General features: G+C 73.2%; 41 protein-coding genes and 1 pseudogene (1 of these 42 cut by a window edge). 28 read left to right on the forward strand and 14 right to left on the reverse strand.

The window, feature by feature from the left end:
- A protein-coding gene (gene ctaC, locus ACZ58X_RS21920; RefSeq protein ID WP_380405952.1) for an aa3-type cytochrome oxidase subunit II crosses the window boundary here: on the reverse strand, window positions 1-469 show its 5' portion. It extends 386 nt beyond the left edge of the window; 469 of the gene's 855 nt are visible here — the first part of the coding sequence; it begins with the start codon at window positions 467-469; its stop codon lies off the left edge, out of view.
- Window positions 470-838: 369 nt separating this feature from the next.
- On the opposite strand from ctaC, the gene ACZ58X_RS21925 reads away from it, so the two are divergent.
- Window positions 839-2,230 (forward strand): aminotransferase class V-fold PLP-dependent enzyme, encoded by a 1,392-nt coding sequence (locus ACZ58X_RS21925; RefSeq protein WP_470335276.1) that lies wholly within the window; start codon window positions 839-841, stop codon window positions 2,228-2,230.
- Window positions 2,231-2,405: 175 nt separating this feature from the next.
- Here the strand turns inward: ACZ58X_RS21925 and ACZ58X_RS21930 are convergent, their stop codons facing one another.
- Complete coding sequence (locus ACZ58X_RS21930) at window positions 2,406-3,380, reverse strand: carbohydrate kinase family protein (RefSeq protein ID WP_375897352.1); 975 nt, start codon at window positions 3,378-3,380, stop codon at window positions 2,406-2,408.
- 278 nt (window positions 3,381-3,658) lie between these two features.
- Here ACZ58X_RS21930 and ACZ58X_RS21935 point away from each other — a divergent pair, with 278 nt between their 5' ends.
- Window positions 3,659-3,868, forward strand: a complete 210-nt coding sequence (locus ACZ58X_RS21935; protein ID WP_470335277.1) for a hypothetical protein — start codon at window positions 3,659-3,661, stop codon at window positions 3,866-3,868.
- A 91-nt stretch (window positions 3,869-3,959) separates the two neighbouring features.
- Window positions 3,960-4,643, forward strand: a complete 684-nt coding sequence (locus ACZ58X_RS21940; protein WP_470335278.1) for a hypothetical protein — start codon at window positions 3,960-3,962, stop codon at window positions 4,641-4,643.
- A gap of 92 nt (window positions 4,644-4,735) precedes the next feature.
- Here ACZ58X_RS21940 and ACZ58X_RS21945 read toward each other — a convergent pair whose 3' ends face one another.
- The gene (locus ACZ58X_RS21945; RefSeq protein ID WP_375892557.1) at window positions 4,736-5,089 is read right to left on the reverse strand and encodes an iron-sulfur cluster assembly accessory protein; all 354 of its coding nucleotides are present in this window, start codon (window positions 5,087-5,089) and stop codon (window positions 4,736-4,738) included.
- Window positions 5,090-5,333: 244 nt separating this feature from the next.
- On the opposite strand from ACZ58X_RS21945, the gene ACZ58X_RS21950 reads away from it, so the two are divergent.
- Complete coding sequence (locus tag ACZ58X_RS21950; RefSeq protein WP_470335279.1) at window positions 5,334-6,197, forward strand: GNAT family N-acetyltransferase; 864 nt, start codon at window positions 5,334-5,336, stop codon at window positions 6,195-6,197.
- A gap of 77 nt (window positions 6,198-6,274) precedes the next feature.
- Here the strand turns inward: ACZ58X_RS21950 and ACZ58X_RS21955 are convergent, their stop codons facing one another.
- Complete coding sequence (locus ACZ58X_RS21955; protein ID WP_470335280.1) at window positions 6,275-7,642, reverse strand: pyridoxal phosphate-dependent decarboxylase family protein; 1,368 nt, start codon at window positions 7,640-7,642, stop codon at window positions 6,275-6,277.
- 195 nt (window positions 7,643-7,837) lie between these two features.
- Window positions 7,838-8,302 (reverse strand): Lrp/AsnC family transcriptional regulator, encoded by a 465-nt coding sequence (locus ACZ58X_RS21960; RefSeq protein WP_470335281.1) that lies wholly within the window; start codon window positions 8,300-8,302, stop codon window positions 7,838-7,840.
- A 441-nt stretch (window positions 8,303-8,743) separates the two neighbouring features.
- On the opposite strand from ACZ58X_RS21960, the gene nadA reads away from it, so the two are divergent.
- Window positions 8,744-9,928 (forward strand): quinolinate synthase NadA, encoded by a 1,185-nt coding sequence (gene nadA / locus ACZ58X_RS21965; protein WP_470335282.1) that lies wholly within the window; start codon window positions 8,744-8,746, stop codon window positions 9,926-9,928.
- Window positions 9,929-10,148: 220 nt separating this feature from the next.
- On the opposite strand, the gene pspAA is transcribed toward nadA, so the two are convergent.
- A complete protein-coding gene (gene pspAA, locus ACZ58X_RS21970; RefSeq protein WP_470335283.1) occupies window positions 10,149-10,448 on the reverse strand; it encodes a PspA-associated protein PspAA in 300 nt (99 codons plus the stop codon).
- 34 nt (window positions 10,449-10,482) lie between these two features.
- Window positions 10,483-11,298 carry a PspA/IM30 family protein gene (locus tag ACZ58X_RS21975; RefSeq protein ID WP_375892566.1) on the reverse strand — a complete coding sequence of 272 codons (816 nt, stop codon included), beginning with the start codon at window positions 11,296-11,298 and terminating at the stop codon, window positions 10,483-10,485.
- A 301-nt stretch (window positions 11,299-11,599) separates the two neighbouring features.
- Between ACZ58X_RS21975 and ACZ58X_RS21980 the strand changes: the two genes are divergently transcribed.
- Together ACZ58X_RS21980 and ACZ58X_RS21985 are read left to right on the forward strand one after the other, a co-directional pair.
- Window positions 11,600-12,193, forward strand: coding sequence for a DUF3043 domain-containing protein (locus ACZ58X_RS21980; RefSeq protein ID WP_470335284.1), 594 nt, complete (start codon window positions 11,600-11,602; stop codon window positions 12,191-12,193).
- A gap of 158 nt (window positions 12,194-12,351) precedes the next feature.
- Window positions 12,352-13,092, forward strand: coding sequence for a class I SAM-dependent methyltransferase (locus ACZ58X_RS21985; RefSeq protein ID WP_375892686.1), 741 nt, complete (start codon window positions 12,352-12,354; stop codon window positions 13,090-13,092).
- Between the two features lie 26 nt (window positions 13,093-13,118).
- Here the strand turns inward: ACZ58X_RS21985 and ACZ58X_RS21990 are convergent, their stop codons facing one another.
- Window positions 13,119-13,319 (reverse strand): hypothetical protein, encoded by a 201-nt coding sequence (locus ACZ58X_RS21990; RefSeq protein WP_470335285.1) that lies wholly within the window; start codon window positions 13,317-13,319, stop codon window positions 13,119-13,121.
- A 105-nt stretch (window positions 13,320-13,424) separates the two neighbouring features.
- Between ACZ58X_RS21990 and cobU the strand changes: the two are divergent.
- The 7 genes and pseudogenes from cobU to ACZ58X_RS22025 all read left to right on the forward strand — a co-directional run.
- Window positions 13,425-13,997, forward strand: a pseudogene (cobU, locus tag ACZ58X_RS21995) (bifunctional adenosylcobinamide kinase/adenosylcobinamide-phosphate guanylyltransferase); the annotation flags it as partial.
- 11 nt (window positions 13,998-14,008) lie between these two features.
- The gene (locus ACZ58X_RS22000) at window positions 14,009-15,124 is read left to right on the forward strand and encodes a nicotinate-nucleotide--dimethylbenzimidazole phosphoribosyltransferase (RefSeq protein ID WP_470335286.1); all 1,116 of its coding nucleotides are present in this window, start codon (window positions 14,009-14,011) and stop codon (window positions 15,122-15,124) included.
- Window positions 15,125-15,355: 231 nt separating this feature from the next.
- Entirely contained in the window at window positions 15,356-16,147 is a 792-nt protein-coding gene (locus tag ACZ58X_RS22005) for an adenosylcobinamide-GDP ribazoletransferase (RefSeq protein WP_470335314.1), read from the forward strand.
- A 257-nt stretch (window positions 16,148-16,404) separates the two neighbouring features.
- Entirely contained in the window at window positions 16,405-17,910 is a 1,506-nt protein-coding gene (locus ACZ58X_RS22010; RefSeq protein ID WP_470335287.1) for a leucyl aminopeptidase, read from the forward strand.
- Window positions 17,911-18,316: 406 nt separating this feature from the next.
- Entirely contained in the window at window positions 18,317-19,705 is a 1,389-nt protein-coding gene (gene lpdA / locus ACZ58X_RS22015; protein ID WP_363436169.1) for a dihydrolipoyl dehydrogenase, read from the forward strand.
- 75 nt (window positions 19,706-19,780) lie between these two features.
- Window positions 19,781-21,556, forward strand: coding sequence for a 2-oxoglutarate dehydrogenase, E2 component, dihydrolipoamide succinyltransferase (gene sucB, locus ACZ58X_RS22020; RefSeq protein WP_470335288.1), 1,776 nt, complete (start codon window positions 19,781-19,783; stop codon window positions 21,554-21,556).
- Between the two features lie 137 nt (window positions 21,557-21,693).
- Window positions 21,694-22,209 carry a DUF4240 domain-containing protein gene (locus ACZ58X_RS22025; protein WP_470335289.1) on the forward strand — a complete coding sequence of 172 codons (516 nt, stop codon included), beginning with the start codon at window positions 21,694-21,696 and terminating at the stop codon, window positions 22,207-22,209.
- A 10-nt stretch (window positions 22,210-22,219) separates the two neighbouring features.
- Here ACZ58X_RS22025 and ACZ58X_RS22030 read toward each other — a convergent pair whose 3' ends face one another.
- Window positions 22,220-23,308 carry a DUF2510 domain-containing protein gene (locus ACZ58X_RS22030; protein WP_470335290.1) on the reverse strand — a complete coding sequence of 363 codons (1,089 nt, stop codon included), beginning with the start codon at window positions 23,306-23,308 and terminating at the stop codon, window positions 22,220-22,222.
- A 109-nt stretch (window positions 23,309-23,417) separates the two neighbouring features.
- Complete coding sequence (locus ACZ58X_RS22035) at window positions 23,418-23,918, reverse strand: GNAT family N-acetyltransferase (RefSeq protein WP_470335291.1); 501 nt, start codon at window positions 23,916-23,918, stop codon at window positions 23,418-23,420.
- Window positions 23,919-23,983: 65 nt separating this feature from the next.
- On the opposite strand from ACZ58X_RS22035, the gene ACZ58X_RS22040 reads away from it, so the two are divergent.
- The 3 genes from ACZ58X_RS22040 (at window position 23,984) to ACZ58X_RS22050 (ending at window position 28,039) form a co-directional block, all read left to right on the forward strand.
- Entirely contained in the window at window positions 23,984-24,889 is a 906-nt protein-coding gene (locus ACZ58X_RS22040; RefSeq protein WP_470335292.1) for a TIGR01777 family oxidoreductase, read from the forward strand.
- Between the two features lie 345 nt (window positions 24,890-25,234).
- Complete coding sequence (locus tag ACZ58X_RS22045; protein WP_470335293.1) at window positions 25,235-26,566, forward strand: NAD(P)/FAD-dependent oxidoreductase; 1,332 nt, start codon at window positions 25,235-25,237, stop codon at window positions 26,564-26,566.
- 246 nt (window positions 26,567-26,812) lie between these two features.
- Window positions 26,813-28,039, forward strand: coding sequence for a cation:proton antiporter (locus ACZ58X_RS22050; RefSeq protein WP_470335294.1), 1,227 nt, complete (start codon window positions 26,813-26,815; stop codon window positions 28,037-28,039).
- 28 nt (window positions 28,040-28,067) lie between these two features.
- Here the strand turns inward: ACZ58X_RS22050 and ACZ58X_RS22055 are convergent, their stop codons facing one another.
- Window positions 28,068-29,951 carry a regulator gene (locus ACZ58X_RS22055; RefSeq protein WP_470335295.1) on the reverse strand — a complete coding sequence of 628 codons (1,884 nt, stop codon included), beginning with the start codon at window positions 29,949-29,951 and terminating at the stop codon, window positions 28,068-28,070.
- Window positions 29,952-30,261: 310 nt separating this feature from the next.
- On the opposite strand from ACZ58X_RS22055, the gene ACZ58X_RS22060 reads away from it, so the two are divergent.
- The 7 genes from ACZ58X_RS22060 (at window position 30,262) to ACZ58X_RS22090 (ending at window position 37,756) form a co-directional block, all read left to right on the forward strand.
- Entirely contained in the window at window positions 30,262-31,023 is a 762-nt protein-coding gene (locus ACZ58X_RS22060; protein WP_470335296.1) for a 3-hydroxybutyrate dehydrogenase, read from the forward strand.
- Between the two features lie 142 nt (window positions 31,024-31,165).
- On the forward strand, window positions 31,166-32,521 hold the full coding sequence (locus tag ACZ58X_RS22065) for an MFS transporter (protein ID WP_470335297.1): 1,356 nt from the start codon (window positions 31,166-31,168) through the stop codon (window positions 32,519-32,521).
- An 80-nt stretch (window positions 32,522-32,601) separates the two neighbouring features.
- Window positions 32,602-34,548, forward strand: coding sequence for a helix-turn-helix domain-containing protein (locus ACZ58X_RS22070; protein ID WP_470335298.1), 1,947 nt, complete (start codon window positions 32,602-32,604; stop codon window positions 34,546-34,548).
- A gap of 87 nt (window positions 34,549-34,635) precedes the next feature.
- A complete protein-coding gene (lipB, locus tag ACZ58X_RS22075) occupies window positions 34,636-35,418 on the forward strand; it encodes a lipoyl(octanoyl) transferase LipB (RefSeq protein WP_470335315.1) in 783 nt (260 codons plus the stop codon).
- Between the two features lie 154 nt (window positions 35,419-35,572).
- Complete coding sequence (gene lipA / locus ACZ58X_RS22080; RefSeq protein WP_470335299.1) at window positions 35,573-36,526, forward strand: lipoyl synthase; 954 nt, start codon at window positions 35,573-35,575, stop codon at window positions 36,524-36,526.
- 182 nt (window positions 36,527-36,708) lie between these two features.
- On the forward strand, window positions 36,709-36,906 hold the full coding sequence (locus ACZ58X_RS22085) for an SCO2195 family GlnR-regulated protein (RefSeq protein ID WP_470335300.1): 198 nt from the start codon (window positions 36,709-36,711) through the stop codon (window positions 36,904-36,906).
- 160 nt (window positions 36,907-37,066) lie between these two features.
- Entirely contained in the window at window positions 37,067-37,756 is a 690-nt protein-coding gene (locus ACZ58X_RS22090) for a DUF4191 domain-containing protein (protein WP_470335301.1), read from the forward strand.
- 192 nt (window positions 37,757-37,948) lie between these two features.
- Here the strand turns inward: ACZ58X_RS22090 and ACZ58X_RS22095 are convergent, their stop codons facing one another.
- On the reverse strand, window positions 37,949-38,416 hold the full coding sequence (locus ACZ58X_RS22095) for an RDD family protein (RefSeq protein ID WP_470335302.1): 468 nt from the start codon (window positions 38,414-38,416) through the stop codon (window positions 37,949-37,951).
- 331 nt (window positions 38,417-38,747) lie between these two features.
- Here ACZ58X_RS22095 and glnA point away from each other — a divergent pair, with 331 nt between their 5' ends.
- Window positions 38,748-40,160: a type I glutamate--ammonia ligase gene (gene glnA / locus ACZ58X_RS22100; protein ID WP_470335303.1), complete on the forward strand. Its 1,413-nt coding sequence runs from the start codon at window positions 38,748-38,750 to the stop codon at window positions 40,158-40,160.
- A gap of 370 nt (window positions 40,161-40,530) precedes the next feature.
- Entirely contained in the window at window positions 40,531-42,174 is a 1,644-nt protein-coding gene (locus tag ACZ58X_RS22105; protein ID WP_470335304.1) for a translation initiation factor 2, read from the forward strand.
- A gap of 28 nt (window positions 42,175-42,202) precedes the next feature.
- Here the strand turns inward: ACZ58X_RS22105 and ACZ58X_RS22110 are convergent, their stop codons facing one another.
- Both ACZ58X_RS22110 and ACZ58X_RS22115 read right to left on the reverse strand, forming a co-directional pair.
- Window positions 42,203-44,275 (reverse strand): hypothetical protein, encoded by a 2,073-nt coding sequence (locus ACZ58X_RS22110; protein ID WP_470335305.1) that lies wholly within the window; start codon window positions 44,273-44,275, stop codon window positions 42,203-42,205.
- Between the two features lie 300 nt (window positions 44,276-44,575).
- Window positions 44,576-44,803, reverse strand: a complete 228-nt coding sequence (locus ACZ58X_RS22115) for a hypothetical protein (protein WP_470335306.1) — start codon at window positions 44,801-44,803, stop codon at window positions 44,576-44,578.
- Window positions 44,804-45,320: 517 nt separating this feature from the next.
- Here ACZ58X_RS22115 and ACZ58X_RS22120 point away from each other — a divergent pair.
- Window positions 45,321-45,524 (forward strand): cold-shock protein, encoded by a 204-nt coding sequence (locus ACZ58X_RS22120; protein WP_099897249.1) that lies wholly within the window; start codon window positions 45,321-45,323, stop codon window positions 45,522-45,524.
- Window positions 45,525-45,894: 370 nt separating this feature from the next.
- Window positions 45,895-47,418 (forward strand): DEAD/DEAH box helicase, encoded by a 1,524-nt coding sequence (locus ACZ58X_RS22125; protein WP_470335307.1) that lies wholly within the window; start codon window positions 45,895-45,897, stop codon window positions 47,416-47,418.
- The last annotated feature ends 114 nt before the right edge of the window (window positions 47,419-47,532 follow it).

Here is a 47,532-nt window from a genome sequence, read left to right on the forward strand (position 1 = left end):
CGGTGTTCTCGTAGTTGAACGCCCAGCTCCACTGGAAACCGACCACGTTGACGTAGTGCTGCGGCTTCGCGGAGACATGCGTCAGCTTCGACTCGTCGCGGGCGACGAAGTAGAAGAGGACCGAGACGATGATGATGGGGACCGCGGTGTAGAGCGCCTCGATGGGCACGTTGTACCGGGTCTGCGGGGGGATCTCCACGCCGGTGCGCTTGCGCCGGTGGAAGATCACGCTCCAGATGATCAGACCCCACATCAGTACGCCGACCACCAGCGCCGCGATCCAGGAGCCCTGCCACATCTGGAGGACCATGGGTCCTTCCTTCGTGACCGGACTCGGGAGGCCAAGCCTGGGGAGGTCGTTGGCCGAGCAGCCGGTGGCGGTCGCGATGACGAGGCCCAGTGCCAGCGCCTGAGGCAGCTTCCGCCGCATCGTGCGCCGCGGCGAGCGGTCGGAGCCGTTGGGACTCACGTAGCGCCTTCCCGAAGTCTCGCCCGCCTTCGCGTCGCACCGGGAGGGGAGTGTGAGCCCCTCCGGCGACCCGTCCACGGGCACGGTTTGAATGCTTATGCGGGCCAAACCCTACTCCAGCCTTATGCGCTCCTGACGGGCAGCCCCCGGTAACGCGCCGCCCGGTCGCCCGATCAGGCCCGGCAGGCGCTGCGCCGCAGGTCATCCTAGGCATTCGAGGTCCTTACGCCCGATCGGGGGATGACCTCGAACAACGCGGGTGACGGCCCGTCGGCACCGGACGAAGCGGACATTCGGGGTGATCGACTGACGGCGGGTGAGCAATGCGGACCGAGCCGCGGGGCTCCGGGTGTGTCGTTAAATGTGACCGTGTACTTCGACGTGGCCTCGACGGCCCCTCTGCACCCCGTCGCGCGGCAGGCCCTGACCGCCGCCCTGGACGAGGGCTGGGCCGATCCGGCCCGGCTGTACCGCTCCGGCCGACAGGCCCGGATGCTGCTGGACGCCGCCCGCGAGACGGTCGCCACCGTCCTGGGCGCGCGGCCCGACGAGATCTCCTTCACCGCGAGCGGGACGCAGGCCGTCCAACTCGGGCTGCTGGGCGCCCTGGCCGGGAACCGGCGGCGCGGTGGGCACCTGGTGCACTCCGCGGTGGAGCACTCCAGCGTGCTGCACGTCGCCGACCGCCACGAGGCCGGCGGCGGCGAGGTCTCGGTGGCCCCGGTGGACCGCACCGGGCGGGTGGACCCGCGGGCCTTCGGCGCCCTGCTGCGGACCGACACCGCGCTGGCCGCCCTGCAGAGCGCCAACCACGAGGTGGGCACCGTCCAGCCGGTCGGCGAGGTCGCCGACCTGTGCGCCGCGGCCGGGGTACCACTGCTGGTCGACGCCGCGCAGAGCGCCGGACGGATGGACGTCCCGGCGGGCTGGTCACTGCTGACCGCGAGCGCCCACAAGTGGGGCGGACCGCCCGGAGTCGGGATCCTCGCCGTGCGCAAGGGCGTCCGCTACGCCTCCCCGCTACCGGCCGACGAGCGCGAGGGCGGGCGGGTGCCCGGCTACGTCAACGTCCCGGCGATCGTGGCCGCGGCCGCCTCGCTGCGCGCCGTCCGGGCCGAGGCCGAGCGGGAGAACGCCCGGCTGCACGCCCTGGTGGAACGGATCCGCAGCCGGGTGCCGCAGCTGGTGCCCGAGGTCGAGGTGGTCGGCGACCCGGTGCGGCGACTGCCGCACCTCGCCACCTTCTCCTGCCTGTACGTGGACGGCGAGGTGCTGCTGACCGAGCTGGACCGGGCGGGCTTCGCGGTCTCCTCCGGTTCCTCCTGCACCTCCTCCACCCTGACGCCGAGCCACGTACTGGCCGCCATGGGAGTGCTCACCGAGGGCAACGTCCGGGTCTCACTGCCGTACGGGACGGCCGAGGCCGACGTGGAGCGCTTCCTCGCCGTGCTGCCGGAGGTGGTGGCCGGGGTCCGCGCCCCGCTCGGGCTGGACCTGCCGGCGCCGGCGGGCGATGCCGGACCGCTGCTCGTCATCGACGCGCTCGGCAAGCGGTGCCCGCTGCCGGTGATCGAGCTGGCGAAGCGGATCGGCGAGGTGCCGGTGGGCGGCACCGTCGCCGTGCTGGCGGACGACGAGGCGGCCCGGCTGGACGTCCCGGCCTGGTGCGGGATGCGCGGTCAGGAGTACGCCGGGGAGGCCCCGGCCGCCGACTACGGCGGCGACCGGGGCTCGGCCTACCTGGTGGTGCGCCGCTCCTGACCGGGACGGACCACTAGGGCGTGTCTGACAATTCGCGTCGGATCAGCGTGCGACGTTGGGGTGCGTGCATCGCAAGGCGGAGGAGGGAGTCCATGCGGAGCATCGGCGACCGACGACAACGCGGCGAGGTGCGTGCCCCGGCGTCGCACGCCCGGCGGGAATTGTCAGACACGCCCTAGACCAGGTGGGTGCGGATCTCCGCGGCGGCCTCGGCCCCGTAGGCGTCCTCGATCCGCTTGAGGAAGGCGGCCGGGCGCAGGTCGTACTCCTGGGTGCCGACGGTCTCGATCACCAGGGTGGCGAGCATGCAGCCGAGCTGGGCGGCGCGCTCCAGGTCGAGGCCCCAGGACAGGCCGGAGAGGAAGCCGGCCCGGAAGGCGTCGCCGACGCCGGTCGGGTCGACCTTGGCCTCCTCGGCCGGGCAGCCGACCACGATCGGGGCCTCGCCCTTGCGCTCGATCCGGACGCCCTTGCTGCCCAGGGTGGTGACCCGGGTGCCGACGCGGGTGAGCAGCTCCTCGGCGTCCCAGCCGGTCTTGGTCTCGATCAGCGCGGCCTCGTACTCGTTGGTGAAGAGGTACGAGGCGCCGTCCACCAGCTCGCGGATGTCCTCGCCGTCCAGGCGGGCCAGCTGCTGGGAGGGGTCGGCGGCGAAGGCGTAACCGCGGGTGCGGCACTCCTGGGTGTGGCGGACCATGCCCTGGGGGTCGTCGGCGCCGACCAGGACGAGGTCGAGGCCGCCGACGCGGTCCGCGATCGGCTTGAGCTCGATGTTGCGGGCCTCGGCCATGGCACCGGTGTAGAACGAGGCGATCTGGTTGTGGTCCTCGTCCGTGGTGCACATGAAGCGGGCGGTGTGCCGGGTCTCGGAGATGTGGACGGAGTTGCAGTCCACGTTGTTGCGCTCCAGCCAGCTGCGGTACTCGGCGAAGTCCGCGCCGGCGGCACCGACCAGGATCGGCCGGAGCCCGAGCACGCCCATGCCGAACGCGATGTTCGGCGCGACGCCACCGCGGCGGATGTCCAGGGCGTCGACCAGGAAGGACAGCGACACGGTGTGCAGCTGCTCGGCGACGAGCTGGTCGGCGAACCGACCGGGGAACGTCATCAGGTGGTCGGTGGCGATCGAGCCGGCGACGGCGATACGCACGGGGGTCTCCTCAGGATGGCAACAGGGCCAGCGGGGGCGAATGAACCCACTCACGGTACCCGTCCGGCACGGCACGCCAGCAAGAGTCCCGCAAGCTGCCGGTCGCCTTCCCTGCCATGGTGGCACCCTGAACCCTCGACCGTGTACTACCTCCGGGTAGCACTGGTGGGCCCACCGGGCCGGGCCTAGGGTCGGCGGCATGGAGCCCTGCCGCGATCGGGCGGGGCCCGTCCCGACCGTGGCGATGCGGCCACGGCCCTCGATCGGAGCGATGCCCGATGATGTCCGACCAATTCCCGCCGAGCGCCCGCCGGGCCGACGCGGACGCCGAGACCCTCGACGCGCTGGTCCGCTCCTCCCGGCGGCTGCGCCGGTTCTGGCCACTGGTGACGGCCGGGCCGGAGCCCGCCGCCCCCGCGTCCGTCGGCGTGCGGGTGCCGTCCGGGGCGCAGCGACTGGTCGCCGGGATGGCCGAGTACGGCATGTGAGGACCGGGGAACCGGATCCGACCGGGGCACGTCACATCCGCGCGGTGCGGCCGAGGAGGCGGTGCCGCTGAGCCCTCGGGAGGATGTGCAGATGGATCTGGAGACGATGCCCCGCCGCGGTCGGCGGGCGGTGGCCCTGGCGGTGGCCGCGCTGGCGGCGGTGGTGACCCTGGCCGGCTGCAACGGCGACGGCAAGGGCTCCGGGGACTCGGCGGCGCGCAGCGCCACGGCCTCCGCGAGCAGCTCGGCCTCGCCGAGCGGTTCCCCGACGGCCCCGGCGGACTCCGGCTCGCCGTCCGCGCCGGCGCCCGCGGGGGCCCCGTCGGGCGAGGCCACGCCGACCCCGGCCGAGCCCGCACCCGGGCGGCCCACCACGCCGGCCACTCCCCCGGCCAACGGGATCGCCCCCGGCGAGCCCAACCCGGCCGGTGGCGGCCCGGCCAACTCCAACGTCCGGCCGCCGACCGGCTACCGGCTGGACGGCAGCAACAAGCTGACCGTCTACTTCTTCGGCGGGGTCTGCACCACGTACGCGGTGAAGGCCGACGAGTCGCAGCCGAACCAGGTGGGCGTGGTGATCGTGCCGGGCCCGCCGACCGTCCAGCCCGGGCACGTCTGCACCGCGATGGCCAAGCGGCAGGCCGTCTCCGTCGACCTGCGCTCGCCGCTGGCCGGGCGGACGGTGGTGGACCGGACGAGCGGCCAGGAGGTGCCGCTGGAGGGCGACGCCCACGCGGGCCCGGACCCGGTCACCCCGGACGGCGCCGCGCGCTAGCGGCAAGCGGCAAGCGGCCACGACGGAACGCGGAAGGCGGCCCCGGGGAAATCCCCGGGGCCGCCTTCCGTGTTCGAGACCCGCCGTCAGGCTTAGCTGAACGAGTCGCCGCAGGCGCAGGAGCCGGTGGCGTTCGGGTTGTCGATCGTGAAGCCCTGCTTCTCGATGGTGTCGACGAAGTCGACGGTGGCGCCACCCAGGTACGGGGCGCTCATGCGGTCGGTGACGACCTTGACGCCACCGAAGTCCTTGAGCACGTCGCCGTCGAGCGAGCGCTCGTCGAAGAACAGCTGGTAACGCAGGCCGGAGCAGCCACCGGGCTGGACGGCGACGCGCAGCGCGAGGTCCTCGCGGCCTTCCTGCTCCAGCAGGGCCTTGACCTTGGCCGCGGCGGCATCGGTGAGGAGGATGCCACTCTCGACGGTGGTCTCGTCCTGGACGGTCATCTGCTTTCTCCCGGTCTTGACGACGGTCTGCCGCCAGTGCCAACCACCGACCGCCCGGATTCATTTCCCGGACGGAGGGGGATTTCTGCGGCCTGTTCGACGGCTGGTTCTCCGTGGGCCGGGCGCGTCACCCGGGCCTCTACGCTCCCCATGCTCGCACAACCGGGGCGGACCGGGCACCGCCCGCGTCACGGATCCGGGCGAACCGGCCCCACGGCCGCCCGCCGGACGCCAGGATGGCGGCATGATCCTTCGCCAGGTCAGGGACACCGCAGCGGACGCGGAGGTCGTCCAGGAACTGTCCCTCGCCGCGTTCGCCGGACCGTCCGACGACCCCGCGCGGCCACCGGGACCGACGCCGCTGCAGCTGGCCCGGACCAGGCACCTGGCGCGCACCGACCCCGGCGGCTGCTGGCTGGCGGAGAGCGGCGGGCAGGCGGTCGGAGTGGTGCTGTCGATGCGCCGCGAGGGCCTGTGGATGCCCTCGCTGTTCGCCGTCCGGCCGTCCGCCCGGGACCAGGGGATCGGGCGGCTGCTGTTCGAACGGGCCCTGGCGCACGCCCGGGGCTGTCTGCGCGGGATGGTCTGCGCCTCCGACTCCCCCGCGGCGGCCCGCCGCTACCGGCTGGCCGGCTTCACCCTGCACCCGGCGATGCGGCTGACCGGGCGGGTGGACCGGGACGGGCTGATCGACCCCGGCGACATCCCGGTGCACCGCGGCAACACCACCCACCTGCACCTGCTGGACTCGGTGGACCGGCGGCTGCGCGGGTCCGCGCACGGCCCGGACCACGAGCTGATGCTCGGCCACTTCGAGGAGCTGCTGGTCGCCGACGCGCTGGCCGGCAGCGGCTACTGCTACCGGGACGGCGGCACGGTGCGGCTGCTGGCGGCCACCAGCAAGCGGATCGCGGCCCGGCTGCTGCGCGAGGCGCTGGCCCGGGTGCCGGACGGGACCGAGGCCCGGGTGGAGTACCTGACCGCCGAGCAGGAGTGGGCACTGGACGTCGGGCTGGAGGTCGGGCTGACACCGGAGACCGGCGGCTTCGTCGGGGTGCGCGGGATGCGGCCGCCGACGCCGTACCTGCCCAGCGGGGCCTTCCTGTAGCCCGGCGGGTACGCGGACGGCCCCACCGGGGGCGGGCCGGTGGGGCCGTACGGAGGAACGGAGGACGGGGGCCTGGATCAGGCCATGGTGTCCAGGATCTCCCGGACCATCTCCATGGTGGTGCCCGGGTGCAGGAAGGCGAAGCGGGCGACCGTCTCGCCGTCCCAGCCGGTCGGGGTGACGAAGCCGATCTGGTCCGCGAGCAGCTGCTGCGACCAGCGGTAGTAGTCGTCGTTGGTCCAGCCCTTGCGCTTGAAGCAGACCGCGGAGAGCTGCGGGTCGAACAGCAGCTCCAGGTGCTCGGTGTCGCGGATCAGCTGGGCGGTGTCCCGCGCCAGCCGGAGGCCGGTCTCGATGGCGTCGGTGTACGCCTGCACGCCGTGGACGGCGAGCGAGAACCAGAGCGGCAGGCCGCGGGCGCGCCGGGTCAGGTGGTAGGCGTAGTCGGTGGGGTTCCACTCGTCGCCGTCGGTGTGCAGGACGTCCAGGTAGGAGGCGTCCTGGGTGTGCACGGCGCGGGCGAGCTGCGGGTTGCGGTAGATCAGCGCGGCGCAGTCGAAGGGGGCGAACAGCCACTTGTGCGGGTCGACCACGAAGGAGTCGGCGTGCTCGATGCCGTTGTAGCGCTCGCGCACCGACGGGGCGAACAGGCCGGCGCCGCCGTAGGCGCCGTCCACGTGGAACCACAGGTCGCGCTCGCGGGCGACCTCGGCCAGGCCGGCCAGGTCGTCGACGATGCCCTCGTTGGTGGTGCCGGCGGTGCCGACGACGGCGATCACCGTCTCCGGGTTCGGGTCGGCGGCCAGGGCGGCGCGCAGCGCCTCGCCGGTGAAGCGCCGGTTCACGGTCGGGACCTTGAAGGCCTCGACGCCGATGATGTTGAAGGTGTTCTTGACCGAGGAGTGCACCTGGTCGGCGACGGCTATCCGCAGCCGGGCCTCCGGCCCGACGCCGAGCTTGCGGCGGGCGGTGTCGCGGGCGACCACCAGGGCGGACAGGTTGCCCGCGGAGCCGCCGGAGACGAAGCAGCCGCCGGCCGAGGCGGGCATCCCGGCCCGGTCGGCGATCAGGCGCAGCACCTGGTTCTCGGCGGCGATGGCGCCGGCCGCCTCCAGCCAGGAGATGCCCTGCAGCGAGGCGCAGGAGACGACCATGTCGAAGAGCAGCGCGGCCTTGGTCGGGGCGCACGGGATGAAGGACAGGTAGCGGGGGCTGTCGGCGGAGATGACCGCGCGGGACAGCTCGTGGTCGTACAGCTTGAGCACGTCGGCCGGGTTGTTGCCGTCCTGGTTGAGCAGGCCGGCCAGCTGGGTGCGCAGGTGCTCGCCGTCACCGGGGTGGTCGAGCGGGACGGGGTCGTACTGCAGCCGCTCCCGCATGTAGTCGAAAACCAGGTCGACCAGTTCGTTGTCGGGCCGGTGCATGCGGTCGGGTGCTGCGGACACGGCTGTCCCTCTCGGCTGTGGGTGTCGGGGGGATCCGGGCGGCGGGACGCCTCACCGCGCTGACCGGACGTGATCAGCGTAGGCAGCGGGGGCGCTTCCCCGCGCGTCGGAACGCGGCTGGTCAGGCAGCTTTCGAGCGTCTTCGGGCGGCCCCGCGCAGGTTTCCTGCGTGCCCCTGGTGGCCGGGGCCGGCGATCAGCCGATCAGCTGGGAGAGGACCACCGAGGAGCGGCTGCGCTGCACGCCGGGCTCGCGCCGGATGCGCTCGATGACGGCCTCCAGGTGTCGCATGTCGGCGGCCCGCAGGTGCACCAGGGCGTCCGGGTCGCCGGTGACCGTCCAGGCGGCGACCACCTCGGGGAACTGGCGCAGGCTGGCGAGGATCTCCTCGGGGGCGGTCCGCTCGCGGCAGTAGACCTCGACGAAGGCCTCGGTCTGCCAGCCGAGCACGGCCGGGTCGAGCACCACGGTGAAGCCCCGCACCACGCCGCGCGCCCGGAGCCGGTCGATCCGGCGGCGCACGGCGGTGGCGGAGAGGTTCACCTGGAGACCGATCTCGGCGTAGGAGGCGCGGCCGTCGCTGCCGAGGCGGACGAGGAGCTGCCGGTCGGTCTCGTCGAGGTCCGCCCCGATCACCTCGTGCGCTCGGCTGCTGGTCATCGGTGCGGGGCTCCACGGGTCGTGCGGTGGGGGTGGGGGGAGCGTCCCGGGCGGCGGGCGGTGCTGTCGCACCCGCCGACGCCACTGCCGAAACGGTTCGCCACCCATTCTGGCGGATGACCTGAACGAGTTCATCGCGCGCGGATGACCGGGAGAAGGCCGTCGGTCCACCTGACGGGCGTCGATCGTCACGCCCGCCGTCGACCGGAGGGCCTCGCAGGCGTACCGGCCCCGGGACGTCTTCATGTTCATGGCCCAGCCGGGCCCGGGGCTTCGAAATATCGATTCGGCTACGGCAGGAAGCATCCGATCCGGCGAGCGGTTCTCGTCACATCGACAGGATGGCCATCGTCACTCTGACGCTAACCGGTTAGAATAGATAGTGTCAGATAGACGAAAAGGCCCCACCGCTCGTTCGGCCGCACAGAAGGGCACCCGCCCGTGACCACCACCATCACCGAGACCCACGGCGTCGACCCCACTCCGACGCCGCTCGCTCTGCTGCTGCTCGGCCGAGAGGCCGACCCGAACAGCGAGCGCGGCGTCGAGTGCCCCGGCGACCTCCCACCGGCCTCGGACCCGAACCTCGTCGAGCGCGCCCGGGCGGCCAAGGCCGCGCTGGGCGACCGCGTCTTCATCCTCGGCCACCACTACCAGCGCGACGAGGTGATCGAGTTCGCCGACGTCACCGGCGACTCCTTCAAGCTCGCCCGCGACGCCGCGGCCCGCCCGGAGGCCGAGTACATCGTCTTCTGCGGCGTGCACTTCATGGCCGAGTCCGCCGACATCCTCACCGGCGACCGCCAGCAGGTCGTACTGCCGGACCTCGCGGCCGGCTGCTCGATGGCGGACATGGCCACCGCCGAGCAGGTCGCCGAGTGCTGGGACGTGCTGACCGACGCCGGCATAGCCGACGTGACCGTCCCGGTCTCGTACATGAACTCCTCCGCCGACATCAAGGCCTTCACCGGCAAGCACGGCGGCACCATCTGCACCTCCTCCAACGCCCAGCGGGCCCTGGAGTGGGCCTTCGAACAGGGCCAGAAGGTGCTCTTCCTGCCCGACCAGCACCTCGGCCGCAACACCGCGGTGCGGGACATGGGCATGTCGCTGGACGACTGCGTCCTGTACAACCCGCACAAGCCCAACGGCGGCCTGACCGTCGAGCAGCTGCGGAACGCCAAGATGATCCTCTGGCGCGGCCACTGCTCGGTGCACGGCCGGTTCAGCGTGGACTCGGTGAACGACGTCCGCGCGCGGATCCCCGGCGTGACCGTCCTGGTGCACCCCGAGTGCAAGCACGAGGTCGTCGACGCCGCCGACATGGTGGGTTCGACCGAGTACATCATCAAGGCCCTGGACGCGGCCGAGCCCGGCTCCAAGTGGGCCATCGGCACCGAGCTGAACCTGGTCCGCCGCCTGGCCAAGGCGCACCCGGACAAGGAGGTCGTCTTCCTCGACCGCACGGTCTGCTTCTGCTCGACCATGAACCGGATCGACCTGCCGCACCTGGTCTGGGCGCTGGAGTCGCTGGTCGAGGGCCGGGTGCCGAACGTGATCACGGTGGACCCGGAGACCGAGAAGTACGCCAAGGCCGCGCTGGACCGGATGCTGGCCCTCCCGTAGCCGAAGGCGGCCCCCACCCGCTCGGGCGGATCCCCGCCCCGAGCCGAAGGGGCGCGCCGGTGCCGAAAGCAAGGAGCGACAAGCGAGGCACGAGCGCCGGAGCGACGACCGTCGGCACCGGATCCGAGCGCCCCGGAGGCGAGCGGGCGAGTCACGGCGAAGGGCGGGTCCCCTCCGGTTCGGAGGGGACCCGCCCTTTCGTCTGGCAGCGGCCGCGCGGCTACTCGTACTCGGGGAAGCCCGGGATGACGCCCTCGCCCTCGGAGAGCAGGAGGGACCGGACCTCGTCGAGGGTCGCCTCGGCGCTCGGCAGGATCAGCTCGGACGGCTCCAGCGAGTCGTCCGGCAGTCGGGTGCCGTACTGCTTCACGGCACCCAGCAGCTTGCCGTAGGCCTGGCGGAAGGTGTCCTCGTCGCCCGACTCCACCGCGGTGAGCAGCTCGTCGTCGAGCTGGTTGAGCAGGTTCAGGTGGTCCTCGCCCACCTCGAACTGCCCCTCACCCATGACCCTCATGATCATGCTGCGCTTCTCCTGGTTCGTGGGTGGTTCCAGCTCACTTGTTGTAGTTGATCCGCGGGGTGTCCTGCGGGTGCGCGTCCTGCGGCTGCGGCTGCTGGGCCGGCTTGCCCTGCTCGATCGCGGCCGGACCGGCGGCGGGGCCGCCGGACAGCTCGGCCTTCATCCGGGCCAGCTCCAGCTCGACGTCGGAACCGCCGGCCACCCGCTCCAGCTCGGCCTCGATGTCGTCCTTGCGGCCGAGACCGCTGGCGTCGTCGAGCGCGCCGGAGGCCAGCAGCTCGTCGATCGCACCGGCCCGGGCCTGCATCTGCGCCGTCTTGTCCTCGGCGCGCTGGATAGCCAGGCCGACGTCGCCCATCTCCTCCGAGATGCCGGAGAAGGACTCGGCGATGCGGGTCTGCGCCTGCGCCGCGGTGTAGGTGGCCTTGATGGTCTCCTTCTTGGTGCGGAAGGCGTCCACCTTGGCCTGGAGCCGCTGGGAGGCGAGCGTGAGCTTCTCCTCCTCGGCCTGCAGGGCCTGGTACTGCGTCTCCAGATCGGTGATCTGGGACTGCATGTTGGCCTTGCGGGTCAGCGCCTCGCGGGCGAGGTCCTCGCGGCCGAGGGAGAGCGCCTTGCGGCCCTGGTCCTCGTACTTCGCCGACTGCTGCTGGAGCTGGGTCAGCTGGAGTTCCAGGCGCTTGCGCGAGGTCGCGACGTCCGCGACGCCACGCCGTACCTTCTGCAGCAGTTCGAGCTGCTTCTGGTAGGAGTAGTCGAGCGTCTCACGGGGATCCTCCGCCCGGTCCAAGGCCTTGTTCGCCTTGGAGCGGAAGATCAGCCCCATACGCTTCATGATTCCGTCGCTCATGGGCCTCGGGTGCCCCCTTCTCCGGCCTGCGGTTTTAAATCTCGTTACCAGACACGACGAGTGTATGTGCAGCGAGCCCTTCGCCGCAGTGCACCTGCCTGCAACAAGACTGCTACAGCGACCAGGGGCAGAACCTCATCCCCCGGGTGGATCCGCCTCTCATCCTCCCCATCCTCCATCCGATTGATCCCCTACGGGAAGAGCACGGGAAACCCCGGTCGGAGCGCGGCCGGACGGATCGATACGCGTTTGGGTCCGAGGGGACCCGTGGTCGCCGCGCCGCACCCCGTACGCTGGGGGTGTGTTCCGACGCCGTTCAGATGATGCCGCCGCCTCCGCCACCGTGCTGGAGGACGAGACGCCCCAGGCCCGCCACCCGCAGGCCAAGAAGGGCCGCCCCACCCCGAAGCGCAACGAGGCCGAGGCCAACCGGCGCACCCGGGTCGTGGTGCCCAAGGACCGCAAGGAGGCCTCCCGCCAGGCGCGCGAGCGGATGCGCGTCGAGCGCGAGAAGCAGCGCCAGGCGCTGATCGACGGCGACGAGCGCCACCTGCCGGCCCGCGACAAGGGGCCGGTGCGCAAGTTCGCCCGCGACTACGTGGACTCCCGCTGGTCGCTCGCCGAGTTCTTCCTGCCGGCCGCCGTGGTCATCCTGGTGCTGAGCATCGTCAAGGTGCCGACCCTGCAGCTGCTGTCCACGCTGCTGTTCCTGCTGTTCTTCGTCCTGGTGATCCTGGACTTCGTCCGCCTCGGCCTCGGTCTGCGCAAGCAGCTGGGCGAGCGCTTCGCCGGGCAGAACACCCGCGGCGTGGTCGCGTACGGCATCATGCGCACCCTGCAGATGCGCCGACTGCGCCTGCCCAAGCCGCAGGTGCGGCGCGGGGAGAAGCCCTGACCGCCGAACCGGTGGACTCCGGCTGGGCCCCGCCTTCCTGGGAGGGGCCCGGCCTCTACGCATTGCCCGGGCAGGGGGACGGCGGCCACGACCGGCTCGGCCAGGAACGTCGGCTGCCCTCCCGCAGCGGCTCCTTCGCCGGCGGCACCGCGGCCTGGCTGGACCGGCTCGGCGGACTGCGCAACTTCGTCCGGCAGGAGCTCGTCTCCCGGCAGCTCGCCGAGCAGCTCACCGGCCGCACCGCCCAGCGGGTCCTGGACATCGGCTGCGGACAGGGCACCCAGGCGCTGCGGCTGGCCCGGGCCGGCCACTACGTCACCGGGATCGACTCCGACCCGGTCGCGCTCGGCGTCGCCCAGGGGGCGCTCGCCGAGGAGCCGCCCGAGGTCCGCGGCCGGCTGCAGCTGCTCAGCGGTGACGGCCACCAGTGCGGGCGCTGGTTCGGCCCGCGCAGCTTCGACGTGGTGCTCTGCCACGGCGTCCTGATGTACCTGCCGGACCCGGACCCGATGATCGCCTCGCTGGCCCGGCTGCTGGCGCCGGGCGGGCTGCTCTCGCTGCTGGTGCGCAACGGCGACGCGCTCGCGCTGCGGCCCGCCGCCGCCGGGGACTGGCGGGCCGCCCTGCACGCCTTCGAGAGCGACCGGTACTACAACCGGCTCGGACTGGCCGCCCGGGCCGACCGGCTCGCCGACCTGACCGTCACCCTCTCCGAGGTCTCGGTGCCGGTCCGGCACTGGTACGGCGTCCGGGTCTTCACCGACAACGCGCCCGACGACGCCGCCCCGCCGGTCGACGGGCGGCAGCTGGCCCAGCTGCTGGAGGCCGAGGACCGGGCCGGCCGCACCGACCCGTACCGGCAGGTCGCCGCGCTGCTGCACGTGATCGGTGCGAAGTAACCACCCCTGACGGGCGGTCGCGCCGGTCAGCCCTCGTGCAGGCTCATCGAGTAGATGACCCGGTCGTCGTCCAGCAGGACGGCGTTGTCCACGCCCTCCTCGGCGAGCTGCTTCCAGCTCTCCCCGATCCAGGTCTCGGCGTCGCCCTGGCCGGCGAACTCCTCCTGCCCGAGGGCCGACGTCACCGCGCTGCCGTCCGCCTTCTCGTACCGCCACGTCCAGACCATGCCCGGCTCCTCCCACTGACGCTGCCTTGTGTGCTGCGCAGGTTAGCCTGCCCGGCCCGATCTTCCGTATGCCTGTCGGGCAGGATGGGCGGCATGGCGACCCACCCCCCGCTCCCCCGCACGCTGCTGCTCGGCGGCGCCCGCTCCGGCAAGTCCACCCGTGCCGAGCAGCTGCTCGCCGAGCACCCGGACGTCCTGTACGTGGCCACCGGCGGCACCCGGGACGGCGACGCCGAGTGGGCCCAGCGGGTCGCCCTGCACCGGGACCGCCGGCCGGCGAGCTGGCGCACCGCCGAGACCTGCGACCTGGAGGCCGTGCTCGCCGACGCCGGCGACCCGGCGCCGGTGCTGATCGACTGCCTGGCGCTGTGGCTGACCGCCGTGATGGACGAGTGCGACGCCTGGGACGACGACGCCTGGGCGGCCGGCGGCGAGGCCGCGGTGCAGCGCCGGTGCGCGGCCCTGGCCGCGGCCTGGGCCGGAACCCGGCGGACGGCCGTCGCGGTGAGCAACGAGGTCGGCATGGGCGTCGTCCCGGCCACCGCCGCCGGACGGCGCTTCCGGGACACCCTGGGCCGGCTCAACATGGCCGTGGCGGACGCCTCCGAGCGGGTCCTGCTGGTCGTCGCGGGACAGGTTCTGACGGTCAAGCCGAGCCCGCACACCTGCGCCGTGTAGCCTTCCGGACGATGGACACGACCGTGGATCTCGATACGTTCTCCTCGCTCGTCGAGCGCCCCGACGACAGCGCCCGACGGGCCGCCGAGGAACGCTGGCAGGAAGCCGGCCGACCGCGCGGCGGCCTGGGCAAGCTGGAGGAGCTGGGCAGCTGGCTGTCGTCCGTACAGGGGCACTCCCCGGTGCGGCCGGTCTCGGCGCCCAAGGTGCTGCTGTTCGCCGCCGACCACGGCGTGGCCGCGCTCGGCGTCTCCCGGCTGCCCGCCGACGGCGGCACCGCGGCCCGGGTACGGGCGGTGCTCGACGGCAGCGCCCCGGTGGCCCGGCTGGCCGCGCGCTACGGCGCCGACGTGCGGGTCATCGACGTCGCGGTGGACACCGACCCCGCGGACTTCCCGGACGAGGTGGTCGCCCACCGGATCCGGCGCGGCTCCGGCCGGATCGACGTCGAGGACGCCCTCACCCCGGAGGAGACCGTCCGGGCCTTCCGGGCCGGCATGGCCGTGGCCGACGAGGAGGCCGACACCGGCACCGACCTGGTGCTGCTCGGCGACCTCGGGGTCGGCTCCACCACGGTGGCCGCCGTCCTGGTCGGCGCGCTGTGCGGGACGGACGCGGCCGCCGTGTGCGGACGCGGCTCGGGCATCGACGACCGGGTGTGGATGGTCAAGTGCGCCACCATCCGGGACTCGCTGCGACGGGCCCGCCCGGTGCTCGGCGACCAGCTGGCGCTGCTCGGCGCCACCGGCGGGGCGGACTTCGCCGCGATCACCGGCTTCCTGCTCCAGGCCGCCGTCCGCCGGCTGCCGGTGGTGCTGGACGGCGTGGTCTCCTCGGCCTGCGCGCTGGTCGCGCAGCGGATCGCCTTCCGGTCGCCGGAGTGGTGGCGGGCCGGGCAGTCCAGCGGCGAGCCCGCCCAGGCGAAGGCGTACGACCGGCTGACCCTGACGCCCTTGCAGGACCAGGGGATCACCCTGGGCGAGGGCGTCGGCGCGGTGCTCGCGCTGCCGCTGCTCCAGGCCGCGGGCGACGCGCTCGCGGACGAGGCGCCCAGGCCGTTCGTGCCCTCGGCGCCGAAGGAGCAGCCGAAGCTGCCGTCGGCCGCCGACCTGCTCAGGAAGCTGTAGCGGCTCCAACCGGGGCGGGGGCGGCGGAGGCCGGCTCCCGGCCCGTGGCCCTGCGCTTCGCGCGTTCCCCGCGCCCCTTCTCCGGGGCGCGGGGATTCTGCTTGTCGGGGGGATCCTGCTGGTCGGGGGCGGGCCCCGGCGCGGGGGCGGGTTCGGTGCGGTTCGGGGCGGGCCCCGGCGCGGGGGCGGGTTCGGTGCGGTTCGGGTGCGGTGGAGGAGTGAGTGGGAGCGATGGCCGACGGCGGCGAGCGGGCGACGTGGGGCGAAGGGCTGCGGTTCGCGTTCGGGACGCTGTCGGTGCTGCGGGTGCGGGTCGAGCGGTGGGACCGGGCCGCCGCGGCCCGGGCCATGACGGCGGCTCCGGTGGTCGGCCTGGTGCTGGGCGCCGTCGCCGCCGGGGCCGGTGCCCTGGTGGCCTGGCGGGCGGGCGGACCGCTCGCCGCGGTGACGGCGGTGGGGGTGCTCGCCGCGCTCACCAGGGGGCTGCACCTGGACGGCCTGGCGGACGTCGCCGACGGCCTGGGCAGCGGCAAACCGGCCGAGGACGCGCTGCGGATCATGAAGCAGTCCGACATCGGCCCGTTCGGCGTGCTGACCCTGCTGCTGGTGCTGCTCGCCCAGGTCGCCGCCCTGGCCGGGCAGTTCGGGCAGTCGACGGCGCGCGGCGCCCTCGCGGTGCTCGCCTCGGCGGTGGCCGCGCGCTGCGCGCTGGCCTGGGGCTGCCTGCGGTCGGTGCCGGCCGCCCGCCCGGGCGGGCTGGGGGCGATGGTGGCGAGCACCGTCGCGCCCGCGGCGGCCGCCACCGGGACACTGGCCGCCGCGCTCGCCGTGGCGGCGCCCGGACTGTTCGACGGATGGTCAGCCGTACGCCTCCCGCTGGCCGTTGTGATCGGCGTCGGCTGCTCCCGACTGCTGCTCACGCGGTGCGTGCGCCGGTTCGGCGGGATCACCGGGGACGTGCTCGGCGCGACGGCCGAGACCGCCGCCACCGGGACGCTGTTCGCCCTGGCGTTGCTCGGCTGACACCGGGCGGCGCGTGATCCCACCATGCGGACTACCATGCGTGAAGCACCGCAGCCCTGCACCGTGGCAGGTCCTGCCCGCCCGGCGCGCACCGAGGAGCCGGGGCCTCTGGTGTGCGCGGCCGCTCCGGCGGACGCGCGCGCCAGGGGGCCCGGACCCGCAGGGCCCGCCGGCGGACGGCCTGCGACGGCGGGCTGCGCCGGTGCGGCAGTCACGCCGCGACCGGCCGTGGACCGCGAAAGAACAGGACGCATTACGTGACTGCATTGTCTGTGAGCACCTCCTCCGCCGCCTCGCTGCGCGCGGACGCCCTGGTGGTCGGTGTCGCGAAGGGCCCCAAGGGGATCGTGCTGGCCCCCGGTGCCGAGGCCGTGAACGAGGCGTTCGAGGGCAAGCTGGCCGAGATCCTCGGCACCCTGGGCGCGACCGGTGCCGAGGGCGAGACCGTCAAGGTCGCCTCCCCCGCCGGTCTCAAGGCCGCGCTCGTGCTCGCGGTCGGCCTCGGCGAGGCGGCCGAGGACGGCTACGGCCTGGAGGCGCTGCGCCGCGCCGCCGGCGTCGCCGCCCGCACCCTGGCCGGCGTCAAGAAGGCCGCGCTGGCCCTGCCGGCCGAGTCCGCGGAGGAGGTCGAGGCGGTCGCGCTCGGCGGCCTGCTCGGCTCGTACGCCTTCGGCACCTACAAGGGCAACGGCGGCGGCAAGGAGCCGGTCGGCGAGCTGGTCCTGCTGACCGTCCGCAAGGGCAGCAAGGACGCCAAGGCCGCCGTGGAGCGGGCCGCCGCGATCGGCGAGGAGATGAACCGCGCCCGCGACCTGGTCAACACCGCGCCGAACGACCTGAACCCGAAGAGCTTCGCCGCGATCGCCCAGGCGGCCGGCAAGGAGCACGGCCTCAAGGTCGAGGTCCTGGACGAGAAGGCGCTGACCAAGGGCGGCTTCGGCGGCCTGCTGGGTGTCGGCAACGGCTCGACCAACCCGCCGCGGCTGGTGAAGGTGGCCTACACCCACCCGAAGGCGAAGGCCTCGCTGGCCTTCATCGGCAAGGGCATCACCTACGACTCGGGCGGCATCTCGCTCAAGCCGGCCGGCCACAACGAGACCATGAAGTGCGACATGGCCGGTGCCGCCGCCGTGTTCGCCGCCGTGGTGGCCGCCAAGCGCCTGGGCCTGGCCGTCAACGTCACCGCCTGGCTCGCGCTGGCCGAGAACATGCCGTCGGGCTCCGCCACCCGCCCGGGTGACGTGCTGCGCATGTACGGCGGCAAGACCGTCGAGGTGCTGAACACGGACGCCGAGGGCCGCCTGGTGCTGGCCGACGCGATCGTCAAGGCCGGCGAGGAGAACCCGGACGTCATCGTCGACGTGGCGACCCTGACCGGCGCCATGGTGCTGGCCCTGGGCACCCGCACCTTCGGTGTGATGGCCAACAACGACGAGCTGCGCGACAACCTGCACGCCCTCGCGGGCGAGGTGGGCGAGCAGTCCTGGCCGATGCCGCTGCCGGCCGAGCTCAAGAAGGGCATGACCGACTCGACCATCGCCGACCTGGCCAACATGGGCGAGCGGATGGGCGGCGGCCTGGTGGCCGGCCTGTTCCTCCAGGAGTTCGTGGCCGAGGGCATCGACTGGGCGCACCTGGACATCGCCGGCCCGGCGTTCCACGAGAGCGCCCCGTTCGGCTACACCCCGAAGGGCGGCACCGCGAGCGCGGTGCGCACCCTGGTCCGGTTCGCGGAGCAGACCGCGGCCAACGGCAAGGCCTGATCCGAGCGGATCCGAACCCCGACGGGGGCCCGGCGCGCGTGCGCCGGGCCCCCGTCGGCGTTCCCGCACGGGTTACCTGCGGGTAGGCCCGGACACCCCACCGCACCTCTGTTCGCCACGGGCGAAACTTTGTTCCGCACTGCGGAAGAGGTGGCCCCGAAGCGGGCGGAAGACGCCCGTCCGGCGGCTGTCAACAAGGCCTTGAGCTGCGATGATGCCCTTCCGTCGGGGGTGTTCCCGCCCAGGTGACCACTCCGTGGGACACCCCTGGGGTGGACCCGGACATCAGCCACCGCGAACAAGTGCGAAGATGTATTTCCGGCACGACTGGGCGCCTCACAAAGGCTTCCGACCCACCGGACCGCGACCGGCCCGGCGACCCACCCCATTGCATGGAGGACGTGACGTGGCGAACGACGCCAGCACCGTTTTCGACGTAGTCATTCTCGGAGGCGGAAGCGGCGGTTACGCCGCGGCGCTCCGCGCCGCTCAGCTGGGTCTGAGCGTCGCCCTGGTCGAGAAGGGTGAGCTGGGCGGCACCTGCCTGCACCGCGGCTGCATCCCGACCAAGGCCCTGCTCCACGCCGCCGAGATCGCGGACGAGACGAAGGAGGCCGCCGAGTTCGGCGTGCTGGCCACCTTCCAGGGCATCGACATCAACGGCGTCCACAAGTACAAGGACGACGTCATCGCCGGCCTGTACAAGGGCCTCCAGGGCCTGGTGGCGTCCCGCAAGGTCACCTTCATCCAGGGCGCGGGCAAGCTCTCCTCGCAGACCTCGGTCGACGTGAACGGCCAGCGCATCGAGGGCCGCCACATCGTCCTCGCCACCGGTTCGGTGCCGCGCTCGATCCCGGGCCTGGAGATCGACGGCAACCGCGTGATCTCCTCGGACCACGCCCTCAAGCTCGACCGGATCCCGAAGTCGGTCGTCATCCTCGGCGGCGGCGTCATCGGCGTCGAGTTCGCCTCGGTCTGGAAGTCCTTCGGCGTCGAGGTCACCATCGTCGAGGCGCTGCCGCACCTCGTCCCGCTGGAGGACGAGAACTCCTCCAAGCTGCTGGAGCGCGCCTTCCGCAAGCGCGGCATCAAGTTCGAGCTCAAGGCCCGCTTCTCCGGCGTCGAGTACACCGAGTCCGGTGTCCGCGTCTCCACCGAGAACGGCAAGCAGATCGACGCCGACCTGCTGCTCGTCGCCATCGGCCGCGGCCCGGTCTCGGCCGGCCTCGGCTACGAGGAGAACGGCGTCGCGATGGACCGCGGCTACGTCCTGGTCGACGAGTACATGCGCACCAACGTGCCCACCATCTCCGCCGTCGGCGACCTCGCCCCGACCCTGCAGCTGGCCCACGTCGGCTTCGCCGAGGGCATCCTGGTCGCCGAGCGGCTGGCCGGCCTCAAGCCGGTGCCGATCGACTACGACGGCGTCCCGCGCGTGACCTACTCCAACCCCGAGGTCGCCTCCGTCGGCATCTCCGAGGCCAAGGCCGTCGAGCTGTACGGCAAGGAGAAGGTCGTCACCCTCAAGTACAACCTGGCCGGCAACGGCAAGAGCAAGATCCTGAAGACCGCCGGCGAGATCAAGCTCGTCCAGGTCAAGGACGGCGCCGTGGTCGGCGTCCACATGGTCGGCGCCCGCATGGGCGAGCAGGTCGGCGAAGCCCAGCTGATCTACAACTGGGAGGCCCTGCCGGCCGAGGTCGCGCAGCTGATCCACGCGCACCCGACCCAGTCCGAGGCCCTGGGCGAGGCGCACCTGGCGCTGGCCGGCAAGCCGCTGCACGCGCACGACTGATCGCGCCCACCACCCCCCGTTTCCGGTACTTCCCGTACTTCCCGTACGCAAGACTTGATAGGAGTCGCTGAAACCATGGCGGTCTCAGTAACACTGCCCGCGCTGGGCGAGAGCGTTTCCGAGGGCACTGTCACCCGTTGGCTCAAGGCCGAGGGTGAGCGTGTCGAGGTCGACGAGCCGCTGCTCGAGGTGTCGACCGACAAGGTCGACACCGAGATCCCGGCCCCGGCTTCCGGCATCCTCTCCTCGATCAAGGTCGGCGAGGACGAGACCGTCGAGGTCGGCGCCGAGCTGGCGATCATCGACGACGGCACCGGTGCCCCGGCCGCCGCCCCGGCCCCCGTGGCCGAGGCCGCGCCCGTCGCCGCCCCGGCCCCGGTTGCCGCTCCGGCTCCGGTCGCCGAGGCCCCGGCCGCTCCGGCTGCCGCCCCGGCTGCTCCGGCCGCTCCGGCCGCTCCGGCCGCCGACGCCACCCCGGTGCTGCTGCCCGCTCTGGGCGAGTCGGTCACCGAGGGCACCGTCACCCGTTGGCTCAAGGCCGAGGGTGAGACGGTCGAGATCGACGAGCCGCTGCTCGAGGTCTCCACCGACAAGGTCGACACCGAGATCCCGTCGCCGGTCGCCGGCGTCGTCGTCAAGATCCTGGTCGGCGAGGACGAGACCGCCGAGGTCGGCGCCCAGCTCGCGCTGATCGGTGCCCCGGGTGCCGCCGCTGCCGCTCCGGCTCCCGCCGCCGCCCCGGCTCCGGCTCCGGCTCCCGTTGCCGCTCCGGCTCCGGCCCCGGTTGCCGCTCCGGCTCCGGTCGCCCCGGCCGCTGCTCCGGCTCCGGCTGCCCCGGTTGCCGCTCCGGTTGCCGCTCCGGCTCCGGCCCCGGTCGCCGCTCCGGCCCCGGTCGCCGCTCCGGCCGCCCCGGTGGCCGACGCCGGTGACGCCTACGTCACCCCGCTGGTGCGCAAGCTCGCCGCCGAGCACGGCGTCGCGCTGTCCTCCGTCGCCGGTACCGGCGTCGGCGGCCGCATCCGCAAGCAGGACGTCATCGCCGCCGCGGAGGCCGCCAAGGCCGCCCCGGCCCCGGTCGCCGCCGCTCCGGCCGCCGCCGCTGCGCCGAAGGCCGCCGCCGCGCCGTCCGCCCTGCGCGGCCAGACGGTCAAGATGACCCGCATGCGCAAGGTCATCGGCGACAACATGATGAAGGCCCTGCACGAGCAGGCCCAGCTGACCAGCGTGGTCGAGGTGGACGTCACCAAGATCATGTCGCTGCGCGCCAAGGCCAAGGAGGGCTTCCTGGCCCGCGAGGGCGTCAAGCTCTCCCCGATGCCGTTCTTCGTGAAGGCCGCCGCCCAGGCGCTCAAGGTCCACGCGGTCGTCAACGCGCGGATCAACGACGCCGAGGGCACCATCACCTACTTCGACACCGAGAACATCGGCATCGCGGTGGACTCCGAGAAGGGTCTGATGACCCCGGTCATCAAGGGTGCGGGCGACCTCAACATCGCCGGCATCTCGAAGAAGACCGCCGAGTTGGCCGCCAAGGTCCGCGACAGCAAGATCACCCCGGACGAGCTGTCCGGCGCCACCTTCACGATCAGCAACACCGGCTCTCGCGGTGCCCTGTTCGACACCGTGATCGTGCCGCCGAACCAGGCCGCCATCCTGGGCATCGGCGCCACCGTCAAGCGCCCGGTGGTCATCGAGGCCGACGGCGGCACCGCCATCGGCATCCGCGACATGACCTACCTGTCGCTCTCCTACGACCACCGCCTGGTGGACGGCGCCGACGCCGCCCGCTACCTGGTCGCGGTCAAGGAGATCCTGGAGGCCGGCGAGTTCGAGGTCGAGCTCGGCCTGTAAGCCGGCCCGACCGCAGCACGGTCGTACGGAGCCCCGTGTCGTCACCGGACGGCGCGGGGCTCCGCCGCTCCCGGGATGCGGTTCGCGCCGGGTCATGGCATGCGTGGAGACGACGGAAAAGGGATGCTTGAGCGGTGATGGACGAGACCGACTTCTGGCAGATCATCGACGACACCTGGGAGGCCGCCGACGGCGATCCCGACGAACAGGCCGAGCGGCTCGTGGAGCGCCTCGTCCAGCTGACCCCCGACGACGTGATCGACTTCGGTCGGCTGTTCGAGGCCCGGTTCCAGCGCGCCTACCGCTACGACCTGTGGGGTGCGGCCCACCTGCTGCTGGACGGCGCCTCCGAGGACACCTTCGACTACTTCCGCTGCTGGCTGATCGGCCAGGGCCGGGAGGTCTTCGAGGGCGGGCTGGCCGAACCGGACGACCTGGCGGACCTGCTGCCCGAGTTCGACGAGGAGGAGGACGGCGAGGCCGAGGACCTCGGCTACGCCGCCGACGAGGCGTACGAGCAGCTGACCGGCCTGCCGCTGCCCGAGGTGGGCGGGCGGCAGACGGGGCGGCCGACCGGGGCGTTCCTGGACTTCGACGACCCGGACGTGATGGCGAAGCGCTTCCCCAAGCTCTGGGAGCGGTACGGGGACTGATCCCCGGGGATCAGGTGCTGCTGCCGGCGGAGCCGTCCTGCTTGATGCCCTTGAGGATCTGGTCCAGCACCGCCGGGTCCGGCGCGGCCGGGTCGTCGTCCACGCCGCCCTCGAAGATCACGTAGCCGCCGCTCTTGGCCGGGACGGCGGCCAGCAGGACGTAGCCCTGGGTGCCGTCGGAGGTGCGGACGTGCCAGCGGGTGGCGTAGCCGAGCACACCGGCGACGGAGACGTAGCCGGAGCCGGAGTCGGTGTGCGAGGTGATCCCGGAGAAGATCGTCCCGGCGTAGGTCGGCATCACCGAGTCGGCGGCCCCCTTGGGGGTGTCGCCCTGGACGGTGTCCTTCTCGATCGAGAACTGGCCGCGGATGCAGGAGTTGCCGTCGGCGCAGGAGTAGCGGCCGCTGCCGAGGTAGACGGTGGAGTGCGTGGAGTTGGTCGCCGCGTCCCAGCCGTCGAGGACCGGGACGGTGATCGCGTGCTGCGGGTCCGGGACGGTGCTCTTGACCGACGGGACGGGCTTGGGGGCCGGCGTGCTCCGGGTCGGGGTGGGGCTCGGCCTCGGGTTGTCGCTCTGGGTGACGGTGACCGTGGGGTTCGGGGTCGGGTCGGCCTTGGTGTCCCCGCCGCCGCTGAGCGTGAGCCCGGCGATGATCCCGCCGACGACCAGCACCGCGACCGAGATGCCGACGATCACACCGGTTCGGTTCTTCGCGGGGGCGGGCGGCGGGTAGCCGTAGCCGGCGCCCGGGTAGGCCTCCTGGCCGGGGTGGGCCGGCTGGCCCGGGTACTGCTGCTGGCCGGCGTACGGGCCCTGGCCGGGGTAGCCGTACCCGGGTGACTGGACCGCGTCCTGCGCCGGGTAGCCGTAGCCGGGGGCGGGTGAGCCGCTCTGCGCGGGGTAGCCGTAGCCGACCTGCGGCGGCTGCGCGGCGGGGGGCTGCCAGCCCTGGGTCGGGGCGTCGGCGAGCTGTCCGCCGGGGGCCTGGAGCGGCCGGACCTCGGTGGTCCAGGCGTTGCCGTCCCACCAGCGCTCGTGACCGGGGGTGCCGTCCGCACCCGGGACCGGGTACCACCCGGGAGGCGTCGAGTTGCTCACGGGCGTACGGTACCCGGCGGTGCGCCGCTCCAGACAGGGCAGGTACGTCACGACTGCGCCGCAACTGTCCTGACGGGCCGTCAGCGGCGCGGGCGGCGGGACGGGCGGCTCAGCCGGCCAGTCGGCGGGCCATCCACACGTCGTCCACGTACTGCCCGTCGATCAGGAACTCCTCGGCCAGCGTGCCCTCGACCGTGAAGCCGCAGCTCTCGTACAGCCGGCGGGCCGGGGCGTTCCAGCCGAGCACCCGGAGGGTCACCTTGCGGGCGCCGAGGGCCCGGGCCTGCTCGCAGGCCGCCTCGACCAGCCGACGTCCGATGCCCCGGCCGCGCACCGAGCCGTCGACGGCCAGGCCCTGGATCTGCCGGACGTGCCGGTTGACGGCCAGCGGGGTGGCCGGGATCTGCCGGACGTAGCCGACGATCCGGCCGTCCAGGACGGCGAGCAGGAACTGGTCGGGGGTGTGGCCCTCGTCGAAGACCCGCTTTCCGGCGGGCGGCTCCGGGGAGACCTCGGAGAGGGTGGACCAGACGGCGCGGTCGAGTTCGGCGACCCCGTGCTCGTCCTCGGGGCGGGCCGGGCGGATGGTCAGATCGTCTTCACGGGTCATGCCGCGTGATGCTACTGGGGCGCGTGCGAAAGGTGACAGGCGATAAGGCCTGCGAGGATGGGCCCATGCGCATCGCTGTCACGGGCTCCACGGGATTGATCGGTTCGGCCCTCGTCCGCTCCCTGCTGGCGGACGGCCACGAGGTGGTCCGGCTGGTCCGGCACCGCTCCAGGACGGGACCGCAGCCCGACGGGAGCACCGCCATCGGCTGGAACCCGCTGCTCGGCGAGGTCGACCGGGACGGGCTCGCCGGAATCGACGCCGCGGTGCACCTGGCCGGCGCCGGGGTCGGCGACCGCCGCTGGACGGACTCCTACAAGCGGGAGATCCGGGAGAGCCGGGTGTACGGCACCGAGACGCTGGCGGTGGCGCTGGCGGAACTGGCGCAGCCGCCGCGGGTGCTGGTCAGCGCCTCCGCGGTCGGCTGGTACGGGCAGACCGGCGACCGGGTGATCGACGAGGACTCCCCCGCCGGGGACGACTTCCTGGCCGAGGTGTGCCTGGAGTGGGAGGCGGCCGCACGGCCCGCCGAGCGGGCCGGGATCCGGGTCGTCCACCCGCGCACCGGGATGGTGCTGTCCACCGCGGGCGGCGCCGGCGGGCGGCTGTTCCCCCTGTTCAAGCTGGGCCTGGGCGGACGGCTCGGCAGCGGCCGGCAGTACTGGAGCTACATCTCGCTGACCGACGAGGTGGCCGCGCTGCGGTTCCTGATCGACCGGGAGGATCTCTCCGGCGCCTTCAACCTCACCGCGCCGGAGCCGGCCACCAATGCCGAGCTGACCGCGGCGCTCGGACGGGCGCTGGGGCGGCCGACGCCGTTCCCGGTGCCGGAGGCGGTGTTGAAGGCGGTGCTCGGGGAGCTGGCGGTCGAGGTGGTCGGGAGCCACCGGGTGGTGCCGCGGCGGTTGTTGGACGCGGGCTTCCGGTTCGCGCATCCGGATCTGGACTCGGCGGTGCGGGCGGCGTTGTGACCCCTCGTTCTGCGTAGGCCCGCTACGGCATTCACCCTGGCCAGGGGCATATGCCGGGCGGGGTCGGACGGGGCTCCGGGAGGGGGCGCACGGGAGCACACAACGGGCGCGTCGCACGCCCCCGGTGACCGTGCGCGCCCGCCGACCCGGCATCCCGGCCGCCACGGCGCACTGTCCGTGACCGCGCCCCCGCCCGGCGCCGCACGACCCCTCCCGACCCCCGCATCCGGTCCACGGCACCGGTCTGATGCCCACACCGACTGGGCATCACCTTCCACGGACCGTGTCCCGGCACCCCGCTGCCTGCGTCGGCCGGAGCCCCGGGACCAGGGAGGGAGCACTCCAGTGCCCACGTACGACTTCACCCGCCGCGCCCGCCGCCCGTCCGACCCGGACGTCGTCGTGGTCGGCGCCGGACTCGCGGGCCTGGCCGCCGCCCGCGCGCTCACCGGCCAAGGCCTCACCGTCCAGGTCCTGGAGACCACCGACCGGATCGGCGGCCGGATGGCCACCCGCGAGCTCGACGGCTTCCGCCTCGACGACGGCAGCCACCTGCTCAACACCGCCTACCCGGAGCTACGCCGGGCGCTCGACCTCGACCGCCTGGACCTGCGCCCGCTCGCGCCCGGCGTACTCGTGCACAGCGCCGGCCGCCGCTACCGCGCCGGGGACCCCCAGCTCACCGCCGCCCGGCAGGCCGCCCTCCGGGCCCCGCTCGGCAGCCCGCTGGACAAGGCCCGCCTGGGCAGCTGGCTGGGCCGGATCGCCACCACCCCCGCCGCCCGGTTGCAGGCCCGCCCGGAGACCACCGCCGCCCGCGCCCTGGCCGGCCACGGCCTCGCCCCGCGCACCGTCGACGGCTTCCTGCGCCCGCTGCTCAGTGCCCTGCTCGGCGACCCGGCCCTCGGCACCAGCAGCCGGATCGCCGACCTGGTGCTGCGCTCCTACGTCCGCGGCCGGCTCTGTCTGCCCGCCGACGGGATCGCGGCCGTGCCCGCCCAGCTGGCCGCCGCGCTGCCCGTCGGCACGGTGCGGACCGGGGTGCAGGTCACCTCGATCGGCGCCGACGGCGTGGAGACCCTCGCGCACGGGCGGATCGGCGCCCAGGCCGTGGTGGTCGCCACCGACGCCCGCGCCGCGGCCGAGCTGCTGCCGGGGCTGCGGCTGCCCGACTTCCACCCCGTCACCACCTTCTTCCACGCGGCCGACCGCGCCCCGCTCACCGAGGCCGTGCTGCTGCTGGACGCCGACCGGCCGAACGGACACCCGCCGCTGGTCTCGCACTCGCTGGTGCTCAGCGAGCTGCACCCGTCCTACGCCCCGGCCGGGCAGGCGCTGGTCGCCACCACCGTGCTCGGTCGGCGCTCCTTCGACGCGGGCGGCCCGGCCGGGCTGGAACCGGCCGTCCGCACCCGGCTCGCCGAGCTGTACGGCAGCTCGACGGCGGACTGGCAGTTCCTCAGCGTGCGGCACGTCCCGGACGCGCTGCCCGCGATGCCGCCGCCGCACAACCCCCGCCGCCCGGTACGGCTGCTGGCCGGGCTGTACGTCGCCGGGGACCACCGGGACACCAGCACCGTGCAGGGCGCGCTGGTCTCCGGGCGGCGGGCGGCGCGGGCGGTGCTCGGCGACCTCGGGCTGCCGGCCGGGGAGCGGGAGGCCGAGGCGGCGGCCTGAGCCGCTCGGGGAGCACCCGGCGGTACCGGTGCGGGCACCTCCGAGGGGTGGCGGGGGCGGCGACGGGAACGGTGACGGGAACGGTGACGGGGGCGGTGCCTCGGGTGCCGGGACACGCCAGCGGTCTGCCGGGGTGACAGACCGACGGCGTGCCAGGATGCCCGGCATGACCGTTCTGACCGTTCATCGGATGATTCGGGCGCAGCGTGCCGTCCGAGCGACCGCCGTCGCCCGGACGGCCGCCCGGTGAGCGCCTCCGCCCAGCCGGTGGCGCTGATCCTGATCCCCGCAGCAGCCGTCGCCGCGCCGCTGCTCGCCGACCGGCTGCTGCGGTGGATCGCCGTACCGACCGTGGTGTTCGAGATCGTGCTCGGCGTCCTGATCGGCCCGGACGTCCTGGACTGGGCGCACGTCGACGACCTGGTGAACGCGCTGTCCCAGTTCGGCCTGGCCATGCTGATGTTCCTCGCCGGGTACGAGATCGACTTCGCCAAGCTGCGCGGCGGCCCGCTGAAACGGGCGGGCACCGCGTGGCTGGTCTCGCTCGTACTGGCTCTCGGCGTCGGCGCCCTGGTCAACCGGGACCCGTGGGACGGCGCCTTCGCCGGACTGGTGCTCACCACCACCGCGCTTGGCACGATCCTGCCGATCCTCCGGGACTCCGGCGAACTGCCCACCCCTTTCGGCTCGTTGGTGATGGCCACCGGCGCGGTCGGGGAGTTCGGGCCGATCATCGCGATCGCCGTGCTGCTCAGCGGCAACTCCCCCGCCCGGACCGCCGTCATCCTCGGGGCCTTCGCGGTGATCACCGCCGTCGCCGTGCTCGGCGCCCGCCGGCCGCGCCCGGCCTGGGCCACCCGGCTGATCGAGCGGACCCTGCGCACCTCCGGGCAGTTCGCGATCCGGGCAGTGATCCTGGTGCTGGCCGCCATGGTCGCGGCCGCGCTCTGGCTCGACCTGGACATGCTGCTCGGCGCCTTCACCGCCGGGATCGTCTCCCGGCTGCTGCTCTCCGACATCCGCCGGGCCGAGGAGGAGGTGATCGAGGCCAAGCTGGAGAGCATCGGCTTCGGCTTCCTGGTGCCGATCTTCTTCGTGGTCAGCGGGATGAACTTCGACCTGAACGCGCTGCTGGACGACCCCGGCACGCTGCTGCTCGTCCCGGTGTTCCTGCTGCTGTTCGTCGCCGTGCGCGGTCTGCCGGCGGGGCTGCTCGCCCCGGCCGGGCTCGGCGGGCGCGACCGTGCGGCGCTCGGGCTGTACGCGTCGACGGCGCTGCCGCTGGTCGTGGTGATCACCACGATCGAGGTGGAGGCCGGCCACCTGCCCTCCTCGACGGCGGCGGCGCTGGTCGGCGCCGGGATGCTCTCCGTCCTGGTGTTCCCGCTGGTGGCGCAGCGGATGCGGGGCGGGCAGCGGGCGTCGGCGGCCGCCGCCGCCGAGCGGCCGAGGGTCCGGGCCGAGAGCTGGTGAGCTCCCGGCCCTCGCACGGCCGGTTCCGTCAGATCACGCCCGCCTGGCGGGCCGTCTCCTCGAAGGCCCGGGCCACCTGGCTACCCCGGTACGGGGTGAGGCGGCGGTGGAAGTCCCGGACGTACTCCAGCGAGCGGGCCGAGCGCATCTCCCCCGCCGCCCGCAGCGCGTCGGTGGCCATGGTGCAGGCCTCGTCGAGGTCCCCCATGCCGAGCCGGGCGGTGGCCAGCACCAGCCGGCAGAAGATCCGGCTGCGCGCGTAGGCGGGCGAGCGCAGCCGCAGCGACTTCTCGGCGTGCTGCGCGGAGGTGCGCCACTGCTGGAGGTCGCGGTAGCAGTGGGCGAACTCGTCGGAGAGCTGGGCCTCGTCGAAGTACCTCGCCCAGGAGGGCAGTTCGTCGCCGGTACGGGAGGCCGCGAGCGACCGCTCGGCCCGGACCAGCGCGGTGGTGCAGGAGCGGACGTCGCCCAGCAGGCCGTGGCCGCGGGCCTCGGCGGCGTGCATCAGCGACTGGACCACCGGCGGGACGGCGGTGCCGACGCCCTGCTGGGCGACCCGGGCGAGCTGGACAGCCTCCCGGCCGTGGCCCAGGTGGACGGCCTGCTGGCTCATCGTCACCAGCACGTAGCCGCCGAGCGCGCGGTCCCCGGCGGCCTGGGAGAGGCGCAGCGCCTGGACGAAGTAGCGCTGGGCGAGGCCGTGCGCGGCAATGTCGAAGGACGTCCAGCCGGCCAGCCTGGTGAGGTCGGCGACGGCTCCGAACAGGGCGCGGCCGATCTGCTCGCCGTAGCGGCCGCGCAGCATCGGCTCGGCCTCGCTCTCCAGGTAGCGGACCAGCGCCTGGCGGGCGTGGCCGCCGCCGTAGGCGTGGTCGAGCGCGCGGAAGAGGTCGCCGACGGCGCGGATGGCGGCGATGTCGCCGCGGCCGACCCGCAGGGCGGGGCGGGCCTCCCGGGTCGGGTCGGTGTACGGCGGTTCGACGGCGGCGGGCGGGCGGCGGCTCTGGGTGGGCACCCGGCCGATGGTGGCGGCGGTGCCGGTGGTTCCGGCGGTGCTGCGGGCGCCCGGGGCGCCGGTGGGCTGGGGGCGCGCCGGGCCCGCGGCGGGCGCGCCAGGCGGGTTCGGCGCCGGTGCGCCGGGGGCGGTGCCGGGCGGACCGGTGGCGGTGTCCGGGCGGGTCAGCGTGGAGCCGTCCCGGGCGACCCGCTCGTCGGTGCGGCCGATCAGCCAGTCCCGGCTGGGGACGACCAGGCCGGCCGGGGTGAAGGCGATCCGGCGGAGTTCGGACTGCGGGCCGTTGTCCTTGCGCCACATGCTCGCCACGATGTCCACCGCCTCCTGCGGGGTCTCGGCGAACTCCAGGCCCGCGTAGACCGGGGCGCAGGCGTCCAGACCGAGGTCCTGGGCGGTGAGGCGGCGGCCGAGGCGGCGGGTGAAGACCTCGGCGATCAGCGCCGGGGTGGCGCCGCGGGGTTGCTGGCCGCGCAGCCAGCGGGTGACCGAGGTCTTGTCGTAGCGCAGGTCGAGGCCGTGCTCCAGGCCGAGCTGGTCGACCCGGCGGGCCAGGCCCGCGTGCGAGAAGCCGGCCTCCTCGATCAGGGCGGCGAGCTGGCCGTTCTGCGGCGTCGGGCCGGAGTGGCCGGTGTGGCTGCCGTGGCCGCTGGTGGTCGCGGGGGCGGGCGCGGCGGTGGCTTCGTGCCGGGCGGGTGTGGCCTGCACGGGCAGTCGCAGTTCCTCGGCGGTCGGGGCGTCGGCGGTCATCGGGTCAGCGGTCAGCGGATCAGCGGTCAGCGTGTCGGCGGTCAGGGCGTCGGGCGCGTCCGGAAGGGCCCGGCCGACCGGGCCTCGGCGCTGGCCGAGCGGGTCGAGCGGTCCGTACGCCGGGCTGTCGGTTGCAGGCCGTTGGGACATGTCAGTCAACACCTCTCGGACGTCGCACCGGGCTCCACCAGCAGTTCGGCTCGCCCGGGGCGGCGCCCCCTGTCGGGAATCGGCGTGAATGTAGCGAGCATTCGGGCGCTATGGGTGGATCTGACCGACCAATCCTCCGAACGGGTGAAGCAAGCGCGCCCATTGTGGGGAAGCGGGACCAGGATGGGTTTGGCCGTACGGGGGCGAACCGTCAACCGGCACCGGTGGTGGTCGACGCCATGACACACCGGGATGCTGTGTCGGCCCATCACATGGGAGCGGCGCCGCCGGATTCCTACCGTTCTCGACCATGGACACCTCTACTGCCCGCCCGCTCGACGGCCGCACGGCCCTGGTCACCGGGGCCGCCTCGGGCATCGGCCGGGCCTGCGCCGAAGCCCTCGCCGGGGCCGGCGCCCGGGTCTACGTCGTCGACCTCGCGGCCGGCCCGGCCCGGGAGCTCGCGGACCGGATCGGCGGGCGCGCGATCGTCGCCGACCTCGCCGATCCCGCCGCCGTGGACGCCCTGCCCGCCGACGCCGACGTGGTGGTCAACAACGCCGGCCTCCAACACGTCGCCCCCGTCCACGAGTTCCCGGTCGAACGCTTCACCCTCATCCAACGCGTCATGGTCGAGGCCCCGTTCCGGATCCTGCGCCGCACCCTCCCGCACATGTACGAGCGGGGGTGGGGCCGGATCGTCAACGTCTCCTCCGTCCACGGCCTGCGCGCCAGCGCCTTCAAGTCCGCGTACGTCACGGCCAAGCACGCCCTGGAGGGCCTCAGCAAGACCGTCGCCCTGGAGGGCGCCCCGTACGGGGTCACCAGCAACTGCCTCAACCCCGGGTACGTCCGGACCCCGCTGGTGGAGCGGCAGATCGCCGCCCAGGCGCTGGCCCACGGCATCCCCGAGGAGGAGGTGGTCGAGCGGATCATGCTCGACCGGACCGCCGTCAAGCGGCTGATCGAACCCGAGGAGGTCGCCCAACTCGCCCTCTGGCTCTGCTCCCCCGCCGCCGCGTACATCACCGGCGCCAGCCTGCCGATCGACGGCGGCTGGACGGCGCACTGAGCCGGAGCCGCCCGACTGCCGTGGGGTGACCGGCCATAGGGCGCCGACGGGCTGTGTGGGTCGGCCACATAGGCCGCCGGGCGCGGGCTCCCTACCTTGTGGCGACATCGTCCCCGTACCCCTGCACCTGGAAGTGGTGACCATGAACGCCCCCGCACGTGGTTCGGCGGCTACCAGTTCACTCCCGCGAGTGGTGGCCGCGAGTCTGATCGGCACGACGATCGAGTGGTACGACTACTTCTTGTACGGAACGGCCGCGGCGCTGGTGTTCGGGAAGCTGTTCTTCCCGAACACCGACCCGCTGACCGGGACCCTGCTGTCGTTCCTGACCTACGCGATCGGGTTCGCGGCCCGGCCGGTCGGAGCGCTGGTGTTCGGTCACTTCGGCGACCGGGTGGGCCGGAAGAAGCTGCTGGTGGTGAGCCTGCTGCTGATGGGCGGGTCGACCACGGCGATCGGGCTGCTGCCGACGTACGACTCGATCGGGGCGGCGGCGCCGGTGCTGCTGACCGCGCTGCGGCTGGTGCAGGGCTTCGCGCTCGGCGGCGAGTGGGGCGGGGCGGTGCTGCTGGTGTCGGAGCACGGGGACCGGCGGCGGCGGGGGTTCTGGGCGTCGTGGCCGCAGGGCGGGGCGCCGGCCGGGAACCTGCTGGCGGCGGGCGTGCTGTCGCTGATGACGGCGGTGCAGCCGGAGAGCGCGTTCCTGGCCTGGGGGTGGCGGGTGCCGTTCCTGCTGTCGGCGGTGCTGGTCGGCGTCGGGATGTGGATCCGGCTGGCGGTGGAGGAGTCGCCGCTGTTCCGGCAGGCGGTCGCGAACCGGCCCGAGACCGAACAGGCGCCGCTGGTCGGGGTGTTGCGCAACCACTGGCGGGAGGTGCTGGTGGCCATGGGTGCGCGGATGGCGGAGAACATCTCGTACTACGTGACGACCACCTTTGTACTGACGTACGCCGTCACCCACGCACACTTCGACAAGCAGAGCGCGCTGAACGCCGTACTGATCGGCTCCGCGATCCAGTTCACGCTGATCCCGCTGTTCGGGGCGCTGTCCGACCGGGTCGGGCGCAGGCCGGTCTACCTGGTGGGCGCGGCCGGGGTCGGGGTCTGGGCGTTCGTCTTCTTCGGACTGGTGGACACCCGCTCGTTCGGGCAGCTGGTCGTCGCGGTGACGGTCGGCCTGGTGTTCCACAGCGCGATGTACGCCCCGCAGGCGGCCTTCTTCTCCGAGCTGTTCGCGACCCGGCTGCGCTACTCGGGGGCCTCGATCGGCGCCCAGTTCGCCTCGGTGGCGGCCGGCGCGCCGGCACCGCTGATCGCGACCGCGCTGCTCAAGGACTACGGCAGCGCCACCCCCGTCTCGGTGTACGTGGCGATCGCGGCGGCGGTCACCGTGCTCGCGGTGCTGTGCGGGCGGGAGACCAGGGGGCAGGACCTGACGGAGGTCGCGGAGGAGCCGTCGACGGACGGTGCGGCGGTCGGAAAGCCCGCCGTGGCCTGAACCCCGAGCCGATAGCATCGCGATTCCTCGGCACGACGGAACCGACGCCGATTGGCGGCCCGCACCATGAACCACCCCGGATGACCCGCCCGGACGAGAGCGCCGCGCCCGCGCTGCGACGGCTGCTCGACCTGCTCGCCTCCGGCTCCGCCACCGAGGACTTCGCCGAGGTGCTGGCCGACGCCCGCCGTCGCGGGGCGCCGGCCGGCGTCCTCGCCGAAATCGACGACGCCACCTGGCAGGCCCTGCGGGTGCACCGCACCCTGCGTCAACACCGTCGCCGGGAAGCCGAGTTGACGGCACTGTTCGACACCGCCGGGGACCTCGCCGCCTCCCGGGACCTGGACACCGTGCTGCAAGCCATCGTCCGCCGGGCCCGGATGCTGCTCGGCACCGACACCGCGTACCTCACCCTGCCGGACGAGGCCGCCGGCGACACCTACATGCGGGTCACCGACGGCTCCGTCTCCGTCCTGTTCCAGACCCTGCGACTCAGCCTCGGCGACGGCCTGGGCGGGCTGGTCGCCCAGACCGCCCGCCCCTACGCCACCCCCGACTACCGCACCGACGAACGCTTCCACCACACCGGCACGATCGACGCGGGCGTACTGGACGAGGGCCTGGTGGCGATCATCGGCGTACCGCTGCTGCTCGGCGGCGCCGTCATCGGCGTCCTGTTCGCCGCCGACCGCTCGCCGCGCGCCTTCTCCCCCGACGAGGTCGCACTGCTCTGCACCCTGGCCGCGCACGCCGCGATCGCCCTGGACACCGCTGGAGCACTGGCCGACACCCGGGCCGCGCTGGCCGAACTCAACGCCGCCAACGAACTGGTCCGGGCCCACTCCGCCGCCGTCCAGCGCGCCGAGCGGGCCCACGACCGGCTGACCGACCTGGTGCTGCGCGGCGCCGAGGTCTCGGACGTGGCCGCCGCCGTCGCCCACCTGCTGGGCGGCGAGACGACCGTCCTGGACGCCGAGGGCGAACCGCTGGCCGGACCGCCCGCCGCCGCGGCCGGACTCGCCGACGCGGTGGCCGCCTCCCGGGCCGAGGGCCGGTCCGTACGGCACGACGGGCTCTGGGTGTGCGCGGTGCTGGCCGGGCACGACGTGCTCGGCACCCTGGTGCTGCGCGGCCGGCCCGACCTGGACGACCCCGACCGGCGGCTGTTCGAACGGGCCGGCGTGGTGACCGCACTGGTCCTGCTGCTGCGCCGCTCGGTCGCCGAGACCGAGAACCGGATCCGCGGCGACCTGCTCACCGACCTGCTCACCGCCCCCGAGCGCGACCCGGCCGGGCTCACCGCCCGCGGCCGCCGGCTCGGGGTCGACCTCGCCCGGCCGCACCTGGCGCTGGCCGCCGAACCCGCCGACCGCGACGGCGACGACCGGGGGCGACTGGCCGGCGCCGCCCGGCGGTACCTGTTCGGCTCCCGGGGCCTCAGCGCCGAGCACGGCGAGGCGGTCGCGCTGCTGGTGCCCGTCACCCCGGGCCGCATCGAGGGCCCGGAGGAGACCGCCCGGCGGGCCGCCGAACGGCTGGCCCGGCTGGCGGGCTTCGCCGTCACCGTCGGCGCCGGGCGCCCCGCCGCCGGCCCGGCCGCCCTGGCCGCCTCGTACGCCGAGGGCCTGCGCTGCGTACGGGCCCTGCGGGTGCTCGGCCGCGCCGGGGAGGGCGCCTCGGCGGGCGCGCTCGGCTTCCTCGGGGTGCTGCTCGGCGACGGCCACGACGTGGACGGCTTCGTCGGCGGCACGCTCGGCCCGCTGCTCGCCTACGACGCCCGGCGCGGCACCGAGCTGGTCCGCACCCTGCGCGCCTACTTCGACTGCGGCGGCAGCCTGACCAGGGCCAAGGACGAGCTGCACGTCCACGTGAACACGGTGGTCCAGCGGCTGGACCGGGTCGAGGCACTGCTCGGCGGGGACTGGAACCAGCCGGAACGGTCGCTGGAGCTGCAACTGGCGCTGCGCCTGCAACTGCTGGCCGGGGGCGGGGTCGGAGAGGGCGGGGAGGGACGGCCGAACGGGTGACGCGGGCGTGGGCGTACAGTGGCGAGGTTGGTCTCGAACGCCTGGCAAGGAGCGGCAGCGGTGAGCGAGAACGTACGTTTCGTTCGAATGGGCATAGGCGAGCACGTCGTCCCGTACGAGGAGGCGTGGGAGGAACAGCAGCGGCTGCACGCGCTGCGGGTCGCGGACGAGATCCCCGACACCGTGCTGCTGCTGGAGCACCCGCCCGTCTACACCATGGGCAAGCGCACCAACCCCGCCGACCTGCCGCTGGACGGCACCCCGGTGGTCGAGGTCAACCGGGGCGGCGAGATCACCTGGCACGGCCCCGGCCAGCTGGTCGGCTACCCGATCGTCAAGCTGCCCGACCCGATCGACGTGATCGCCTACGTCCGCCGGCTGGAGGAGGCGCTGATCCGCGCCGCCGCCGACTTCGGCATCGGGACCACCCGGGTCGAGGGCCGCAGCGGGGTCTGGGTGCTCGGCGAGAACCTCCCGGACGCCGTGGTGGACCCGGCCGAGGTGGTCGACATCGGCAAGCTGACCCTGCGGATGGGCCTGCCCCTGGGCATCGACCCTCGGCTGGCCGGGCCCGAGTACGCGCCGTCCAACGCCGGGCAGCGCGGCGGCGACCGCAAGCTCGCCGCGATCGGCGTGCGGGTCGCCCGCGGCGTGACCATGCACGGCTTCGCGCTCAACTGCGATCCGGAGATGACGTACTTCGACAAGATCGTGCCGTGCGGCATCCGGGACGCGGGCGTCGCCTCGCTGGCCGGCGAGCTGGGCCGGGACTTCCCGGTGAGCGAAGCGCTGCCGTCGGTCGAACGGCACCTCAAGGACGTCTTCGCCGAACTGCCGGAGCCCGCGCTCAGCCGCTCGCTCACCGGCTGACGTCTTCCAGGAGCACGCTGGAATCCCGCCAGCCACTGGGAATCTACTGGCCAGTAGCCGTGTTGCCCTGCGATTGCAGGGCGGCAGGCCCGGCGAAGGCCGCACAACCACAGGCGTACCCTGGGGGTACCCCGTCTAGTTCTAGGAGTCGCACGTGTCCGCTGTCGCGCCCGACGGCAGGAAGCTGCTCCGCCTGGAGGTCCGCAACAGCGAGACCCCCATCGAGCGGAAGCCCGAGTGGATCAAGACCCGCGCGAAGATGGGCCCGGAGTACAACGCCCTCCAGTCGCTGGTGAAGAAGGAGGGACTGCACACGGTCTGCCAGGAGGCCGGCTGTCCCAACATCTTCGAGTGCTGGGAGGACCGCGAGGCGACCTTCCTCATCGGCGGTGACCAGTGCACCCGCCGCTGCGACTTCTGCCAGATCGACACCGGCAAGCCCGCCGAGTTCGACCGCGACGAGCCCCGCCGGGTCGCCGAGTCCATCGTCACCATGGACCTCAACTACGCCACCATCACCGGCGTCGCCCGCGACGACCTGGCGGACGGCGGCGCCTGGCTGTACGCCGAGACCGTACGCCAGGTGCACGCGATGACCGCCGAGCGCGCGACCGGCCGCACCGGCGTCGAGCTGCTCATCCCCGACTTCAACGCGGTGCCCGAGCAGCTGGCCGAGGTCTTCTCCTCCCGCCCCGAGGTGCTCGCCCACAACGTCGAGACCGTGCCGCGCATCTTCAAGCGGATCCGCCCGGCCTTCCGCTACGAGCGCTCCCTGGACGTCATCACCCAGGCCCGCGCCGCCGGACTGGTCACCAAGTCCAACCTGATCCTGGGCATGGGCGAGACCCGCGAGGAGGTCAGCCAGGCGCTGGCCGACCTGGTCGGGGCCGGCTGCGAGCTGATCACCATCACCCAGTACCTGCGGCCCTCGCTGCGCCACCACCCGGTGGAGCGCTGGGTCAAGCCCCAGGAGTTCGTCGAGCTCCAGGAGGAGGCCGAGGAGCTGGGCTTCGCCGGTGTCATGTCGGGCCCGCTGGTGCGCTCCTCGTACCGGGCCGGGCGGCTGTACCGGCAGGCGCTGGAGAAGCGCGCGCAGGCCACGGTCTGACCTCGCCGTCGGCCCCGGGCCGTTCGAGCTGTTTGAGCCATTGGAAGGGCGGAGCCGCGGCTCCGCCCTTCCGGGTTTCACCGCGCTTTGACTGCCTGGTCACGGGCTGGTAACACGGGGTGGGGACGATGGACGCCTGGTAGGCGTTCGATTCTTCTCAGCCACGAGAGGAGCTGTTCGGCATGCGGATGCGGATCCGGTCGGTGGGGGCGGCGCTGCGGTTCGCCGAGAGCGTCCTGCTGGCCCCCGGCCAGCGGCACGCCCGGCGCAACGCCTGGGCGGCGGTCTGCGAGGACCGCCGGCACGCGGCGGACCGCCGGCACGACGGCCCGGCGGGCGGGGCGGCCGGTCCGACGGGGGCGCGCTCCGCGGGAGGGTGAGGTCCGCCGTCGCCCTGTGCGACGGGACCCGCCGTTCCGCCGCGCGCGACGAGACCCGCCGTCGCTGTGCGCGACGGTGTGCGGGCGGACGGGTCACGGTTCGGGCGAACGGGTACCCGGGCTTGGAGTTCCCGTACCCGTGCCACGTACCATGAGCGTTATGGCGAGGGAAACATCCGAGAACCCCGGACGGCTGAAGCAGATCCGTCTGGCGTACACCATGACCAAGAAGGTCGACACCAAGATCGGCCTGATCATCGCCGGCGTCGGCCTGCTGACCTTCGGCGTGTTCCTCGCCATCGGCTTCGCGATCGACCACCCCATCTATCTGGGCATCCTGGGCTTCATCGTGGCCGTCCTGGCCATGGCGATCGTCTTCGGGCGCCGGGCCGAACGCGCCGCGTTCGGGCAGATGGAGGGGCAGCCGGGCGCGGTGGCCGCGGTGCTGAACAACATCCGGCGCGGCTGGAGCTCCAACTCCACCCCGGTCGCGGTCACCCGCAACCAGGACGCGGTCTACCGCGCCGTCGGCCGGGCCGGCATCGCGCTGATCGGCGAGGGCAACCCCAACCGGGTGCGCCAGCTGCTGGCCTCCGAGAAGAAGAAGATGGCCCGCGTGGTCGGTGACATCCCGGTGCACGACATCGTGGTGGGCACCGGCGAGGGCGAGATCCCGCTCAAGAAGCTGCAGATCCACCTGATGCGGCTGCCCCGCGCGATCACCGCCGCCCAGGTCACCGAGACCAACGACCGCCTGCGCGCGCTGGGCGACCTGCTCTCCAAGGCGCCGATCCCCAAGGGCCCGATGCCCAAGGGCGCCCGGATGCCCAAGGGCGGCCAGGCCCGCTGACCCTCCCCCTCCGCTGACAACGCGGAACGGCCCCGCCCCGGAACCTCCGGGGCGGGGCCGTTCGACGTTTCCTGGGTTCCTGCCGGCTTTCGGGGGTCCGGGCCTCCTGGGCCCTCGGGGCCTCCGCTGGGGCCGGCCCCCGCTGGGCCGGGCCTCCGCTGGATCCGGACCTCCGCTCGATCCGGACCTCTGCTAGATCCGGACCTCGACGGTGCCGACGGCCTTGTCGTGCAGGCCCCGGGTGTCGCGGTCCCAGACCAGCGGCGGCACCACCAGGCACAACAGCACGGTCCGCAGCAGGACCTGCGGGATGGTGGCGCGGCGCCCGTCCAGGCGGATCACCCGCAGGCCGAACAGCCGCTTGCCGAGGGTCGTGCCGGTCGTGGAGAGCAGCAGGACCGCGACCAGGAAGAAGAGCGGGAGGGTCCACAGGTTGGCCTCGGCCGTGTCGCCCTTGGCGAGCAGGCCGAAGGAGATCAGCGAGACCAGCCAGCCGTCCACGAACAGGGCGCCGATCCGTCGGCCGGGGCCGGCGATCGAGCCGGGGCCCTCCTTGGGCAGTCCGAGGCGCTCGCCGCGGTAGCCGAAGTCGGCGCCCATCTTCTCGGCGGCCGCCTTGGGGCCGTCGATCCACGATCCCAACGCTTCTCTGGTGTCCACGAATCCACACTAACCGGGCTCACGCCGCGCACCGGCACCGGCTCCCCTCCCGGCGGGGCGCGGTCCCGGTCCCGGGAGCGGCGCCGGGACCGGGCCGGGACCGGGTGGGACCGGGCCGGCTCCACGACCGGGTGAATCCCACTCACCGGGCTTACCTGTGGTCCAGACCATTTCTCGGAGGACCCCCAGGTCCGCGGGGCGATTTGCCCTGTCCCGTAGGCCTTTGCCGCCCATTCGGCGGTCGCGGTTAACATCTAGGAAACGAGCGGGTCACCGACTGGAAACGACCCATTCCTAGGGTGAGCCCCAATTCGCGAGCCGAGGAGGATGGATGTTCAACAACGCCGCCGAAGTGAAGCAGTTCATCCAGGACAACGACGTGAAGTTCGTCGATGTCCGATTCTGTGACCTGCCGGGCGTCATGCAGCACTTCTCCGTACCCGCGGCGACCTTCGATCCGTCCGAGACCCTGATGTTCGACGGTTCGTCGATCCGCGGCTTCCAGGCCATCCACGAGTCCGACATGGCCCTGGTCCCGGACCTCGCCACCGCACGCCTCGACCCCTTCCGGGCCGAGAAGCACCTCAACATCAACTTCTTCATCCAGGACCCGGTCACCGGCGAGGCCTACAGCCGCGACCCGCGCAACGTCGCCAAGAAGGCCGAGGCCTACCTCGCCTCCTCCGGCATCGCCGACACCGCGTTCTTCGGGCCCGAGGCCGAGTTCTACGTCTTCGACTCGGTGCGCTTCGACACCAGCGCCAACGCGTCGTTCTACCACATCGACTCGGAGGCCGGCGCCTGGAACAGCGGCGCCGCCGAGGGCGACGTGCGCGGCTACAAGGTCAAGTACAAGGGCGGCTACTTCCCCACCCCGCCGGTCGACCACTTCGCCGACCTGCGCGCCGAGATGTCCCTGGAGCTGGCCAAGTCCGGCCTGGAGGTCGAGCGCCAGCACCACGAGGTCGGCACCGCCGGCCAGGCGGAGATCAACTACAAGTTCAACACCCTGCTGCACGCGGCCGACGACCTGATGCTGTTCAAGTACATCATCAAGAACGTCGCCTGGCGGAACGGCAAGACGGCCACCTTCATGCCGAAGCCGATCTTCGGCGACAACGGCTCGGGCATGCACGTCCACCAGTCGCTGTGGACCGACGGCTCCCCGCTCTTCTACGACGAGCAGGGCTACGCCGGACTCTCCGACACCGCCCGCTACTACATCGGCGGCCTGCTCCGGCACGCCCCCTCGCTGCTGGCCTTCACCAACCCGTCGGTGAACTCCTACCACCGCCTGGTCCCCGGCTTCGAGGCGCCCGTCAACCTGGTCTACTCCCAGCGCAACCGCTCGGCCGCGATCCGCATCCCGATCACCGGCTCCAACGCCAAGGCCAAGCGCATCGAGTTCCGCGCCCCGGACCCGTCCTCCAACCCGTACCTGGCCTTCTCCGCCATGCTGATGGCCGGCCTCGACGGCATCCGCAACAAGATCGAGCCGCTGGAGCCGGTCGACAAGGACCTTTACGAGCTCGCCCCGGAGGAGCACGCCAACGTCCCCCAGGTGCCCTCCTCCCTCCCCGCCGTCCTGGAGGCCCTCGAGGCCGACCACGAGTACCTCCTGGCCGGCAACGTCTTCACCCCGGACCTGATCGAGACCTGGATCGACTTCAAGCGCACCAACGAGATCGCCCCGATCGCCCTCCGGCCCCACCCGCACGAGTTCGAGCTGTACTACGACCTCTAAACAGCTCCGCACGGGCCACCATCGGGGTCGTCACGTTCCTCACGGAGCGTGGCGGCCCCTTTCCCTTGCACCGATTTCCAGAGCCTCGGCGACCACAACCTCCGGTGCGCGACGAGCCGACGAGGTCACGTCGCTGGAAGGACCCTCGGAATGAGGATGCTTCGATCGATACGATCGGGCCATGCCACACGAGGCCCACCGAGTCGAGTCCGCCACCCCTCCACACTCTTGTGTCACCTCCTTTCAAGCTGACATAATGGGAGATTTTCGGGCAGCGGGCAGCGGGCAGCGGGCAGCGGGCAGCGGGCAGCGGGCAGCGGGCAGCGGGCAGCGGGCAGCGGACAGCGGGCAGCGGACGGTCCTGATCCCGGTGCGTTCCGCGGGGGCACTCCACCGGCTCCTGGACGTGCTGCCGGTATTCGTCGGGGATCCGCGCATCACCACCCGCTTCACGCTCGCCCCGGGTTCCGACTTCGGGGTCGAGGCCCTCGCCGCACTCGACCGGTCCGGTGCCCGGACCGTGCCGTGGGAGGAGGCCCTCCGCACCGACCACGACCTGGTGCTGGCCGCGAGCCCCAAGGGTGAGCTACACGAACTCGCCGGCCCCCGGGTCCTGCTCCCGCACGGGGCCGGTTTCAACAAGGCCGTCCGCGACGACGGTTCACCGGGCGTGCCGTCGGGCATGGATCCCGCCTACCTGCTGCCGGGCGGCACCCCCTGGGCCGACCTGCACGCCCTCGCCCATGACGACCAGGTCGCCCTTCTGACCCGCCACTGCCCCTCCGTGGCGGCCCGGGCCAGCGTGGTCGGGGATCCCACCCTCGACCGGCTCCTGGCCTCCACCGGCCTCCGCGCGCACTACCGCGACGCCCTGGGGACGGGACCGCGACGGCTGGTCGTGCTCACCTCCACCTGGGGGCCGGAATCCCTCCTGTCCCGACGCCCCGGGCTGCCCGGCGAACTCGTCGCCCTGCTGCCCCAGGACGCCTTCCAGGTCGCCCTGGTGCTGCACCCGAACGAGTACAGCCGGACCGGCGCGTTCGACCTGTCCCGCCGGCTGGCCCCGGCCTTGGCCGCGGGGCTGGTGCTGTCCCGACCGTACGAGGAGTGGGCCGCGCTCCTGGTCGCGGCGGACACCGTCGTCACTGATCACGGATCGACCGCCCTGTACGCGGCCGCACTCGGACGTCCGGTCGTGAACGCGTACGACGGCGGCGACGAGTTGCTCCCGGGGAGCCCCATGGCGCGACTGCTCGCCCTGGCTCCCCGGCTCGCCGAGGCCCGGCAACTGGAGGAACTCCTTCCGGAGGCCGCCGGGGCGGACCCGCGTCCCGTCGCCGATGCCGCCTTCGCGCGGCAGGGCGAGGCCCTGCCGCTACTGCAGCGAAGCCTCTACCGGATGCTCGGCCTGAGCCCGGTCGCCGCGGCTCCGGAAGCCCAGGCCTTCCCCGCCCCGGACGGCGTGAACCACCGTCCGGCGGCCCACGCCGTCCGAACGGAGCTGGACGGCCTCCGGATCAGCGTGGAGCGCCTCCCCCCGCAGACCCCACGCGCGGTGCACCACCTCGCGGCCGAGCATCCGACGGCCGGACCGCGAGCGGTGCAGAGCGCGGCCGTGCTGTGGCGGTGTGCCCGGACGGCCACCGCGGCGGGACCGGCCGAGCCCCGACGGGCCTCCACCGCCTGGACCGCTGCCGGCTGGACGGCCGACGTCCTGGCGGAGGCGCCGCTCTGCCGTACGGCCGCCGCGGTCCTGTCCGCCGAGCGGTGCCTCCTCAGACACCGCGTGCACGGGCTCCTCAGCATCCGGGTGGAGCCCCACCGGGCCGGGGGCCGGATGTCACGCATCGATCCGGTGGCGGCGGTCTCGGCGGTGCACGCCTGGCTCTGCGCCGCGACGCCCGCCGCCGTCGCGTCCGCTGTCCCGGTCGTCCTCACCTGCGGAACGGGGCCGCTCACCGTACGCGTCCAGGTGTGCCCTGCCGCCCCCGAAGACCTCGACCACGAACTCTGACCACGAGCTCCGACCACCCGACCCGCCCTCAGCCGCCGTCCCGGAGCTGCCGGGCGGCAGCCCGGTGCTGCTCGGCCTCGGCGAGGTCGCCCCGGCCCTCCGCCAGGGCCGCCAGTTCCTCCAGCACCCGGACCTCGTCGGTGCCCGAGCGCCGCTCGCGGGCCCCGTCCAAGGCGGCCCGGACCAAGGCCTCCGCCTCCTGGGTGCGCCCCGACAGCCGCAACGCCCGCCCGAGTTCGAAGCCCGACCGCGACGTCATCCGGCCCCGTTCCTGGTCCCGCGCCATGCGATGGCTCTGGTCCAGCAACCGAACCGCGCCGTCGAGGTCTCCACCGGCCAGGGCGGTCCGGCCGAGCAGGTAGGTCTGCAGGAGCACCCCGTACGCGTTCCCGATCTCCGCGTGCACCGCCCGGGACGCCTCGAAGTCGGCGGCGGCCCCGGCCAGGTCACCGTTCGAGGACTTCAGCAGACCGCTGAACTCCACGACCGACGCCTGCAGTCTGCGCTCCTGCGCCCGGTCGGGAAGCGTCCCGTCCAACAGCAGCGAGGCCCGCCGCGCGTGATCGACGTGCCGGGCCGCCTCCTCGTGGAACCCCTGCTCCCACAGCGGTCGGGCCAGCTGGCACCGCATCCGGACCATGGCCGGAAGGAACTCGCCCTGATCCGCGGCGGCGACCCCGAGCCGGAAGGCGTCGATCACGTCCGCGTAGTGCGGATGATCGAGGAAGTGGGTCCACAGCGGTTCGCAGAGTGCCCAGGCGTCCTCGTGGTGCCCGTCCTCGACCGCGGTCCGCACGCACCCGAACAGGGCGAGCCGCGCCGACTCCAGCCACCGGTAGGCCGCCGCCGCGTCCGGGAAGTCCACATCGGCCACCTCCGGGCCGACCGGGTCCACCGGTGGCGCGAAGGTCATCCGCCGGCCGGCCGCCGCGAGGTCCGCGCGGGCCGCCTGCCTCCGGTACCACCTGACGACGGACGACCGGGCAGCCGCCCCGGCCGTACCGTCCGGATCGCTCTGCCGGGCCCGGCGTTCGGCGTGGCCGCGCAGGAGGTCGTGCATGCGGTACCCGTCCAGCCGGTACTCCAACAGGCCGGCGGCCTCCAGCTCCTCCAGCGCGTCCGCGGCCCGGCCAGGGGCCACCCCGAGCAGAGCGGCCGCCGGCAACTCCCCGAGGGCGGGCCCGGGATGCTGCGGCAGCAGCCGGTAGAGCCGCGCGGCGGCCGGCGCCAGTCCTTCGTACGCGGCGTCCCAGACGGCCTCGACCATGGGGATCCCCTTCCCGTGCAGCTCGGCCGACAGCTCCTCGACCAGCCGGGACAGGCTCCGTCGGCGGTACTTGCGCACCCACTGCCCGGCCACCTGCAACGCGGCGGGAAGGCCTCCGCAGCCCCGGGCCAGTTCCGCGGCGGCATCCGGCTCGGCCTGCAGCCGCGGGTCCTCCACGATGTTCCCGAGCAGGCGGACCGCGTCGTCCAGGGACAACGGGCCGACGGCCACCTCCACCGCGGCCGTCCCGTCGAGGTCGTACAGCGGCGAATGGCTCGCGAGGATCACCAGGCTCCGACCCGAGGCCGGCAGGAACGCCCGGACCTCGCTGCCGAACCGCGCGTTGTCGACGAGGACGACGAGCCGTTTGTCCCGGGTCCGCGACCAGTACTGCTTCGAACGTCCGGCGGCGCTGCGCTCCAGCCACTCGGGCGGAACCCCCAGCGCCGTCAGCATGCCGCCGACGGCGTCCGCGACGTCCACCACGCCCTCCCGGCGCAGATCGTCGAGATCGACGTGCAGCACCCCGTCCGGGAAGCGGTCGGCGAACCGGCGCGCCAACTGGTATCCGAGGGCCGTCTTGCCGATCCCACCGATCCCGGTCAGCGCCACGAGCAGCGGACCGGCGTCCCCGGTGTGCTCCGCCACCGCCCGGACGACGCGATCCTGCTCGGCCAGACGGTTCTCGAACGGCACGGTCACCGGCGGCAGTTGGAACGGCACCGATCGCTCGGGGCCGCCATCCCGCTGATGGAAGTGCAACTCCCCGATGCTCCTGGCCTGGACGACAGTCTCCGCCCGCCCGTCCACGCTGTTGCGCGTCTCCTCAGACATGGGACCAACCCTAGGGCCCGCAAGGAAGGATGACGCCGCGGTGGAGGGCGTACGCGATTCGCGAGCCCGGCCAGGAGAAACCCGTGCCTCCCCGGCGGGTTCTCCCTACGGCCTGATCGAACGACACCGATGGAAGAAGGAGCACCGCGTTGGATCCGACCACCGCCGCCGCCCTCACGGCACCCGAGGGCAGCGTCGCCGGCGAAGCCGGACGCCAGGCGTGGCAGGGACTCGCCACTCTGGTGGGGCGTACCGCAGAGGTGCGCGGCGCACTCGGCGGAGAACCGCGCGCGTCCTGGGTCAGAGTTTGAACATCGCGGTGTAGGGCTGGGTGATGCGTTCCCGCCGCGATCCGAAGTCGACGAGTACCGCGATGTCGCTGTCGTCTTCGACGCCGATGGCCCGGCCGAGGCCGTACGTGTCGTGGGTGACGCGGTCGCCGACGGCGAAGTGCTTGCGCGGTGCTTCGATCCGGGCCTTGAAGGGGCTGGTGGGCAGGACACGGCGGACTGCTGCAGATTTCCTCATTCCCTGCAGTATGCGCCGAGAATCGCGGGAGCGGGACCTTTCGACGCACTCGATTTCGGAGCTACGACAGGAATTTCACGCAAGCCGTCCAGCGCGCCCCGGATGGCGCCGGTCGGCGTGGCGCGTCGCTTTCACGGGTCTGTCGCGGCCGGGGCAGGCACTCCGCACCCGCGCGACTCGCCCTCCCCGGGGAAGGTGAGCGGTCGGCGCCGAAGGAGTGCGGGTGAGCGCTCAACCAGGCTGCTCTCCATGCATGTTGATGGCCCTGCCGCCTCGCGGCCGACGGCCCCGGGGGAAGGCTCCCGGAGACGTGGGGGGAAATATCCACCCGTGACGGGCCCGGGCCTGCTAGAGTCGTTTTAGTTGCAGTAGTGGTTCCCATGAACTTTGTGTGCGCCTGCTGATGTTTCGCAGGTGCATTTTTGTTTCCCGGCTCTTCCCCGGGTGGGTGCTCATCGCGGCGACTCGGAGCGCGCGCTGTGCGGGCTTCGGACAGCCCCTTGAAGGAGATTTCTTTATGGCTAATGGCACTGTGAAGTGGTTCAACGCGGAAAAGGGCTTCGGCTTCATCGAGCAGGACGGTGGCGGCGCTGACGTCTTCGCCCACTACTCGAACATCAACGCCAACGGCTTCCGTGAGCTGCTCGAGGGCCAGAAGGTCGAGTTCGACGTCACGCAGGGCCAGAAGGGCCCGCAGGCCGAGAACATTCGTCCGCTGTAGTTTTTCTGCCACGGCACCCGCCTGGTAGCGAGGGGCCCGCACCGCGTACATGATGCCCGGTGCGGGCCCCTCGGCATTGCGCCGCGACGCGCTTCCCCGGCTGTTTCCGGCCCCTGGCTCCGCCACCGGCGGCCATATCCCCACGCGAGACGCACAGCGTCGCGTCCGGATCGCCGCCCTGCCGTGACACCCCCGCGGTTCGCGGTTCTCCGCTCCCGCCCTCCGCGGCGAGCGCCGACCGTAGGTGACGTGCCGCACGGTTCCACCGTCCACGCCCCGCCCCACACTTTCGGCCCGTTCCTTGCGGCCTCCTGCCGGCGCCTCGCGCTGCGGAGCTTCCTCGCGACGTGCCGCCCCAGGAAGGTCTCACATGAACCGCTCCAGTCGCTCCTCGTACCAGAACGCCAACTCCCGCTCCTCGGCCTCCTCCCGCTCCGGCGGCAGCTCCTTCTACGGAGACCGGCCCGCCCGCGGCCGTAGCGGCCGCCAGGGTGTCTCTCCGCAGGGCGAGTTCGCGATGCCGGTGAGCACCACCCCGGCGCTCCCGGCCGTCGAAGCGTTCGACGAGCTGGCCATGCCCAAGGCGCTGCTGTCGGTGCTGACCCGCCAGGGCGTCACCACCCCGTTCCCGATCCAGGCCGCGACACTGCCGAACTCGCTGGCCGGACGTGACGTCCTCGGACGTGGCCGGACGGGCTCCGGCAAGACCATCGCGTTCGGCCTCGCCGTGCTGGCCCGCACCGCCGGCCGGCGCGCGGAGCCGCGCCGCCCGCTGGCCCTGGTGCTGGTCCCCACCCGCGAGCTCGCCCAACAGGTCACCGACGCCCTCACCCCGTTCGCGCACGCGGTACGGCTGCGAATGGCGGCCGTGGTGGGCGGGATGTCGATCGGCCGCCAGGCCCAAGCGCTCAACCGCGGGGCGGAGGTCGTGGTGGCCACCCCCGGCCGGCTCAAGGACCTGATCCAGCGCGGCGACTGCCAGCTGGACGGCGTCGGCATCACGGTACTCGACGAGGCCGACCAGATGGCCGACATGGGCTTCCTGCCGCAGGTCACCGAGCTCCTCGACCAGGTCGCCGAAGGCGGCCAGACGATGCTGTTCTCCGCCACCCTGGACCGCAACGTCGACCGCCTGGTGCGGCGCTTCCTCAAGGACCCGGTCACCCACTCGGTGGACCCGTCCGCGGGAGCGGTCAGCACCATGGAGCACCACGTGCTGCACGTGCAGAACTACGACAAGAACGCCACGATCGCCCACATCGCCTCCCGCGACGGCGGGGTGATCATGTTCATCGACACCAAGCACGGCGCCGACGCGCTGGTGAAGGACCTGCTCGCCAACGGGGTCAAGGCCGCGGCCCTGCACGGCGGAAAGTCCCAGCCCCAGCGCACCCGCACCCTGGAGCAGTTCCGCACCGGCCAGGTGACCGCGCTGATCGCCACCAACGTCGCCGCCCGGGGCATCCACGTCGACGGCCTCGACCTCGTCGTCAACCTGGACCCGCCGGCAGACCACAAGGACTACCTCCACCGGGGCGGCCGCACCGCCCGGGCCGGCGAGTCCGGCACCGTCGTCACGCTGGTGCTGCCCAACCAGCGCCGCGAGATGGCCCGCCTGATGACCATGGCCGCCATCACGCCCGTCACCACCAGGGTCACCGCCGGCGACGAGGACCTGGCCCGCATCACCGGCGCCCGCGTCCCCACCGGCATCCCCACCGTGATCGCCGCCCCCGCCGTCGAACGCCCCCGCCGTAGCCCGTCCACGAGCCGCAGCCGCCGCAGCCGCCCCGCCCGCGCGGCCGGTGACACCCGCGCGACCGTCGCAGGCCGCGACAACCAGGCCTCCTCCGGCCGCCGCCGGGCACCCAGGCGCGTCGCCCTCGCCGCCTAGGAGGCAGGTGGGGGGCCGGGGGAGCCCCTCGGTGTTTGGTCCCCACAACCCCCCACGCCAGAAAAAAAAATAAGCCCCTCGATTTGCACCCCCATCCCTCCCCCCCCACACGCC

Source organism: Kitasatospora sp. NPDC040550 (genome assembly GCF_055594965.1).

Excerpts from the sequence above, each read along its gene's own strand:
- ACZ58X_RS21935 (WP_470335277.1), top strand. The coding sequence starts at position 3,659 with ATGATGTCCGACCAATTCCCGCCGAGCGCCCGCCGGGCCGACGCGGAC.
- ACZ58X_RS21940 (WP_470335278.1), top strand. The coding sequence starts at position 3,960 with ATGGATCTGGAGACGATGCCCCGCCGCGGTCGGCGGGCGGTGGCCCTG.
- ACZ58X_RS21945 (WP_375892557.1), bottom strand. The coding sequence starts at position 5,089 with ATGACCGTCCAGGACGAGACCACCGTCGAGAGTGGCATCCTCCTCACC.
- ACZ58X_RS21950 (WP_470335279.1), top strand. The coding sequence starts at position 5,334 with ATGATCCTTCGCCAGGTCAGGGACACCGCAGCGGACGCGGAGGTCGTC.
- ACZ58X_RS21960 (WP_470335281.1), bottom strand. The coding sequence starts at position 8,302 with ATGACCAGCAGCCGAGCGCACGAGGTGATCGGGGCGGACCTCGACGAG.
- pspAA (WP_470335283.1), bottom strand. The coding sequence starts at position 10,448 with ATGATCATGAGGGTCATGGGTGAGGGGCAGTTCGAGGTGGGCGAGGAC.
- ACZ58X_RS21975 (WP_375892566.1), bottom strand. The coding sequence starts at position 11,298 with ATGAGCGACGGAATCATGAAGCGTATGGGGCTGATCTTCCGCTCCAAG.
- ACZ58X_RS21990 (WP_470335285.1), bottom strand. The coding sequence starts at position 13,319 with ATGGTCTGGACGTGGCGGTACGAGAAGGCGGACGGCAGCGCGGTGACG.
- ACZ58X_RS22000 (WP_470335286.1), top strand. The coding sequence starts at position 14,009 with ATGGACACGACCGTGGATCTCGATACGTTCTCCTCGCTCGTCGAGCGC.
- ACZ58X_RS22005 (WP_470335314.1), top strand. The coding sequence starts at position 15,356 with ATGGCCGACGGCGGCGAGCGGGCGACGTGGGGCGAAGGGCTGCGGTTC.
- sucB (WP_470335288.1), top strand. The coding sequence starts at position 19,781 with ATGGCGGTCTCAGTAACACTGCCCGCGCTGGGCGAGAGCGTTTCCGAG.
- ACZ58X_RS22025 (WP_470335289.1), top strand. The coding sequence starts at position 21,694 with ATGGACGAGACCGACTTCTGGCAGATCATCGACGACACCTGGGAGGCC.
- ACZ58X_RS22035 (WP_470335291.1), bottom strand. The coding sequence starts at position 23,918 with ATGACCCGTGAAGACGATCTGACCATCCGCCCGGCCCGCCCCGAGGAC.
- ACZ58X_RS22040 (WP_470335292.1), top strand. The coding sequence starts at position 23,984 with ATGCGCATCGCTGTCACGGGCTCCACGGGATTGATCGGTTCGGCCCTC.
- ACZ58X_RS22055 (WP_470335295.1), bottom strand. The coding sequence starts at position 29,951 with ATGTCCCAACGGCCTGCAACCGACAGCCCGGCGTACGGACCGCTCGAC.
- ACZ58X_RS22060 (WP_470335296.1), top strand. The coding sequence starts at position 30,262 with ATGGACACCTCTACTGCCCGCCCGCTCGACGGCCGCACGGCCCTGGTC.
- ACZ58X_RS22065 (WP_470335297.1), top strand. The coding sequence starts at position 31,166 with ATGAACGCCCCCGCACGTGGTTCGGCGGCTACCAGTTCACTCCCGCGA.
- ACZ58X_RS22070 (WP_470335298.1), top strand. The coding sequence starts at position 32,602 with ATGACCCGCCCGGACGAGAGCGCCGCGCCCGCGCTGCGACGGCTGCTC.
- lipB (WP_470335315.1), top strand. The coding sequence starts at position 34,636 with ATGGGCATAGGCGAGCACGTCGTCCCGTACGAGGAGGCGTGGGAGGAA.
- ACZ58X_RS22085 (WP_470335300.1), top strand. The coding sequence starts at position 36,709 with ATGCGGATGCGGATCCGGTCGGTGGGGGCGGCGCTGCGGTTCGCCGAG.
- ACZ58X_RS22090 (WP_470335301.1), top strand. The coding sequence starts at position 37,067 with ATGGCGAGGGAAACATCCGAGAACCCCGGACGGCTGAAGCAGATCCGT.
- glnA (WP_470335303.1), top strand. The coding sequence starts at position 38,748 with ATGTTCAACAACGCCGCCGAAGTGAAGCAGTTCATCCAGGACAACGAC.
- ACZ58X_RS22110 (WP_470335305.1), bottom strand. The coding sequence starts at position 44,275 with ATGTCTGAGGAGACGCGCAACAGCGTGGACGGGCGGGCGGAGACTGTC.
- ACZ58X_RS22115 (WP_470335306.1), bottom strand. The coding sequence starts at position 44,803 with ATGAGGAAATCTGCAGCAGTCCGCCGTGTCCTGCCCACCAGCCCCTTC.
- ACZ58X_RS22120 (WP_099897249.1), top strand. The coding sequence starts at position 45,321 with ATGGCTAATGGCACTGTGAAGTGGTTCAACGCGGAAAAGGGCTTCGGC.
- ACZ58X_RS22125 (WP_470335307.1), top strand. The coding sequence starts at position 45,895 with ATGAACCGCTCCAGTCGCTCCTCGTACCAGAACGCCAACTCCCGCTCC.